50 protein-coding genes and 1 pseudogene (1 of these 51 running past the window's edge) are annotated in these 57671 nt (G+C 61.5%); 22 read left to right on the top strand and 29 right to left on the bottom strand.

The window, feature by feature from the left end:
• The 9 genes and pseudogenes from K6N12_RS25005 to K6N12_RS24965 form a co-directional block, all read left to right on the top strand.
• Positions 1-857: the 3' portion of an ABC transporter permease gene (locus K6N12_RS25005; protein WP_097628898.1), read on the top strand. The gene continues 1375 nt to the left of window position 1, outside the view; 857 of the gene's 2232 nt are visible here — the last part of the coding sequence; the start codon falls outside the window, past its left edge; it ends in the stop codon at positions 855-857.
• Positions 854-1915, top strand: a complete 1062-nt coding sequence (locus K6N12_RS25000; RefSeq protein WP_097628899.1) for an ABC transporter ATP-binding protein — start codon at positions 854-856, stop codon at positions 1913-1915. Before K6N12_RS25005 ends, K6N12_RS25000 begins: the two co-directional genes overlap by 4 nt.
• Positions 1916-1946: 31 nt before the next feature.
• A complete protein-coding gene (locus K6N12_RS24995; protein WP_097628943.1) occupies positions 1947-2768 on the top strand; it encodes an inositol monophosphatase family protein in 822 nt (273 codons plus the stop codon).
• 130 nt (positions 2769-2898) lie between these two features.
• Positions 2899-3432 (top strand): annotated as a pseudogene (locus K6N12_RS24990) (NUDIX hydrolase).
• A 56-nt stretch (positions 3433-3488) separates the two neighbouring features.
• Entirely contained in the window at positions 3489-3995 is a 507-nt protein-coding gene (locus tag K6N12_RS24985; RefSeq protein ID WP_097628900.1) for a winged helix-turn-helix transcriptional regulator, read from the top strand.
• A gap of 13 nt (positions 3996-4008) precedes the next feature.
• Positions 4009-5274 carry a beta-ketoacyl-ACP synthase II gene (gene fabF / locus K6N12_RS24980; RefSeq protein ID WP_097628901.1) on the top strand — a complete coding sequence of 422 codons (1266 nt, stop codon included), beginning with the start codon at positions 4009-4011 and terminating at the stop codon, positions 5272-5274.
• A gap of 80 nt (positions 5275-5354) precedes the next feature.
• A complete protein-coding gene (locus K6N12_RS24975) occupies positions 5355-5783 on the top strand; it encodes a DUF4864 domain-containing protein (protein ID WP_097628902.1) in 429 nt (142 codons plus the stop codon).
• Positions 5784-5868: 85 nt separating this feature from the next.
• The gene (locus K6N12_RS24970) at positions 5869-6252 is read left to right on the top strand and encodes a hypothetical protein (protein ID WP_097628903.1); all 384 of its coding nucleotides are present in this window, start codon (positions 5869-5871) and stop codon (positions 6250-6252) included.
• A gap of 224 nt (positions 6253-6476) precedes the next feature.
• A complete protein-coding gene (locus K6N12_RS24965; protein ID WP_097628904.1) occupies positions 6477-7559 on the top strand; it encodes an acyltransferase family protein in 1083 nt (360 codons plus the stop codon).
• Positions 7560-7561: 2 nt separating this feature from the next.
• Here K6N12_RS24965 and tgt read toward each other — a convergent pair whose 3' ends face one another.
• From tgt to coaD, 5 genes are all read right to left on the bottom strand, one after another.
• Complete coding sequence (tgt, locus tag K6N12_RS24960; protein ID WP_097628905.1) at positions 7562-8692, bottom strand: tRNA guanosine(34) transglycosylase Tgt; 1131 nt, start codon at positions 8690-8692, stop codon at positions 7562-7564.
• Complete coding sequence (gene queA / locus K6N12_RS24955) at positions 8689-9774, bottom strand: tRNA preQ1(34) S-adenosylmethionine ribosyltransferase-isomerase QueA (RefSeq protein WP_097628906.1); 1086 nt, start codon at positions 9772-9774, stop codon at positions 8689-8691. The genes tgt and queA overlap by 4 nt, the downstream gene beginning before the upstream one ends.
• A gap of 76 nt (positions 9775-9850) precedes the next feature.
• On the bottom strand, positions 9851-10360 hold the full coding sequence (locus K6N12_RS24950) for a peptidylprolyl isomerase (RefSeq protein ID WP_003573154.1): 510 nt from the start codon (positions 10358-10360) through the stop codon (positions 9851-9853).
• Between the two features lie 28 nt (positions 10361-10388).
• The gene (locus K6N12_RS24945; protein WP_097628907.1) at positions 10389-10961 is read right to left on the bottom strand and encodes a peptidylprolyl isomerase; all 573 of its coding nucleotides are present in this window, start codon (positions 10959-10961) and stop codon (positions 10389-10391) included.
• 58 nt (positions 10962-11019) lie between these two features.
• Entirely contained in the window at positions 11020-11514 is a 495-nt protein-coding gene (gene coaD, locus K6N12_RS24940; protein ID WP_097628908.1) for a pantetheine-phosphate adenylyltransferase, read from the bottom strand.
• A gap of 90 nt (positions 11515-11604) precedes the next feature.
• Here coaD and K6N12_RS24935 point away from each other — a divergent pair, with 90 nt between their 5' ends.
• Both K6N12_RS24935 and K6N12_RS24930 read left to right on the top strand, forming a co-directional pair.
• The gene (locus K6N12_RS24935; RefSeq protein ID WP_097628909.1) at positions 11605-11883 is read left to right on the top strand and encodes a hypothetical protein; all 279 of its coding nucleotides are present in this window, start codon (positions 11605-11607) and stop codon (positions 11881-11883) included.
• A 142-nt stretch (positions 11884-12025) separates the two neighbouring features.
• The gene (locus tag K6N12_RS24930; protein ID WP_003539654.1) at positions 12026-12181 is read left to right on the top strand and encodes a hypothetical protein; all 156 of its coding nucleotides are present in this window, start codon (positions 12026-12028) and stop codon (positions 12179-12181) included.
• 335 nt (positions 12182-12516) lie between these two features.
• Here the strand turns inward: K6N12_RS24930 and gyrA are convergent, their stop codons facing one another.
• Positions 12517-15339 carry a DNA gyrase subunit A gene (gyrA, locus tag K6N12_RS24925; protein ID WP_097628910.1) on the bottom strand — a complete coding sequence of 941 codons (2823 nt, stop codon included), beginning with the start codon at positions 15337-15339 and terminating at the stop codon, positions 12517-12519.
• Between the two features lie 249 nt (positions 15340-15588).
• Here gyrA and K6N12_RS24920 point away from each other — a divergent pair, with 249 nt between their 5' ends.
• Positions 15589-16236, top strand: a complete 648-nt coding sequence (locus tag K6N12_RS24920) for a MarC family protein (protein ID WP_097628911.1) — start codon at positions 15589-15591, stop codon at positions 16234-16236.
• An 84-nt stretch (positions 16237-16320) separates the two neighbouring features.
• On the opposite strand, the gene K6N12_RS24915 is transcribed toward K6N12_RS24920, so the two are convergent.
• Positions 16321-16827: a single-stranded DNA-binding protein gene (locus K6N12_RS24915; RefSeq protein ID WP_003586486.1), complete on the bottom strand. Its 507-nt coding sequence runs from the start codon at positions 16825-16827 to the stop codon at positions 16321-16323.
• 283 nt (positions 16828-17110) lie between these two features.
• Between K6N12_RS24915 and uvrA the strand changes: the two genes are divergently transcribed.
• The 3 genes from uvrA to K6N12_RS24900 are packed head-to-tail and all read left to right on the top strand — an operon-like array spanning position 17111 to position 21321.
• Positions 17111-20032, top strand: coding sequence for an excinuclease ABC subunit UvrA (gene uvrA, locus K6N12_RS24910; protein WP_097628912.1), 2922 nt, complete (start codon positions 17111-17113; stop codon positions 20030-20032).
• Positions 20029-20490: a GNAT family N-acetyltransferase gene (locus tag K6N12_RS24905; RefSeq protein WP_097628913.1), complete on the top strand. Its 462-nt coding sequence runs from the start codon at positions 20029-20031 to the stop codon at positions 20488-20490. Before uvrA ends, K6N12_RS24905 begins: the two co-directional genes overlap by 4 nt.
• A 24-nt stretch (positions 20491-20514) precedes the next feature.
• Positions 20515-21321: a DUF72 domain-containing protein gene (locus tag K6N12_RS24900; RefSeq protein WP_097628914.1), complete on the top strand. Its 807-nt coding sequence runs from the start codon at positions 20515-20517 to the stop codon at positions 21319-21321.
• A 38-nt stretch (positions 21322-21359) separates the two neighbouring features.
• On the opposite strand, the gene K6N12_RS24895 is transcribed toward K6N12_RS24900, so the two are convergent.
• On the bottom strand, positions 21360-22832 hold the full coding sequence (locus K6N12_RS24895; protein ID WP_222148988.1) for an NAD(P)H-hydrate dehydratase: 1473 nt from the start codon (positions 22830-22832) through the stop codon (positions 21360-21362).
• A 343-nt stretch (positions 22833-23175) separates the two neighbouring features.
• Here K6N12_RS24895 and K6N12_RS24890 point away from each other — a divergent pair, with 343 nt between their 5' ends.
• From K6N12_RS24890 to hspQ, 3 genes are all read left to right on the top strand, one after another.
• Positions 23176-23514 (top strand): P-II family nitrogen regulator, encoded by a 339-nt coding sequence (locus K6N12_RS24890; protein WP_003539626.1) that lies wholly within the window; start codon positions 23176-23178, stop codon positions 23512-23514.
• A 79-nt stretch (positions 23515-23593) separates the two neighbouring features.
• A complete protein-coding gene (gene glnA / locus K6N12_RS24885; RefSeq protein WP_003559365.1) occupies positions 23594-25003 on the top strand; it encodes a type I glutamate--ammonia ligase in 1410 nt (469 codons plus the stop codon).
• 158 nt (positions 25004-25161) lie between these two features.
• Positions 25162-25491 (top strand): heat shock protein HspQ, encoded by a 330-nt coding sequence (hspQ, locus tag K6N12_RS24880; protein WP_003539613.1) that lies wholly within the window; start codon positions 25162-25164, stop codon positions 25489-25491.
• A gap of 114 nt (positions 25492-25605) precedes the next feature.
• On the opposite strand, the gene K6N12_RS24875 is transcribed toward hspQ, so the two are convergent.
• Complete coding sequence (locus tag K6N12_RS24875) at positions 25606-26271, bottom strand: invasion associated locus B family protein (RefSeq protein WP_097628916.1); 666 nt, start codon at positions 26269-26271, stop codon at positions 25606-25608.
• A 283-nt stretch (positions 26272-26554) separates the two neighbouring features.
• Here K6N12_RS24875 and K6N12_RS24870 point away from each other — a divergent pair, with 283 nt between their 5' ends.
• Positions 26555-28357, top strand: a complete 1803-nt coding sequence (locus tag K6N12_RS24870) for an extracellular solute-binding protein (RefSeq protein WP_097628944.1) — start codon at positions 26555-26557, stop codon at positions 28355-28357.
• 64 nt (positions 28358-28421) lie between these two features.
• Positions 28422-29093, top strand: coding sequence for a DsbA family oxidoreductase (locus tag K6N12_RS24865; RefSeq protein ID WP_097628917.1), 672 nt, complete (start codon positions 28422-28424; stop codon positions 29091-29093).
• A 29-nt stretch (positions 29094-29122) separates the two neighbouring features.
• Here the strand turns inward: K6N12_RS24865 and K6N12_RS24860 are convergent, their stop codons facing one another.
• From K6N12_RS24860 to K6N12_RS24850, 3 genes are read right to left on the bottom strand one after another with little or no spacing between them, the layout of a single operon-like run.
• On the bottom strand, positions 29123-29590 hold the full coding sequence (locus tag K6N12_RS24860; protein ID WP_097628918.1) for an OsmC family protein: 468 nt from the start codon (positions 29588-29590) through the stop codon (positions 29123-29125).
• 16 nt (positions 29591-29606) lie between these two features.
• Positions 29607-33110, bottom strand: a complete 3504-nt coding sequence (mfd, locus tag K6N12_RS24855; protein WP_097628919.1) for a transcription-repair coupling factor — start codon at positions 33108-33110, stop codon at positions 29607-29609.
• Positions 33107-33412, bottom strand: coding sequence for an FAD assembly factor SdhE (locus tag K6N12_RS24850; protein WP_049735505.1), 306 nt, complete (start codon positions 33410-33412; stop codon positions 33107-33109). The genes mfd and K6N12_RS24850 overlap by 4 nt, the downstream gene beginning before the upstream one ends.
• 92 nt (positions 33413-33504) lie before the next feature.
• On the opposite strand from K6N12_RS24850, the gene recG reads away from it, so the two are divergent.
• Positions 33505-35610, top strand: a complete 2106-nt coding sequence (gene recG, locus K6N12_RS24845) for an ATP-dependent DNA helicase RecG (protein ID WP_097628921.1) — start codon at positions 33505-33507, stop codon at positions 35608-35610.
• Between the two features lie 80 nt (positions 35611-35690).
• Here the strand turns inward: recG and K6N12_RS24840 are convergent, their stop codons facing one another.
• The 14 genes from K6N12_RS24840 to pcsA form a co-directional block, all read right to left on the bottom strand.
• Complete coding sequence (locus K6N12_RS24840; protein WP_097628922.1) at positions 35691-36398, bottom strand: DUF502 domain-containing protein; 708 nt, start codon at positions 36396-36398, stop codon at positions 35691-35693.
• A gap of 134 nt (positions 36399-36532) precedes the next feature.
• Positions 36533-38359, bottom strand: coding sequence for a glutamine--fructose-6-phosphate transaminase (isomerizing) (gene glmS / locus K6N12_RS24835; RefSeq protein WP_097628923.1), 1827 nt, complete (start codon positions 38357-38359; stop codon positions 36533-36535).
• Between the two features lie 110 nt (positions 38360-38469).
• Entirely contained in the window at positions 38470-39831 is a 1362-nt protein-coding gene (glmU, locus tag K6N12_RS24830; RefSeq protein WP_131710890.1) for a bifunctional UDP-N-acetylglucosamine diphosphorylase/glucosamine-1-phosphate N-acetyltransferase GlmU, read from the bottom strand.
• 165 nt (positions 39832-39996) lie between these two features.
• Entirely contained in the window at positions 39997-40782 is a 786-nt protein-coding gene (locus K6N12_RS24825) for a FadR/GntR family transcriptional regulator (RefSeq protein ID WP_097628925.1), read from the bottom strand.
• A 15-nt stretch (positions 40783-40797) separates the two neighbouring features.
• Positions 40798-41766 (bottom strand): galactofuranose ABC transporter, permease protein YjfF, encoded by a 969-nt coding sequence (gene yjfF / locus K6N12_RS24820; RefSeq protein WP_097628926.1) that lies wholly within the window; start codon positions 41764-41766, stop codon positions 40798-40800.
• Complete coding sequence (locus K6N12_RS24815) at positions 41763-42776, bottom strand: ABC transporter permease (protein ID WP_097628927.1); 1014 nt, start codon at positions 42774-42776, stop codon at positions 41763-41765. The genes yjfF and K6N12_RS24815 overlap by 4 nt, the downstream gene beginning before the upstream one ends.
• Positions 42773-44296, bottom strand: coding sequence for a galactofuranose ABC transporter, ATP-binding protein YtfR (gene ytfR / locus K6N12_RS24810; protein WP_097628928.1), 1524 nt, complete (start codon positions 44294-44296; stop codon positions 42773-42775). The genes K6N12_RS24815 and ytfR overlap by 4 nt, the downstream gene beginning before the upstream one ends.
• 186 nt (positions 44297-44482) lie before the next feature.
• The gene (gene ytfQ / locus K6N12_RS24805; RefSeq protein ID WP_097628929.1) at positions 44483-45445 is read right to left on the bottom strand and encodes a galactofuranose ABC transporter, galactofuranose-binding protein YtfQ; all 963 of its coding nucleotides are present in this window, start codon (positions 45443-45445) and stop codon (positions 44483-44485) included.
• Positions 45446-45587: 142 nt separating this feature from the next.
• Entirely contained in the window at positions 45588-46664 is a 1077-nt protein-coding gene (locus K6N12_RS24800; protein ID WP_097628930.1) for a BMP family ABC transporter substrate-binding protein, read from the bottom strand.
• Positions 46665-46717: 53 nt separating this feature from the next.
• Complete coding sequence (locus K6N12_RS24795; RefSeq protein ID WP_097628931.1) at positions 46718-47638, bottom strand: ABC transporter permease; 921 nt, start codon at positions 47636-47638, stop codon at positions 46718-46720.
• Positions 47635-48717, bottom strand: a complete 1083-nt coding sequence (locus K6N12_RS24790) for an ABC transporter permease (protein WP_097628932.1) — start codon at positions 48715-48717, stop codon at positions 47635-47637. The genes K6N12_RS24795 and K6N12_RS24790 overlap by 4 nt, the downstream gene beginning before the upstream one ends.
• 11 nt (positions 48718-48728) lie before the next feature.
• The gene (locus K6N12_RS24785) at positions 48729-50297 is read right to left on the bottom strand and encodes an ABC transporter ATP-binding protein (protein WP_097628933.1); all 1569 of its coding nucleotides are present in this window, start codon (positions 50295-50297) and stop codon (positions 48729-48731) included.
• 39 nt (positions 50298-50336) lie between these two features.
• Positions 50337-51317 (bottom strand): quinone oxidoreductase family protein, encoded by a 981-nt coding sequence (locus K6N12_RS24780; RefSeq protein WP_097628934.1) that lies wholly within the window; start codon positions 51315-51317, stop codon positions 50337-50339.
• A gap of 10 nt (positions 51318-51327) precedes the next feature.
• Positions 51328-52056 carry a phosphatidylcholine synthase gene (gene pcsA / locus K6N12_RS24775; protein WP_097628935.1) on the bottom strand — a complete coding sequence of 243 codons (729 nt, stop codon included), beginning with the start codon at positions 52054-52056 and terminating at the stop codon, positions 51328-51330.
• A gap of 346 nt (positions 52057-52402) precedes the next feature.
• Between pcsA and K6N12_RS24770 the strand changes: the two genes are divergently transcribed.
• The gene (locus K6N12_RS24770) at positions 52403-53215 is read left to right on the top strand and encodes a ferredoxin--NADP reductase (protein WP_097628936.1); all 813 of its coding nucleotides are present in this window, start codon (positions 52403-52405) and stop codon (positions 53213-53215) included.
• A 50-nt stretch (positions 53216-53265) separates the two neighbouring features.
• Here K6N12_RS24770 and K6N12_RS24765 read toward each other — a convergent pair whose 3' ends face one another.
• From K6N12_RS24765 to K6N12_RS24755, 3 genes are all read right to left on the bottom strand, one after another.
• Positions 53266-53880: a GntR family transcriptional regulator gene (locus tag K6N12_RS24765; RefSeq protein ID WP_097628937.1), complete on the bottom strand. Its 615-nt coding sequence runs from the start codon at positions 53878-53880 to the stop codon at positions 53266-53268.
• Between the two features lie 192 nt (positions 53881-54072).
• The gene (locus K6N12_RS24760) at positions 54073-54372 is read right to left on the bottom strand and encodes a VOC family protein (protein ID WP_239620312.1); all 300 of its coding nucleotides are present in this window, start codon (positions 54370-54372) and stop codon (positions 54073-54075) included.
• An 81-nt stretch (positions 54373-54453) separates the two neighbouring features.
• Positions 54454-57671 (bottom strand): calcium-binding protein (locus tag K6N12_RS24755; RefSeq protein ID WP_222148987.1); only part of this gene is annotated, 3218 nt, incomplete at its 5' end.

Genomic DNA, 57671 nt, shown 5'->3' with positions numbered 1-57671 from the left:
CCGTGCATGCGGTGGTCGTTCCGTGGATGATTTTCACCGTCATCGTTTATGGAATGATCCTGATCGGCGGCTTCGTGAAAACCTGGGGCCTCGACAACTCGCTGACGCTCGACCATTACGCTCGCGCCTTCTCGATCGGTTTCGACAATGGCGCAATCGCGTGGACCGGCGTGGCGTGGAACTCCTTCTGGACTACGATGGAAATCGCGCTCGTCTCCGCGCCCCTGACCGCTGCGGTGGGCCTGCTCACGGCTTATATCATCGTACGGCAGAAATTCGTTGGGCGGAACGTCTTCGAATTCGCGCTGATGATGAGCTTCGCCATCCCCGGAACGGTTATCGGCGTCAGCTACATCATGGCTTTCAACCTGCCTCCGATCGAGATGACCGGCTCGGCGCTGATCCTCATCCTCTGCTTCGTCTTCCGCAATATGCCGGTCGGCGTACGCGGCGGGATCGCGGCGATGAGCCAGCTCGACAAGAGCCTGGACGAGGCTTCGCTGACTTTGCGTGCGGACAGTTTCCGCACGATCCGCAAGGTGATCCTGCCGCTGCTGCGGCCAGCCATCACCGCTGCCCTGGTCTACTCTTTCGTTCGCGCCATAACCTCGATCAGCGCCGTCATCTTCCTCGTCAGCGCGGAATACAACATGGCCACGTCCTATATCGTCGGCCTCGTCGAGAATGGCGAGTACGGCGTGGCGATCGCCTATTCATCCATGCTGATCGTGGTGATGAGCATTGTCATCGCCGGCTTCCAGTTCGTCGTCGGCGAGCGCCGCCTACGCCGCGAAAATCGCGTCACCGGCACCAGCTCAGCTCCCTCTGTTCCTCTCGGTCAGGAGAAACCCGCATGATCACCGTCAAACCCGGTTCCGTCACCTTCCAGAATGTCCGCAAGTCTTTCGGTGCATTCACGGCCATTCCGGACCTTTCCCTCTCCATCGAGCCGGGCACACTGGTGACCTTGCTCGGCCCATCCGGCTGCGGCAAGACCACCACGCTGCGCATGCTGGCCGGGCTCGAGCATCCGACATCCGGGCGTATTCTGATCGGCGGCGCTGACGTTACCATGCTGCCCGCCAATGAGCGCGATGTCTCGATGGTGTTTCAGTCCTATGCCCTGTTTCCGCATATGACTTCGCTCGATAATGTCGCTTACGGTCTGCAGTCGTCGGGCCTCGGCAAGAAGGAAGCGCGGGAAAAGGCGGAGGAAGGATTAAAGCTCGTCGGCCTCGCGGGCATGGGCCATCGCCTGCCGGCCGAGCTTTCCGGGGGCCAGCAGCAACGCGTCGCAGTTGCCCGCGCGCTCGTGCTCGAGCCGCAGGTGCTGCTGCTCGACGAACCGCTCTCCAACCTCGATGCACGCCTGCGCCGCCGGGTGCGCACGGAAATCCGCGAACTGCAGCAACGGCTCGGCTTCACCGCCGTTTATGTCACCCATGACCAGGATGAGGCTCTGGCGGTGTCTGACCGCATCATCGTCATGAAGGATGGTGAGATTGCCCAGTCCGGGACGCCGCGTGAGCTCTATGAAGCGCCGGCATCGTCCTTCATCGCCGATTTCATGGGCGAGGCCAATGTCATTCCCTGCGAGGTGATCGGCCTCGAAGGGACGGAGGCGCTTATCCGCGTTGCCGGCGTGGATTATCGTTTGCCAAGCCGCAGCGCAAAGCTCGGCATGGCAAAACTCGCCGTCAGGCCCGGATCGATCACCATAGCGGCAGCCGGCCACGAGGGTCTGGCGGGACGCGTGCTCCATAGTGCCTATCTTGGCGGACATGTCGAATATGAGATCGAAACCGATGTAGGAACGCTTTTCATCATCGACCATGCCGTTGAAAGAAACCTGTCGCCTGCGAGCAATGTCACACTCGGGTTCGAGAACCGCGGCATTGCGCTGATCAATGCCTGAAATTTTTGAAATGCGAATAAAGGATAGCAACATGACGATGCATGATACCGACCTGGAACGGCGCTTCGCCCTGGCCAAATCCCTTGCTGAGGAGGCTGGCGCTTTGGCGCTCGATTATTTCAACAAGCGCGAGACTCTTGTGATCGAGACAAAGCGCGATCTTCAGGATGTCGTGTCGATCGCGGATCGCAACGTCGAGACCTTTCTCCTCGAGCGGGTTGCAACAGCAATTCCCGAGGACGGTTTCCTCGGCGAGGAGTTTGGCCATCAAGCGGGACGTTCCGGCTATACCTGGGTTGTCGATCCGATCGACGGCACGGCGCCCTTCGTCAATGGCATGCCCACCTGGTGCGTTTCGGTCGCTGTCCTCTACCAAGGCGTCCCGGTCGTCGGCGTGATCCAAGCGCCTTGCGCGAACGAGCTTTATGCCGCAGCCCTTGGCCTTGGCGCGAGCTTGAATGGCGAGACGCTTTTGCTCGATTCCTCCCGCACGATACAGAACGCCATGACGGGCATTGGCTGCAATACGCACGTCGCTCCGGAGGTTGTCGGCTCCATCATAACGGCGTTGCTCGCGAGCGGCGGCACGTTTATTCGGAACGGCTCCGGAGCGCTGATGCTTGCCTATGTGGCTGCAGGGCGTCTCGTCGGCTATTATGAACCTCACATGCGGGCTTGGGACTGCATGGCGGGTTATTGCCTTGTGAAAGAAGCCGGCGGCCGGTACCTGCCCTTCCCGACCGAGGGCGAAGATTTGTTCAAGGGGCATCCCGTCCTGGCCAGCAATGTTTCCGCATATCCGGAATTGTTGGCGATTCACAATCTGCGCGACGGTAATAGAACCGCACTATAGAGCAGGCTGCGTGGCGGCGAGCGCACGGCTGACAACGGCGGATGGTTGCGCCTACAACTGATTATCATAATCTGCCATGAACACGCTCAGGCGGGTGAAGAATCAGCAAATTCAACAATCCCCAATTGCCATGAAGACTCCGAAAAAACGCAGCAAGCCTCGACCAGACAAGTCTCAGCCATTGCTGCGGCAGCTCGCCGCCGTTCCTGCCAAGCTGTTTTCGGGGGCATTCCGCCAACAATACGGCGCGATTTGCTTCCGCTACGCCAATGACTGAGCGGGAATCGAAATCCTCGTGATTACATCGCGCGAGAGCGCGCGCTGGGTCATTCCGAAAGGGTGGCCAATGAAAGGGAAGAAGCCGTTTGAAGCGGCAGCGATCGAAGCCTGGGAGGAAGCAGGCGTGCGCGGGACGGTGAGGAAGAAACCGGTCGGCCGCTACACCTATCTAAAGGACCTCGACGATGGCGACGTAGCTCCCTGCATCGTCGATTTGTTTCAGGTTGAAGTCGTCGAGATCAGCAACGACTTCAAGGAGCAAGGCCAGCGTATTTTGGAATGGGTCAGCCCCGATGAAGCGGCACGACGCGTTCGCGAGATCGAACTCAAGTCGCTGCTCGTCGAATTTGAAGTTCGCCCGCGCAGGAAGCGCGATCCTCGCTGACAGCTGTCTCCATTAGTTACTTGCATGATGATAGTCACTGCTATAGTGACATCCCTATGCAACGGACGAGCTTCAGCCAATTCAAATGCCCGGCAGCGCGCGCGCTCGACAGCGTCGGCGACTGGTGGAGCATCCTCATCGTCCGCGACGCATTTCAGGGGCTGTCGCGCTTCGACGATTTCCAGAAGAGCCTCGGAGTGGCGCCGAACATCCTGACGCGGCGGTTGAAACACCTGACGGATCAGGGGCTTTTCGAACGGCGGCTTTATCATCAGCGCCCTGCCCGCTACGAATATCGGCTGACGGACAAGGGCCGCGATTTCTTTCCGGTGCTGATGACGCTGTTTTCCTGGGGAAGCCGGCACATGCCGCAGAAAGATCTCGCCTTTCTGCTCGGCGACGCCGCTTCGGGCCGAGAGCGCCAAACGGTACTGGTCGACGCACGGACCGGCGAAGAAGTGACACCCGAAAACACCAGCCTGCTTCCAGGCCCCGCAGCCGATGACGAGATGCGTGCGCGGATCGCCCGCATGCGCGCCTGGTATCTCGGCATCGACGCATAGAGAGGAAAATATCATGGACCGCATTGTTGTCACCGGCATGGGACTTGTCTCGCCGCTCGGCACAGGCGTCGAGCTCGCCTGGAGGCGCCTTCTTGACGGCAGGTCGGGGCTGAGGCTGCTTTCGGACGATATCGTCGGCGAGCTGCCGGCCAAGGTCGGCGGCATCGTTCCTGATACCACAGAGGATGCGGAGGCCGGTTTCTATCCCGACCGTTACATCACGCCCAAGGACCAAAAGAAGATGGACCGCTTCATCCAGTTCGCCATGGCGGCGACGGAGGAGGCGGTGAAGCAGGCCGGTTGGATGCCAACCGACGAAGGCGCGCGCGAACGCACGGCAACGATCATCGCCTCGGGCGTCGGCGGCTTTCCTGCCATCGCCGAGGCAGTCCGGATCGGTGAGGCGCGCGGCGTCCGGCGGCTGTCGCCCTTCACCGTGCCCTCCTTCCTCGTCAACCTCGCCGCCGGCCAGGTCAGCATCCGCTACGGCTTCAAGGGCCCGCTCGGCGCGCCGGTAACGGCGTGTGCGGCCAGCGTCCAGGCGATCGGCGATGCGGCGCGGCTGATCCGTTCCGGCGAAGCGGATGTGGCGATCTGCGGCGGCGCCGAGGCCTGCATCGACAAGGTGAGCCTTGGCGGTTTTGCCGCGGCGCGTGCCCTTTCCACCGGCTTCAACCAAACGCCGGAGCTGGCGTCGCGGCCCTTCGACACGGCGCGCGACGGCTTCGTCATGGGCGAAGGCGCCGGCATCCTGGTGATCGAAACGCTGAAGCATGCACTTGCTCGCGGCGCGACGCCGCTTGCCGAACTCGTCGGCTACGGCACGGCAGCGGACGCCTACCACATGACCTCAGGTCCCGAAGACGGCGACGGCGCGCGCCGGGCGATCGAGGCAGCGCTCCGGCAGGCGAAGATCCCGGCGTCCGAGGTCAAGCATCTGAACGCGCATGCGACCTCGACACCGGTCGGCGACAAAGGCGAGATCGCGGCGATCGCCACAGTCTTCGGCCGCGATGGCGGCATTGCCGTCAGCGCGACGAAATCAGCGACCGGCCATCTGCTGGGTGCTGCCGGCGGGCTGGAGGCGATTTTCACCATCCTGGCGCTACGCGATCAGATCGCGCCGCCGACCCGCAACCTGGATCACGCCGATGCCGTCGCCGATGGGATCGATATCGTCGGCAAGATGGCGCGGCCGCTGACGATGGACTACGCCATCACCAACGGTTTCGGCTTCGGCGGCGTCAATGCCAGCGCCCTCTTCCGCCGCTGGTCGTAAAGTCCGCTTTTCTTAAGTAAAAAATCGCCTACACTTCTGCTCTTTCGGGGATCATTCTCCGATAGAGCGGGAGATTCCCCATGCGCGCCTTCTTCGCAGTTGTCATTCTGTGTGCCGCGTCCCTCTTCTCCACAGTCTCGACTCGCGCCGAAGACCCCATCGACACGACGCGGACGATGATCGAAGAACAGATCAAAGCCTTCCTCAAGGACGATGCCGAGACCGCCTATTCCTTCGCCGCTCCCGGCATCAGGGCGATGTATCCCGACAAGAACCTGTTCTTCGCCATGGTGAAGAAGAGCTACGAGCCGGTCTATCATCCCGGCAACTACGCCTTCGGCCGCAGCCGCTCGATCGACAACGGCGCGCTGATCTATCACGAGGTGCTGATCTCCGGCCGCGACGGCAAGGATTGGACGGCGATCTACCAGATCACCCGCCAGCCGGACGGCAGCTACCGGATCAACGGCGTGCAGATCATGCCGGATGCCGACAGCAAGGGCATCTAGCGATTGAGTATTTTTCATATTAAAGTTGTGTTCCGCATCCCCAGCACGTAGAGAACTTATGGTTTTCTGTCAGGGGTGAAGCTCAATGCCTATTTCCTTCACGCGGTCGCTTGAAACGGTCATCATCGGCCTTTCCACCGTGCCATGTGTGGCGCATGCGGAATCCTTTTCAAGGCTTGCACAGCAGAGTTATCCCGTCGGAAAACTGACCAAAGGAAAGGCCGGCGGCTACGGCTGGGTCGTATCGAACGGCAGCAAGCAGTTCTTCTGCCGGCTGGATGCCAGCCTGGCTTATGTGAGCAAGAAGGAGATGGTGAGCATCCTTTCAAGCGGACGGCTGGTCAAGCTGGACCGCGCCGCGTTTGAGGCCTCGATCGGTGGCCCCGATCCGTCCATACCGCAATGGAGCGATCTTCAGACCGGCCGCGTCAAACCGGCCGATGTCGGAAGTTGCACTCCCACCCGCTGACCGAGGGCACCATAAGGTGGAGACGATGCGGCCTTCAGCGATCGCTTTGCGGACCCTGCTTCAGTTCCGGATGAGCGGCGTGCCGATGATACCGGATGCCAACAGCAACGGCATTTGACGCGCTGGCATTGGTTGGATGAAACACTATTCAGCACTTGTATTCGTTACGCTAACTATTTTGAAATCGTGCTGGAGTAAAAAACCATCAGCGGGGGATTGGCAGGTTGAATACCGGCAAGCGATTTTTCACAGGTCTTGAAGCCTTGCGGGGAATCGCGGCCATCATGGTCATGTTTTTGCATACCGGCGGCACGCTTGGTCCGATACCCGTGAATATCAGCTACCTTGCCGTTGATCTCTTCTTTCTTTTGAGCGGCGTCGTTCTTGCAAATTCATACGAACGGCAACTGGCAACGAGACAGATTTCGCCCGGCGGATTTCTGCTGCAGCGTATCATTCGGCTTTATCCTGTCTATCTGCTGTCGCTTCCTGTCGGCCTCGTCAGCTATGCCGTTCAATTCGGCTTGGATTACCTCACCCTGGCCGGCCTTCTGCTGCGGGCGATTCTATTCATTCCAAACGCAGGCACGGGCGGCGCCTTTCCGTTAAACGGGCCGAGTTGGTCGCTCTTCTTCGAACTCTGGGCTGGAGTGCTGTTCTCCATTCTTCTGGTGCGACTTTCGTCCAGAATCTTGCTCGCCATCGCCCTCGGGACAGCGGGTATCACCTTGTACGGAGCCCTTGGAGGCAATTTCGACATTGGCCATCAGGCGGGCTACTTCGGATTTGGCTTCTCGAGAATTTTGTTCTCGTTCTCGCTCGGGATCTGCCTTTACAGGTTGTACGAGGTTCGGCTGCCGAATGCATTCAATAGAGGCAACACCATCGGCATTTTCCTCTGTGGTTGCCTGATTGTGATCGCGAATATACCCGCGAGCACATTCTACGGTTTTCCCTATTTTGATCTTTTCATGTGCTTGGTGATTTTCCCAGCCATTGTCTGGATCGCAATGCGCACGAGGCAGACCGGCCTTGTCGAGCTGGTATTCCGCTGGCTGGGGATAGTTTCCTATCCGATTTATATCCTACATGCGCCTATCTTCGAGTTACTGCATTTACTGCGGCAAAGAGGCTTTGCCCTCCCAGCCTCCCCGGCGGCCGGTATGGTCGTCGTGATAGCGATTTTCATTGTGGCCAGCGTCGTCGCCATTCGCTTCGACGAGCCGGTGCGCAAAAAGCTCGGAATGATGGTTGCACCAAGTCCGGTGTCCAAGGTTACCTCGGAAAGCCAGGCGGGGGTGACGTAGCCTTACACCGGTTCGAGGTCGCCTCTCGCCCATTCCTCCATCGTCTCCGCCATGAAATCGGCGAAGCGGCCTTCGGCGATTGCCTTGCGGATGCCCTGCATCAGTTCCTGGTAGTAGGCCAGATTGTGCCAGGAGAGCAGCATGCCGCCGAGTGCTTCGTTGGAGCGGACGAGATGGTGCAGATAGGCGCGTGAATAGTCGCGCGAGGCCGGGCAGTTCGACTGATCGTCGAGCGGGCGCATGTCCTCGGCATGGCGGGCATTGCGGATATTGACCTTGCCGCGGCGGGTAAAGGCCAGGCCGTGGCGGCCGGAGCGGGTCGGCATGACGCAGTCGAACATGTCGATGCCGCGGGCGACCGATTTCAGCATATCGTCAGGCGTGCCGACGCCCATGAGGTAGCGCGGCTTTTCCAGCGGCAGCACCGGCAGCGTCGTTTCCAGCATCTGCAGCATGACGTCCTGCGGTTCGCCGACAGCAAGGCCGCCGATCGCATAACCCTTGAGGTCGAGCTGACTCAGCGCCTCGGCCGAGCGGATACGCAGCGCCGGGATGTCGCCGCCCTGGACGATGCCGAACATCGCTTTTCCAGGCTGCTCGCCGAAAGCGACCCGGCAGCGCTCGGCCCAGCGCAGCGACATTTCCATGGCGCGCTCGATCTCCTTCGGCTCGGCCGGCAGCGCCACGCATTCGTCGAGCTGCATCTGGATATCGGAGCCGAGCAGCCCCTGGATCTCGATGGAGCGCTCCGGCGACATATGGTGCAGACTGCCGTCGACATGCGACTTGAAGGTGACGCCCTGCTCGTCGAGCTTGCGCAGGCCGGAGAGCGACATGACCTGAAAACCGCCGGAATCCGTCAGGATCGGGTGTTCCCAGCGGATCAGCTTGTGCAGGCCGCCGAGGCGGGCGACGCGCTCGGCACTGGGGCGCAGCATCAGATGATAGGTATTGCCGAGGATGATGTCGGCGCCGGTCTCGCGCACCTGGTCGAGATACATCGCCTTGACGGTGCCGACGGTGCCCACCGGCATGAAGGCCGGCGTGCGGATGGTGCCGCGCGGCATGGAAATTTCGCCGAGGCGCGCGCCGGCATCAGTCTTCTTCAACGTAAATTGGAAGTTTTCTGTCATTTGTCTTTCCGGAAAAGAAGGCTCGCGTCTCCGTAGGAGTAGAAGCGGTAGCCTGTCGAAATGGCGTGTTCATAGGCCGCATGCATGGTTTCGAAGCCTGAAAAGGCCGAGACCAGCATGAACAGTGTCGAGCGCGGCAGGTGGAAATTGGTCATCAGCATGTCCACAGCCTTGAAGCGATAGCCGGGCGTGATAAAGATGCCGGTGGCGCCGCTCCAGCCGCGGATCTCGCCGCTTTCTTCCGCAGCACTTTCGATCAGCCGCAGCGAGGTCGTGCCGACGCAGACGATGCGCCCGCCCCTTGCCTTGACGGCGTTCAGTTGCGCGGCAGTCTCAGGGCTGACAGTGCCGCTTTCAAGGTGCATCTTGTGATCGACGGTGTCGTCAGCCTTCACGGGCAGGAAGGTGCCGGCGCCGACATGCAGCGTGACGAAATGGCGTTCGATGCCGGCTCTGTCGAGCGCTTCGAACAGCGCAGGCGTGAAATGCAGGCCGGCGGTGGGGGCAGCGACGGCGCCCTCCTCGCGGGCGTAGATCGTCTGGTAGTCAGCGCGGTCCCGCTCGTCATCGGGGCGCTTGGCGGCGATATAGGGCGGTAGCGGAATATGGCCGACGGCGGCGATTGCCTCGTCGAGCGCCGGGCCTGCGAGATCGAAGGCGAGCGTCACTTCGCCGGCCTCGCCCTTTTCCTCGACGGTGGCATCGAGCGCGCCAAGAAAGCAGCTTTCGCCGCTATGACCGAAGGCGATGCGGTCGCCCTCCTTGATGCGCTTGCCGGGTTTTGCAAAGGCCTTCCAGCGGCTGGGGCCGATGCGCATATGCAGCGTTGCCGACACCTGCTGGCCGCCCGCACCCTCGCGATGGCGGATGCCTTCCAGCTGGGCGGGAATGACCTTGGTGTCATTGAAGACCAGCGCATCGCCCGGCCGCAGAAAGGACGGCAGATCGCCGACCCGATGATCGGAGAGCACGGTTTCAGCATGGGGGTTGACGACGAGCAGACGGGCGCTGTCGCGGGGCTCGGCGGGCCGCAACGCGATGCGTTCATCCGGCAGATCGAAATCGAAAAGGTCTACGCGCATAACGGCACTTTCAGACAAAGCGAAACCCGCCCCCACGCGGTTAACGCGCAAGAGCGGGTTTCAGCAGAAATCACAATCAGACGTCGGCGGCAACCCGCATCGACACGATCGAGTCCGGATCGGAAACCGGCTCGCCGCGCTTGATCTTGTCGACGTTGTCCATGCCTTCGATGACCTGGCCCCAGACGGAATACTGCTTGTTCAGCCAGGGCGCGTCGGTGAAGCAGATGAAGAACTGCGAATTGGCGGAGTTCGGGTTCTGCGAACGGGCCATCGAGCAGGTGCCGCGCGTATGGGTGGTCGCGGAGAATTCAGCCTTCAGATCCGGCTTGGAGGAGCCGCCCATGCCGGCGCGGCCGGGATTGAAGGTTTCCGAGCCCTTCTTGCCGAATTCGACATCGCCCGTCTGCGCCATGAAATCCTGGATGACGCGGTGGAAAACGACGCCGTCATAGGCCTTTTCGCGGGCGAGTTCCTTGATGCGGGCGACATGCTCCGGGGCGACCTGCGGCAGAAGCTGAATGACAACCTTGCCCTTGGTGGTTTCCAGAATGATGGTGTTTTCGGGATCCTTGATCTCGGCCATTGCCTTCTCCTCTTGTTTCTCTCGTAACTTACTTCTTGCCCAGGGCGACCTTGATCATCCGGTCGGGACTTTTGACTTCGCCGTTCTGGCCTTCGCCGCGCTTGATCTTGTCGACATTTTCCATGCCGGACACGACCTTGCCGACAACGGTGTACTGGCCGTTGAGGAAGGAGCCGTCGGCGAACATGATGAAGAACTGCGAATTGGCGGAATTCGGATCCTGCGAGCGGGCCATGCCGACCGTGCCGCGCACGAACGGGGTCTTGGAGAACTCGGCCGGAATATCCGGCATGTCGGAGGAGCCGGTGCCGGCGAGACTCGCATCGAAACCCTTTTCCATATTGCCGTATTTGACGTCGCCGGTTTGGGCCATGAAGCCGTCGATGACGCGGTGGAAGGCGACGTTGTCGTATTCACCCTTCTTGGCCAGCGCCTCGATCTGGGCGACATGCTTCGGCGCTACCTCAGGCATCAGCTGGATGACGACGGGGCCGTTCTTCAACTGGATGGTGAGATAATGATCGGCCGACTGGGCGAAGGCGTCCCCCGCGAAGGAGGCGAGATACAACACGCCGGCAAATGCGAGATAAAAGAGTTTCATATGGGCTCCGTTGCGGCGGGTTTCGCCTGGTCTTTGCGCTTGCCAGACTTCGTATTTATCAGTCTGGGCGCTTGGATGAGAGGGCTTGCAAGACGGCGGCCGGCACGAAGGCGCTGACATCGCCGCCCATGGCGGCGATCTGGCGGACCAATGTGGCCGTAATGGGCCGCGAGGCCGTTCCCGCCGGCAAAAAGATGGTCTGGATATCGGGCGCCATCGTCCTGTTCATGCCGGCCATCTGCATTTCGTAATCAAGATCGGTGCCGTCGCGGAGACCGCGGATCAAAAGCGTGGCGCCATGGGCGCGGGCGGCGTCGACGACCAGATTGTCGAAAGCGACGACGTCGATGTCGCCGGTCTTGCCGGGCAGCGCTTCCGCCAGCGAAAGGCGGATCAGCTCGGCTCTCTCTTCGAAGGAAAAGAGCGGCGCTTTGCCGGGGTGGATACCGATCGCGACGATCACCTTTTCGGCGACGTTCAGTGCCTGGACCAGAACATCCACATGCCCATTGGTGATCGGGTCGAAAGACCCGGGATAAAAAGCTGTCGTCATCTGGCCCGACCGTTGGTTTGACGCCTTTTGTCACGGATGCCGGCTTGCCGCAAGTGATTTGGCCAATCATCCCGGACGGTTGAACGGTGGATGAACGGCCCGTTCAAGGCGGTTTCAGACAGGATCTGCTTAACTCAGATCATCAACGCAGCCGATGCCATTCCGGCGTCCGGCGCCTCCCGAAAGACCAATTCCATGCTGATCGTGCTCGTTGCACTTGCCGTCGTTTCCTCGCTTGCCGCCGAGATAGCCTATGGCTATTTCGCCGATCGCTACGAAGTGAGCTGGGTGCGGCCGGAGCTTGCCGAGCATGCCGCGATCGTGCGGGCCCAGGGCCGGCTGCGCGCAAAAAACGACGTTCGAATCTGAACGCCAGATGAACGAGACATTCAAGGAGGCTTCAGATCGGCATTGGTAAACACCCCGTCAACATCCGGCGGAACCATTTTAAAACGGATGCGTTCATTCAACCGATACATAGATGCGATTATCGCGGCAGGAAGGACTAAAGATGCCCGGCAAGATTACGATGATTAACGTGCTCTGGATGGTAATGGTCACGGGCATGCTGACCGCAACTGTCGCTCTCTATGATCAGAAGGTTGATACGTCCAAGGTTTATGGTCCCTATGCTTCGGCCCGGACGGCCGTACTGGGCCAGTACTGAGGGGCGAGAACGCAACTCCCCAGGAAAGGAATGCCTATGTTCACGATCTTGACAGTGCTCACCGCCCTTATCAGCGTCATGTTCATAGTGTCTGTAGCCTCGACAATATCTGCGCTTCGGCGCGAAGGTGAAGAGGTAAAGGCGCTGAACGAAAAACATAGCGCATTCTGACATTCCTCTTATCCCAACTCCTTCCCCACCTTGAGCGGCACCCCTTCCGCTGCCAAGGCCATTCAAAGCCGGATGCACCCAGCGTCCGGCTTTTTCTTTGGGCCGGTAAGGACGAGCGCGGGTTAAAAAGAAAAGGGCGGCCCGAAGCCGCCCTTTTTACTTGATCATTCCTCAGCCGGCCCGGCCGGGTCACCATCGGCAGCCGGCGCCTCGCCGGCAGCCGCTTCCTCGGTGGTGGCGGCGCCTTCGGCGACCTCGACAGCCTCCTCCGTCTCATCCTCCTCCGGCTCGCTGATGCGTTCGACAGAGACGACCTTCTCGTCCTTGGCCGTCGAGAAGATGGTGACGCCCTTGGTGGCACGGCTTGCGATGCGGATGCCGCCGACCGGCACGCGGATCAGCTGGCCGCCATCGGAAACCAGCATGATCTGGTCGCCATCATCGACGGGGAAGGCCGCGACCAGTTCACCGATCTCGCCTGTCTTCGACGTGTCGGTGGCGCGGATGCCCTTGCCGCCGCGGCCGGAGATGCGGAAATCGTAGGACGACGAACGCTTGCCGAAGCCCTTTTCGGAGACGGTGAGCACGAATTGCTCGAGCTGCTTCAGCTCCTCATAACGCTCGTCGGAGAGCTGTCCCTCTTCGGTGACTTCCTCGCCGACCAGCGCGATCTCCTCGGCCTCACCTGTCGTCAGGCGGCGGTCGTTGGCGGCGCGCTTCAGATAGGCGGCGCGCTCCCACGGCTCGGCGTTGACATGGCGGACGATGGTCATCGAGATGATGCGGTCGCCGCCGGCAAGGCTGATGCCGCGCACGCCGATCGAATTGCGGCCGGCAAAGACGCGGACGTCGTCGACCGAGAAGCGGATGCACTGGCCGAGCGCCGTCGTCAGCAGCACGTCGTCATTTTCCGTGCAGGTCTCGACGGAGAGGATTTCGTCGCCCTCCTCCTCGAGCTTCATGGCGATCTTGCCGTTGCGGTTGACCTGGACGAAGTCCGACAGCTTGTTACGGCGAACCGTACCGCGCGTCGTCGAGAACATGACGTCGAGATTGTCCCAGCTCTCCTCGTCCTCGGGCAAGGGTAGAATGGTGGTGATGCGCTCGCCGGGGGCGAGCGGCAGCATGTTGATCAGTGCCTTGCCGCGCGAGGTCGGCGTGCCGATCGGCAGGCGCCAGACCTTTTCCTTGTAGACGATGCCGCGCGAGGAGAAGAACAGGACCGGAGTGTGGGTGTTGACCACGAATAGCCGGCTAACGAAATCCTCGTCGCGAGTGGTCATACCGGAGCGGCCCTTGCCGCCGCGGCGCTGGGCGCGATAGGTGGTCAGCGGCACGCGCTTGATATAGCCGAGATGCGAGACGGTGACGACCATGTCCTCGCGGGCAATCAGATCCTCGTCGTCCATTTCGAGGCCGCCATCGACGATCTCGGTGCGGCGCGGCGTGCCGAATTCGTCACGCACGGCAGTGAGCTCATCCTTGACGATGCTCTGGATGCGGACGCGCGAGGAGAGAATATCGAGGTAATCCTTGATTTCCTCGCCGATCTTGTTGAGTTCGTCGCCGATTTCGTCGCGGCCAAGGGCCGTCAGACGGGCAAGGCGCAGTTCGAGAATGGCGCGGGCCTGCTCTTCGGACAGGTTGTAGGTCAGGTCCTCGTTGATGCGATGGCGCGGATCGTCGATCAGACGGATCAGGCTTTCGACATCTTCGGCCGGCCAACGGCGGGTCATCAGTTCTTCGCGGGCCGACTGCGGATCGGGCGCCTGACGGATGACGCGGATGACTTCATCGATATTGGCGACGGCAATGGCGAGACCGACCAACACATGGGCGCGATCTCGCGCCTTGCGCAGCAGAAATTTCGTTCTCCGGCTAACGACTTCCTCGCGGAAGGAGACGAAGGCGCGCAGCATGTCGAGCAGGGTCAGCTGCTCAGGCTTGCCGCCGTTCAGCGCCACCATGTTGCAGCCGAAGGACGTCTGCAGCGGCGTATAGCGATAAAGCTGGTTGAGGATGACCTCGGCATTGGCGTCGCGCTTCAATTCGACGACGACGCGATACCCCTGACGGTCGGATTCGTCGCGCAGGTCGGAGATGCCTTCGATGCGCTTGTCGCGCACCAGCTCGGCCATCTTCTCGATCATCGTCGCCTTGTTCACCTGGTAAGGGATCTCGGTGATGATGATCTGCTCGCGGTCGCCGCGCATCGGCTCGATGGCCGCGACACCACGCATGATGACCGAACCGCGGCCGGTCTCATAGGCCGAGCGAATGCCGGCACGGCCGAGGATCTTCGCACCCGTCGGGAAGTCGGGGCCGGGAAGGATCTGCATCAGGTCCGGCAGTTCGATAGCCGGATCGTTGATCAGCGCGATACAGCCGTCGATGACTTCCGACAGGTTATGCGGCGGAATATTGGTCGCCATGCCGACGGCGATGCCGCCGGCGCCGTTGACGAGCAGGTTCGGGAACTTGGCGGGCACCACGACCGGCTCGGAAAGCGTGCCGTCGTAGTTGTCGCGGAAATCGACGGTTTCCTTGTCGAGATCGTCGAGCAGCGAATGGGCTGCCTTTTCGAGGCGGCATTCGGTGTAACGTTCAGCCGCCGGCGGATCACCGTCGACCGAGCCGAAATTGCCCTGGCCATCGATCAGCGGCAGACGCAGCGACCAGGGCTGGGCCATGCGGGCCAGCGCATCGTAGATCGCCGAATTGCCATGCGGATGGTATTTACCCATCACGTCACCGGTGACGCGGGCGCATTTGACGTATTTCTTGTTCCAGTCGATGCCGAGCTCAGACATGCCGTAAAGGATGCGCCGGTGCACGGGCTTCAGTCCGTCGCGCACGTCGGGCAGCGCGCGGCTGACGATGACGCTCATGGCGTAATCGAGATACGACCGCTGCATTTCCTCCATGATGGAGATGGGCTCGATGCCTGGCGGGAGCTTCCCGCCGCCGGGGGGTGTTTGCTCAGTCAAAACAGATCACGATCTCTTCTAGAATCACTTGAAGATTTATAGCGGAAAGCCTGTTCCCGCGCCAATTTCACGGGGCGTTTTGAACAGGCTTTTGCGGCTTAAAGAGGGTAAAACATGCAAGTAGCGCGGCCGCACCGGACAAATCCGCCGCGGGCCGCCGCGGGATATTTGCCAAATCGGAATCGCCGCTTCACAATCACAAAAACCACGCATAAAAACCATGCGGCTATATGGGGTTTTCGAGGGACGATGGCAAGCGCCGACCAATTGATCAACGCCTTCACGACGCTCATCGTCACCATCGATCCGCCGGGGCTCGCACCGATCTTCCTGGGGCTGACGACCGGCATGAGCCGCGCCCAGCGCACGCAGGTGGCGCTGCGCGGCTCGACCATCGCCTTCATCATCCTTGCCGTCTTCGCGCTGTTCGGCGCGAGCGTGCTCGGCGTGCTCGGGATCTCGATCGGCGCCTTCCGCATCGCCGGCGGGCTGCTGCTCTTCTGGATCGCCTTCGAGATGGTGTTCGAGCGGCGGCAGGAGCGCAAGGAGAAGGCCACCGAAGCTGCCGTCACCAAGGATCATATCGAAAATATCGCCGTTTTTCCCCTCGCCTTGCCGCTGATCGCCGGCCCGGGCGCGATCTCGGCGACGATCCTGCTTGCCGGCACGCTGCCGACCTCCGTCGAAAAAGCCCAGTTCATCGCCGTCATCGCCGCCAATCTGCTGCTGACCTTCCTCATGCTGCTGATTGCCGAAAGGCTCGACCGCTTCCTCGGCGTCACCGGCCGGGCGATCCTGACGCGGCTCCTCGGCGTCATCCTCGCCGCCCTAGCGGTGCAATTCGTCGTCGACGGCGCAAAGGCGGCGCTCAATCTGATCAGCGCGACACCGCACTGAACGGTGCAAACCAAAGAAAAAAAGCATGACGCCATCAAAGGCATCATTCTCTCGGATAGTCTACAGAGCCGGGAAAGCGGTTGATCAGAACGGGATGTCGTCGTCGAGATCGCGCGAGAAATTACCGCCGCCACCGCCGCGGCTCGGCGATGAAGAGGGAGCCGGGGCGCCGTAGTCATCGCCATAATCATTGTTGCTGCTGCCTCGGCCGCCGCCGGAGCTTGCACCGCCGCCTTCGCCGCGGCCGTCGAGCATGGTCAGGGTCGAACCGAAGCCCTGCAGCACCACTTCCGTCGAGTAGCGGTCCTGGCCCTGCTGGTCCTGCCATTTGCGGGTCTGCAGCTGGCCTTCGATATAGAGCTTGGCGCCCTTCTTCACATATTGCTCGACGACCTTGCAAAGGCCTTCGTTGAAGACGACGACCGTGTGCCATTCGGTCTTCTCACGGCGCTCGCCGGAATTGCGGTCACGCCAGGTCTCCGAGGTCGCGATACGGAGATTGGCGATCGGCCGGCCATCCTGCGTGCGGCGGATTTCGGGGTCCGCACCGACGTTTCCAATCAGAATTACCTTGTTTACGCTACCAGCCATGCTTCTCACCCTGCCTGCCGCCCTGCCCGGCGGCGTTTCAATCGATCGGCGCACCTTAAACCATCACGGACCGCCGATGCGCATGGGCGGCATTTAATCCACATGTTTATCCATCAGAACGCCGCATGCATCCATCAGGAATTTTGTTCTTTATTTGTTCTAGTTTATCCTTATGATCGTGTCAACAGAATCGAAAACCTTCGGTGTTGCGGACATTCAGCCTCGACTCGCCGGTCGGCATCACTAAATAAGGGCTGTTATCCCAAAGGACCAAGCTGAGACGATGAGCGAACTGAAGACGATCTCCATCCGCGGCGCGCGCGAGCACAATCTCAAGGGCATCGATCTCGATCTGCCGCGCAACAAGCTGATCGTCATGACCGGGCTTTCGGGCTCCGGCAAGTCCTCACTTGCCTTCGACACGATCTATGCCGAGGGCCAGCGCCGTTATGTCGAGAGCCTGTCGGCCTATGCCCGGCAGTTCCTCGAAATGATGCAGAAGCCCGACGTCGACCAGATCGACGGGCTGTCGCCGGCGATCTCGATCGAGCAGAAGACCACCTCGCGCAACCCGCGCTCGACGGTCGGCACCGTCACCGAGATTTACGACTATATGCGCCTTCTCTTTGCCCGCGTCGGCGTTCCCTATTCGCCGGCGACCGGCCTGCCGATCGAGAGCCAGACCGTCAGCCAGATGGTCGACCGCATCCTCGATTTCGGTGAGGGCACCCGTCTTTATATTCTTGCGCCGCTCGTGCGCGGGCGCAAGGGCGAATACAAGAAGGAACTGGCGGAGCTGATGAAGAAGGGCTTCCAGCGCGTCAAGGTCGACGGGCAGTTCTACGAGATCGCTGAGGCGCCGGTACTCGACAAGAAATATAAGCACGACATCGACGTGGTGGTCGACCGTATCGTCGTGCGTTCGGATGTCTCCGCCCGCCTGGCCGACAGCCTGGAGACCTGCCTGAAGCTCGCTGACGGGCTGGCAGTTGCCGAATTTGCCGACAAGCCGCTGCCGCCGGAAGAGACCTCGGCCGGCGGCTCGGCCAACAAGTCGCTGAACGAGACGCATGAGCGCGTGCTGTTTTCGGAGAAATTTGCCTGCCCGGTTTCCGGCTTCACCATTCCCGAGATCGAGCCCAGGCTGTTCTCGTTCAACAATCCCTTCGGCGCCTGCCCGACCTGCGACGGCCTCGGCGCCCAGCAGAAGATCGATCCGGATCTGATCGTGCCCGAGCCCGAACGGACGCTGCGTGACGGCGCGATCGCCCCTTGGGCCAAGTCGACCTCACCCTATTACAACCAGACGCTGGAGGCGCTCGGCAAACATTACGGCTTCAAGCTCGGCACCCGCTGGAACGATCTTTCCGACGAGGCCAAAGACGTCATTCTCAACGGCACTGAGGACAAGATCGAATTCCATTATGCCGATGGCGCCCGCTCCTATACGACGCAGAAGAATTTCGAGGGCATCATCACCAATCTCGAGCGCCGCTGGAAGGAGACCGATTCCGCCTGGGCGCGCGAAGACATCGAGCGCTTCATGTCGGCGGCCCCCTGCCCGTCCTGCAACGGCTTCCGCCTGAAGCCAGAGGCCCTGGCGGTGAAGATCGACACGCTGCATATCGGCGAAGTGACCGGTATGTCGATCCGCGTCGCCCGCGACTGGTTCGAGACACTGCCGGCAAGCTTCAACGCCAAGCAGAACGAAATCGCCGTGCGCATCCTCAAGGAAATCCGCGACCGGCTGCGCTTCCTCAACGATGTCGGCCTGGAATATCTGAGCCTGTCGCGCAATTCCGGCACGCTGTCGGGCGGCGAAAGCCAGCGTATCCGGTTGGCCTCGCAGATCGGCTCGGGGCTGACGGGTGTCCTCTACGTGCTCGACGAGCCGTCGATCGGCCTGCATCAGCGCGACAATGCCCGGCTGCTCGACACGCTGAAGCACCTGCGCGACATCGGCAACACCGTCATCGTCGTCGAACATGACGAGGACGCGATCATGACGGCCGACGACGTCGTCGATATCGGCCCGGCCGCCGGCATTCACGGCGGCCAGGTCATCGCCCACGGCACGCCGCAGGACATCATGGACAATCCGAAGTCGCTGACCGGCAAATATCTGTCCGGCGAACTCGGCGTTCCCGTACCCCACGAGCGCCGCAAGCAGAAAAAGGGCCGCGAGATCAAGGTAGTCGGGGCGCGCGGCAACAATCTGAAGAACGTCACGGCGGCAATCCCGCTCGGGGTGTTCACGGCAGTGACCGGGGTTTCCGGCGGCGGCAAATCCACCTTCCTGATCGAGACGCTCTATAAATCGGCAGCACGCCGCGTCATGGGCGCACGCGAAAACCCCGCCGACCACGACCGCATCGACGGCTTCGAGCATATCGACAAGGTGATCGATATCGATCAGTCGCCGATCGGCCGCACGCCGCGCTCGAACCCGGCGACCTATACCGGCGCCTTCACGCCGATCCGCGACTGGTTCGCCGGCCTGCCGGAAGCAAAAGCACGCGGCTACCAGCCGGGCCGCTTCTCCTTCAACGTCAAGGGCGGACGCTGCGAGGCCTGCCAGGGCGACGGCGTCATCAAGATCGAAATGCACTTCCTGCCCGATGTCTACGTCACCTGCGACGTCTGCCACGGAAAACGATACAATCGCGAGACGCTCGACGTCACTTTCAAGCAGAAGTCGATCGCCGACGTGCTCGACATGACGGTAGAGGAAGGCGTCGATTTCTTCGCGGCGGTGCCGGCAGTGCGCGACAAGCTGCAGGCGCTGAAGGATGTCGGTCTCGGTTACATCAAGGTCGGCCAGCAGGCGAACACGCTTTCCGGCGGCGAGGCGCAACGCGTCAAGCTCGCTAAGGAATTGTCGAAGCGCTCGACGGGACGCACGCTCTACATTCTAGACGAACCGACGACCGGCCTGCATTTCCACGACGTCGCCAAGCTGCTCGAAATGCTGCACGAACTGGTCAACCAGGGCAATTCTGTTGTGGTAATCGAGCACAATCTCGAGGTGATCAAGACGGCCGACTGGGTGCTCGATTTCGGCCCCGAGGGCGGCGATGGCGGCGGCGAGATCGTGGCTTTCGGCACGCCCGAGGCGATCGTCAAGGAAAAGCGCTCCTACACCGGGCAGTTCCTCAAGGAATTGCTGGAACGGCGGCCGGCGAAGAAGGCGGTTGCGGCGGAATGACGATGAGGCCGGCGTCGCCCGATGATCTGGAAAGGGTCGCGACGCTGACGGCAGCCGCCTATCGGCCGTATACCGAGCTCTTCGGCGCTCCGCCGATCCCGGTGACGGAAGACTATACGCCGCGAATCGAACGCGGCGAGGTCTGGCTGCGCGAGGTCGGCGGCGAAACGGCCGGCCTGGTGGTCGTCAAGCGGCATTCGGATCACCTCTTGCTGTTCAGCATCGCGGTGTCACCGGCCTTTCAAGGTGGCGGGCATGGGTTGGCGATGCTCCATTGGCTAGAAGCCAAAGCGCGCGAATGGGCGCAGCCGCAGATCCGGCTTTATACGAATGCGCTCATGGAGCGGAATATCGCGCTTTATAGCGCCTTCGGGTTTCAGGAAACTGGTCGCCGGCCGAACCCTTCTCGGCCAGGATGGACCCTCGTTGACATGGCGAAACAGATCAACGCAGCCTGAGCGGCTGCGAATGGGGAGGACGACATGACGAAATCCGGCACTATCCGCACCGGCATCGGCGGCTGGACCTTCGAGCCCTGGCGCGGGCATTTCTTTCCCGATGACCTGAAACAGAAGGACGAGTTGAACTATGCCAGCCGCCAGCTGAATGTCATCGAGGTCAACGGCACCTATTACAGCACCCAGAAGCCGGCGGTCTTTGCCAAATGGGCAGCCGACGTGCCCGACGGTTTCATCTTTTCACTCAAGGCGACCCGGTTCGTCACCAATCGGCGAGTGCTGGCCGAAGCCGGTGAATCGATGGAACGCTTTCTGTCATCCGGAATCAGCGAGCTTGGCGATCATCTCGGACCGCTGCTCTGGCAGTTCGCGCCGACGAAGAAATTCGATCCGGACGATTTCGAGGCCTTCCTGAAGCTGCTGCCGGAAAAGCAGGATGGGCTGGCGCTTCGCCACGTGGTCGAGGTACGCCATGATTCCTTCAAGGTGCCGGAGTTCGTGGCGCTGCTTGCCAAATACGGCGTGGCGCCTGTCTGCGCCGAACATTTCGAATATCCGATGATCGCCGACGTCACGGCCGATTTCGTCTATGCCAGGCTGCAGAAAGGATCGGACGATATTGCAACCTGCTACCCCGACAAGGACCTGAAGGCCTGGGCGGACCGGCTCGAGACCTGGGCCGAAGGCAAGGTTCCTGACGATCTGCCGCTGATCGACGGGGATCGCAAGGTCAAGGCCGAGCCGCGCGACGTTTTCGCCTTCATGATCCATGAGGGCAAGGTCAATGCGCCGCATGGGGCGATGGCCCTGCAGAAACTGCTGGCGAAGTAAGCCAGCCCGGAGCTCGGAGTGGCTATGCGCCGACCGGGCTAAAGTGGCAAGACGTGAGCCGCGAGGTCTTCCGCCGTCAGCCCCTTGCCGGCACGGTGGGCGGCCTCTCCATGCAGCCAGACGCCGGCGGCCGCGGCCTCGAAGACTGGCAGGCCCTGGGCGAGCAATCCGCCGATGATGCCGGCGAGCACGTCGCCGGAGCCGGCGGTGGCAAGCCAGGCAGGTGCATTGGTATTGATCAGCGCGCGGCCGTCCGGCGCGGCGATGACGGTATCGGCGCCTTTATAGACGATCGCGGCGTTGGCGCGGCGGGCTGCGGCTAAGGCCTTGTCCACCTTCCCCAGCGCATCGTCGCCGCCGATATCGGGAAAGAGCCGCGAAAATTCGCCCTCATGCGGCGTCAGCACCAGGCGCGGCTCACCGCCGAAAAGTTCGAAAAGCTGTTGCGGATCGTCCTTGAACGAGGAGATGCCGTCGGCATCGAGCACCAGCCGGCGTTCGGCGAGCGCCGAGACGAAAGCGCGCGCCCTGGCGCCGATGCCGAAACCAGGGCCGAGAACGAAGGTCTGCAGCCGCTTGTCGGTGAGCCAGTCTTCGAGATCGGCCGCATCGTCGATCGCATGCAGCATGACGGCGGTGAGATGCGCAGCATTGGCGGCTATCGCCGCATGAGGGGCCGCGATCGTCACCAGGCCGGCCCCCGCCTTCAGGCCCGAGATCGCCGACATGCGCGCGGCGCCCGTCTTATCGGCCTCGCCTGAGAAGACGACCAGATGGCCGCGCTTGTATTTGTGGGTTTCCAGCTGCTCGGTGGGCAGCACACCCTTCCAGGCATCCGGCCTGTTCTCGGCGATGACGCCGCTCGCCTCGGCCCTAATGATGCGGGCGGGAATGCCGATATCGAAGACCTCCAACTCACCGCACAGCTCCCTGCCCGGCATCAGCAGATGGCCGGGTTTGCGGGTCATGAAGGTGATGGTGTTGCTGGCCCGGAAGGCGGCTCCCAGCACCCGGCCGGTACGGCCGTCCAGGCCGGAGGGCAGGTCGATGGCAAGCACGGGGAGACCGGCCTCGGCAATCCGCTCGATCACAGTGCGGGCATCGGCCGGCACCTCTCGGCTAAGCCCCGCACCGAACAGGCCGTCTATAACGACGTCGCCGCTTTTGGGACTATAGAGGTGGAGCGGTTCTCCCCGCAACGCGCATCCGGCTTTCGCGCGGGCCGCATCGCCCTTCAGCCTGGAGGGATCACCAAGATGGAAGAGCGCCATTGGAGCCCCGCCCTCCTGCAGATGTCGTGCGGCGACATAGGCGTCGCCACCATTGTTGCCCGGCCCGCAGAGCACGACGAAGCGCAAGGCTCCGGGATGAAGGCGCAGGGCTGCAGCCGCAACCGCCGCACCTGCCCTTTCCATCAGGCCAAAAGAATCGATACCGGCTGCGGCTGCAGCGGTGTCGACGGCGGCCATCTCGGCAGGAGTGAGAAGAAGGTCGGACAGTTGGTGGCTCATCGGCCTATTCAATCGAAAAACGCCTAAAAAACAACCGCCTGAAATGATAAAGAAAGGAACCAATTTTGTGCATTTGCCTATCTTTTCATCTTGCACGGACGCACTTGCAGGACTCCTTAAACATGAGTTTTTTCGGATTTTCGATATGATTTTGATCGAAGGGTGGAGTTTCGCGACTGTTTTGTCACCAAATCGACATCAGACTCTCGGCAAATGCGGCGGTTTCGGCAAAATCCGTGGATTTTTTTAACAAGACGGATTTCAAACTGGCACGATATCTGCATCATATCCGGCGAGCGGGAAAATTCCTGCCATAACGGGAGAAGCGGAGAGACATTTTCTCATGAAAAAGATCGAAGCGATCATTAAGCCTTTCAAGCTGGACGAAGTGAAGGAAGCTCTTCAGGAAGTCGGCCTGCAAGGTATCACGGTCACGGAAGCCAAGGGCTTCGGCCGTCAGAAGGGTCACACGGAACTTTACCGCGGAGCAGAATACGTCGTCGATTTCCTGCCGAAGGTGAAAGTCGAAGTGGTGCTGGCCGATGAGAACGCGGAAGCCGTCATCGACGCGATCCGCAAGGCGGCGCAGACAGGCCGCATCGGCGACGGAAAAATCTTCGTCTCCAACGTCGAAGAGGTTATCCGTATCCGCACCGGCGAGACCGGCATCGACGCCATCTGACCCACTTTGCCAAGCGCGCAAAGTTCGATACGGTCAGCGCAGCCATGTATTGTCATCGTAAATCGGAGGAAGGTATTTAATGGCGACCGCAAGCGAAATTCTGAAGCAGATCAAGGAGAACGACGTAAAGTTCGTCGATCTGCGCTTCACCGACCCGAAGGGCAAGCTGCAGCATGTGACGATGGACGTTGTCTGCGTCGACGAGGACATGTTCGCTGACGGCGTGATGTTCGACGGCTCCTCGATCGGCGGCTGGAAGGCCATCAACGAGTCTGACATGGTGCTGATGCCCGATACCGAGACGGTGCATATGGACCCGTTCTTCGCTCAGTCGACCATGGTCATCGTCTGCGATATTCTCGATCCGGTATCCGGCGAAGCTTATAACCGCGATCCGCGCGGCACCGCCAAGAAGGCCGAAGCCTATCTCAAGGCATCGGGCATCGGCGATACGATCTTCGTCGGCCCGGAGGCCGAATTCTTCGTCTTCGACGACGTCAAATATAAGGCCGATCCTTACAATACCGGCTTCAAGCTCGATTCGACCGAACTTCCGTCGAATGACGACACCGATTACGAAACCGGCAACCTCGGCCATCGCCCGCGCGTCAAGGGCGGCTATTTCCCGGTTCCGCCTGTTGACAGCGCCCAGGACATGCGTTCGGAAATGCTGACCGTTCTATCCGAAATGGGCGTCGTCGTCGAAAAGCATCACCATGAAGTCGCCGCCGCCCAGCACGAACTCGGTATCAAGTTCGACACGCTGGTGCGCAACGCCGACAAGATGCAGATCTACAAATACGTCGTGCACCAGGTGGCCAATGCCTATGGTAAGACGGCGACCTTCATGCCGAAGCCGATCTTCGGCGACAACGGCTCGGGCATGCACGTGCACCAGTCGATCTGGAAGGGCGGCAAGCCGACCTTTGCCGGCGACGAATATGCCGGTCTTTCCGAGAGCTGCCTCTACTACATCGGCGGCATCATCAAGCATGCCAAGGCGATCAACGCCTTCACCAATCCGTCGACGAACTCCTACAAGCGTCTCGTCCCGGGCTATGAGGCACCGGTTCTGCTTGCCTATTCGGCCCGCAACCGCTCAGCCTCCTGCCGCATTCCGTTCGGCACCAACCCGAAGGCCAAGCGCGTCGAAGTCCGTTTCCCGGATCCGACCGCCAACCCCTATCTCGCCTTCGCCGCCATGCTGATGGCCGGCCTCGACGGCATCAAGAACAAGATCCATCCCGGCAAGGCCATGGACAAGGATCTCTACGACCTGCCGCCGAAGGAATTGAAGAAGATTCCGACCGTCTGCGGCTCGTTGCGTGAAGCCCTCGAAAGTCTCGACAAGGACCGCAAGTTCCTGACGGCCGGCGGCGTGTTCGACGACGACCAGATCGATGCCTTCATCGAACTGAAGATGGCAGAGGTGATGCGTTTCGAAATGACGCCGCATCCTGTCGAATACGACATGTACTATTCGGCCTGATCGGCCTGAACACGGAAAGCCCCGGACTGCCGGGGCTTTCCCCTCCCAGGGTCATGGACGCCAGCTGGAGGATATGACGTTCATGTGACGCGCTTGCGCAAAAATCTTGATTTGCGCGGCACCAATCACCAGATTTGGTGATGAAAGGAAGTCGTACCATGAAAGAAAGAGTAGCAAAGTTCAGTATCGGCGAAGTGGTCCGGCACAAGGTTTTCCCGTTTCGCGGCGTCATCTTCGACGTTGATCCGGAGTTCGCGAATACGGAGGAATGGTGGAATTCCATTCCGGCCGAGGTGCGCCCGAGCAGAGACCAGCCCTTCTATCACCTGCTCGCCGAAAATGACGAAAGCGAATATGTCGCTTATGTCTCCGAGCAGAACCTGATGAACGACGAAAGCGGCACGCCGCTTCGCAACCCACAGATCTACCAGATTTTCGATCAGGCCCCGTCAGGGCAGTTCAAACCCAAGATGAGCTTCGCCCACTAAATCAAAGGCGCCGATCAAACAACAAGGCCTCGCCTCTCCCAGCGAGGCCTTTTCTTTTGACACAAAAAAACCCGGCACGAAGCCGGGTTTCTATTCGATATGGCGGCGGCAGGATTACTGCGCCTTGGCAGCCTTCTGGGCGTCTTCCAGCTTCTTGCGGGCCTCCTCGGCCTTCTTCTGCATGCCTTCCTGCAAGCTGCGCTGGCTTTCAGCGAGCTTCGATTCGGAAACCGGTTCGCCGTCATAAGCGCCGGTGAAGCCTTCGAGCGAAATCTTGATCGGGTTCGGGGCGCGGCGGAAGTTGATTGACGTGAAGATCACGTCGCTGCCCTTCTTGAGGCTGGCGATCATCGCGTCGGTCAGCGGAATTTCAGCCGTGCACTTATCCGGGAGGCAGACGGCGTAGTCGAGCTTCTGGCCCTTGCCGCCGTCGATCTGCATGATGATGCCCGGGGGGATCAGGCGTGCCGTGGGAACAGACACCTGCAGGAGCTTACGGTTGATCTTGCCGGAGACCGAGATCAGGCCAACGGCCGTGACAAGCTGGCCGCCATTGGCGAGAATCAAGTTCTGGACAACACAGATGTCGTTGTCTTCCTGCTTGCTGCAGGTCTTGTACCAGCCGAGCTTGGGCGCGCCGGCGGCCTGCGCCTGGCCCTCGGCCGGAGCCTGTGCCGCAGCATCCTGTGCGAAGGAGGAGATCGGAGCCGAAGCGGCGCCGAACATCACTGCCAGAACGGACAGCGCTGCCCGCATTTTCTTTTCAGACTTGAACATCATAACGAATTCCGTCTCCTGATATCCGTTCGAGACAGCGACTTGCCGCCCCAACCTCGGGTCGTTCGGCACCCACCTCTTAAAAAAATAAGGCAAATGCATGACCCCGAAACTTCGGGTTCACCTGTTACATCGCAGCGTTCAAGATATCCAGCTTTTCTTTGGCCATTTGAGGAGCATTTCGTCGCGATGCCAAAGAAATCGCCGCTTCGTGTTGGAATCGCTCGACCCCATGATAATCTCCGCGGTGAATCATGCCCGTTTTCGTGGCCGCAAGGATTGCCGAATGCTCCGGATCGTCGTCCCCTTCGTCCTCTCGCTGCTGTGCGGCGCTGTTGCCGCCGAGCCGCTGCATGGCATCGCGATGCATGGCGAACCGGCCTTGCCGGCTGATTACAAACACTTCCCTTACGTCAATCCCGACGTGAAGAAGGGCGGCAAGATCACCTATGGCGTCGTCGGCACGTTCGACAGCCTTAACCCGTTCATCCTGAAAAGCATGCGCACGACGGCGCGTGGCATGTGGGATCCGGAATATGGCAATCTCGTCTACGAATCGCTGATGCAGCGCTCCAGGGACGAGCCTTTCACGCTCTACGGCCTGCTGGCCGAGACTGTGGAATGGGACGAGGACAGGAGTTTCATCCAGTTCAACCTCAATCCGAAGGCGAAATGGGCCGATGGCCAGCCGGTGACGCCTGAGGACGTGATGTTCACCTTTGAACTGATGCGCGACAAGGGCCGCGTGCCCTTCGCCAACCGCCTCAACGTCGTCGCCAAGATGGAAAAGGTCGGCGAAAACAGCGTGCGATTCACCTTCAATGACAAGGCCGACCGCGAGACGCCACTGATTTTCGGTCTTTTCCCGGTGCTGCCGAAACATGCGATCGATCCGGAAACCTTCGACCGTTCGTCGCTGACACCGCCGGTGGGCTCCGGTCCCTACAAGGTGAAGACGGTCAAACCAGGTGAGAGCATCACCTATGAGCGCGACCCGAATTACTGGGGCAAGGACATTCCCTCCAAGGTCGGCACCGACAATTACGATCAGATCACCGTCCAGTATTTCCTGCAGGACACGACGCTGTTCGAGGCCTTCAAGAAGGGCGATGTCGACGTCTATCCCGACGGCAATCCCGGCCATTGGGCCAACGCCTATAATTTCCCCGCGGTCACTTCTGGCGCCGTCGTCAAGGACGTATTCACGCCGAAACTTCCGAGCGGCATGCTCGGCTTCGTGTTCAACACGCGCCGGCAGATATTTGCCGATCCCAAGGTGCGCGAGGGCCTGTCGCTGGTGTTCGATTTCGAATGGGCAAACAAGAATCTTTATTCCGGCGCCTATAAACGCACGCAGAGTTTCTGGCAGAATTCCGAGCTTTCGAGTTTCGGCGTTTCCGCCAATGCGGCCGAGCTCGCGCTGCTCGGACCGATCAAGGACAAAATCGCACCCGCGATTCTCGATGGCACCTACAAGCTGCCGGTCACCGACGGTTCCGGCCGCGACCGCGATGTGCTGAAGCAAGCCGTCGGGTTGTTGAAACAGGGCGGTTATACGATCCAGGGCGGCAAAATGCTGGATGCCTCCGGCCGCCAGCTCGCCTTCGAGATCATGACGCAGAATGCCGATCAGGAGAAACTCGCCATCGCCTATCAGCGTTCGCTGCAGACAATCGGCATCGCCGCTTCGATCCGCACCGTCGACGATTCGCAGTATCAGAGCCGAACGAACAGTTTCGACTACGATATGATCATGAAGTCCTACACCTCGTCGCTGTCGCCCGGAAACGAACAGCTCGGCCGCTGGTCTTCGGCTGCGCGCACGCGCGAGGGTACGGACAGCTTTGCCGGCGCCAATGATCCCGACATCGACACGCTGATCGACCACCTGCTCAGGGCGCGCTCGGCTGAGGATTTCACCGCGGCGGTGCGCTCCTACGATCGGCTGCTACTTTCCGGCCACTACGTGCTGCCGCTCTACCATATCGACCAGCAATGGGTGGCCCATAGCAAGCGCATCGGCCGTCCCGACAGCGTGCCGCTCAATGGCTATCAGCTGCCTGTATGGTGGGATACAAGCGCGCAGTAGATGCAGCCGAACCACCCGGCCTTTATGTCTCCCTTCGGAGACGCACAAAATAAGGAAAATCATCATGGAGCGTATCACCATCGACGTCGTCTCGGATGTCGTCTGCCCCTGGTGCTATCTCGGCAAGGCGCGGCTGGAACTCGCCATCGCCGAGGTGCAGGACGAAATCGGCGTCGACATCAACTGGCGGCCGTATCGGCTCAATCCCGACTATCCCAAAGAGGGCGTCGACCAAAAGAAGGCGCTGGCTGAGAAGCTTGGCGGCGAGGAGCGCGTGGCGCAGGCACACAAGATGCTGACCGATTTGGGCCGCGAGGTCGGAATCGCCTTCGATTTCGAGGCGATCAATATCGGCCCGAACACGCTCGATGCGCATCGGCTGATCCACTGGGCGATGATCGAAGGACGCGAGAAGCAGGACAAGGTGGTTGACGCCCTGTTCAAGGCGAATTTCGAGGATGGCCGCAATGTCGGCGACCACGCGGTGCTGCTCGACATCGCGGAAAAGGCCGGCCTCGACCGCTCGGTCATCGCCTCGCTGCTTGCCTCCGATGCCGATCGCGATTTGATCGTCGCCGAGATCAAGGCGGCGCAGGAGATGGGCGTCAACGGCGTGCCGTTCTTCATCTTCGACCAGCAATATGCCGTCAGCGGCGCGCAGACACCCGATGTGCTGGCGAATGCGCTGCGCGATATCGCCAAGGCAAAGGCCGAGGCGCGATCGGGACTCAACTGACCGGCGGCATGGCCTGAAATGGTCCCGCTTTACCCCAGAACCGGAACGCAACGCACCTCAGTCGTCACCGAATTGGCGATGAAACATTCATCGTGGGCGTGATGGTGCAGGTTTTCGAGTTCGCTTAACGAGGGCTGTCTCTCGCCGCTGAAGACGACATGCGGCTTCAACGTCACCACGGTCATGGCAAGGCGGCCTTCGCCATTCTTTTCCATGACGCCCTCGGCGGCGTCGGTGTAGCTGTCGACGCAGAAGCGCCGTTTTGCGGCGATCGACAGGAACCAGAGCATGTGGCAGCTGGAGAGCGAGGCGACGAACGCCTCCTCCGGATCGACGGCGTCCTCGGCCGAATAAGGCAGCGGAACGACGTGGGCCGACGAGGATGCACGCAGCTCAATGCCGCCGTCGAAGGTCCAGCGATGGGCACGGCTGTAGCGATTGTCGGTGAAGGTCTCGCCGTTGCGCTGCCAGGCGATCGTCGCGCCGTATGTCGCCATCTCAGTCTCCCTTTGTTTATTTCGCCATCTCGGCCAGCTGCGTCATGATAACAGCAGCGCCCTGCAAGCGCTTTTCCGGGGTCGGCAGGTCGCGAGTCAGGAACAGGCTGTGGTCGGGGCGGATCTTCGCCATGGCGCCCTGCTTGCCGATATAGCCGACAAGGTTGGCCGGGTTGGGGAATTCCTTGTTGCGGAACTGCACGACGACGCCCTTCGGGCCGGCATCGAGCTTTTCGACATTGGCGGTGCGGCAGAGGGACTTGATGTAAACGATCTTCAGGAGATGCTGGACCTCGATCGGCATCGGGCCGAAACGGTCGATCATCTCGGCGCCGAAGCCGTCGATTTCCTTGAGTTCGGTGATTTCGCCGAGGCGGCGGTAAAGCGCCATGCGCAGATGCAGGTCGGGGACGTAGCCCTCAGGGATCATCACGGTCGTGCCGACGGAGATTTGCGGCGACCAGCCGGTGTCGTGGATCTCGTCGACACCCTTGACCTCGGCGACCGCCTCTTCCAGCATCTGCTGGTAGAGTTCGAAGCCGACCTCCTTGATGTGGCCGGACTGCTCCTCGCCGAGCAGGTTGCCGGCGCCGCGGATATCGAGATCGTGGCTGGCGAGCTGGAAACCAGCACCGAGTGTATCCAACGACTGCAGCACTTTCAGCCGCCGGTCTGCCGTCGCCGTCAGCACCTTATTCACAGGCAGGGTAAAGAGCGCGAAAGCGCGCACCTTCGAGCGGCCGACGCGGCCGCGCAGCTGATAGAGCTGGGCAAGACCGAACATATCGGCACGGTGGACGATCAGCGTGTTGGCTGTCGGCACGTCGAGGCCGGATTCGACGATGGTTGTGGACAACAGCACGTCGTAGCGGCCTTCATAGAAGGCGTTCATGATGTCTTCGAGTTCGCCGGCCGGCATTTGGCCGTGGGCGACGGCGACCTTCAGCTCCGGCACGTCGGACTGCAGGAAGGCATGCACATCGGCGAGATCGGCCAGCCGCGGGCAGACATAGAAGCTCTGGCCGCCGCGATAGTGCTCGCGCATCAGCGTCTCGCGGATGACCAGGCTGTCGAAGGGCGAGATGAAGGTGCGCACCGCCATGCGGTCGACCGGCGGTGTGGTGATCAGCGACAATTCGCGCACCCCGGTCATGGCCAGCTGCAGTGTGCGCGGGATCGGCGTCGCCGACAGTGTCAGCACATGCACGTCGCTCTTCAGCTCCTTCAGCCGCTCCTTGTGCTTGACGCCGAAATGCTGCTCCTCATCGATGACGAGCAGGCCGAGATTGGCGAATTTGATGCCGGCGCCGAGCAGCGCATGCGTGCCGACGACGATATCGGTCTTGCCTTCGGCGACTTCCTTCTTGGTCAGCGCCAGCTCCTTGGCACCAACCAGGCGTGAGGCCTGCTGGATGCGCACCGGCAGGCCGCGGAACCGCTCGGAAAAGGTCTTGAAATGCTGGCGGGAGAGTAGTGTCGTCGGCACGACGATGGCAACCTGGACGCCGTTCATCGCGGCGACGAAGGCGGCGCGCAACGCCACTTCCGTCTTGCCGAAGCCGACGTCGCCGCAGACGAGACGGTCCATCGGCCGGCCGGCGCCGAGATCGGAGCGGACGGCGTCGATGGCGTTGTCCTGGTCCTCGGTCTCATCATAGGGGAAGCGGGCGGCAAATTCGTCGTAGAGGCCGTCCGGCGTCGTCAGAACAGGCGCGTGGCGCGTCAGCCGCTCGGCGGCGATGCGGATCAGCGCATCGGCCATGTCGAGCAGGCGCTTCTTCAGCTTGGCCTTGCGCATCTGCCAGGCGCCGCCGCCGAGCTTGTCGAGCTGCGCCTCGGTACCCTCGCCACCGTATCGCGAGAGAAGATCGATGTTTTCGACCGGCAGGAAGAGTTTCGCCTCGTCGGCATATTGCAGTTCGAGGCAGGCATGCAGCGCGCCCGCGGCCTCGATGGTCTTCAGCCCGATGAAGCGGCCGATACCGTGTTCGGCGTGGACGACGATCGAGCCCTCGTCGAGGCCGGCAACCTCGGCGATGAAATCGGCGGCGCGCTTGCGGCGCTTGGAGCGCCGCACCATGCGGTCGCCGAGAATATCCTGCTCGCCGATGACGACGAGATCGCCCGCCTCGAATCCGGATTCGAGATTGAGCACCGCGGCGGCCGCCTCGCCTTTCGCCAGCGAACCGAGATCCTTCAGCGCCTCGATCGGCTTGACCTTTTCCAGGCCGTGTTCGTTCAGCACCTGCAGCAGGCGCTCCAGCGAGCCTTCAGTCCAGGCGGTGACCAGCACCTTCGCGCCGGCAGCGCGGCGGTCGGCAATATGTTTGACGACGACGTCGAAAATGTTGATGCGCTCGGCATCGCCGCCGCCTTCGGCATTCGAGCGAGCCCAGCGCTGGCCTTGGCGGGCCTCGATATTGACGACGCGGCGCGCCTCGCCTTCGATTTCGTTGAAGGGGCTGATGCGGATCGCGCCGAGCGCGTCGAGGGTTTTGGCGAAAAGCTTGCTGTCGAGATAAAGCTGGCCCGGCGTCACCGGCTTGTACGGCGTGCCCTGCGCCATCTGGCCCTTGGCCGGCTGAGCGGAATTCAGCCGGGCGTCGTAATAATCGAAAACCAGCTTGGAGCGCTCCTCGGCTGCCTCACGCACCGTGTTGTCAGTGACGACACGGAAGCCGCTGAGATAATCGAAGACGGTATCGAGCTTCTCGTAGAAGAGCGGCAGCCAGTGCTCCATGCCCGGATAACGGCGGCCTTCGGAGACGGCGAGATAGAGCGCGTCGTCTCGCGTCGTCGCGCCGAAAGCCGAGAGATAATTCTTGCGAAAGCGGCTGATCGTATCCGGCGTCAGCGTCACCTCGCTCATCGGATTGAGATCGAGGGAGCGCACCTGGCCGGTCGTGCGCTGGCTGGCCGGATCGAAGCTGCGGATCGATTCCAGCGTATCGCCGAAGAAATCGAGGCGGACCGGTTCTTCAGAACCCGGCACGAAGACGTCGAGAATGCCGCCGCGCACGGCATATTCGCCGACCTCGCGAACGGTTGCGACGCGGTCGAAGCCGTTGCGCTCCAGGCGCCCGGCAAGATCGTCCATGCGCAACTGATTGCCGGGACGGGCCGAAAAGCTCAGACTTTCGATCACATCCTGGGGCGCCACCTTCTGCAGCATGGCATTGGCGGTGACGAGCACGATCGCCGCATGCGGCTTCTTCCGATGGGCGATGAGGCCACCGAGTGCGGCAAGCCGGCGGGCCGAGGTATCGGCGCTCGGCGAAACGCGGTCATAGGGCAGACAGTCCCAAGCCGGCAGGGTGAGAACCGGAATATCGGGGGCGACGAAGCCCAGCATCTGCTCGAGATCGGCCATGCGGTGGCCGTCTGATATGACATAGGCAACCGGCTCTCCCGCCCGGGCGAGTTCGGCCAGCAGCAGCGGTTCGAGGCCGACAGGCACATTGCCGATCGTCAGCGGCTCGGCAATGGCCGCAAGCTTCTTGGCATCAAAACCAGGGATCATTCCGGCGTCCTGAGGGGCTTGTCGAAATCGGGCGTATAGGCGGCAAGGCGGGCAAAGATCGGTGTCTGGAAACGCTCGGGAACAGGCCATGTTCCCATGATCCAGCGGACTAGGTCATTGTCTTCCTCAGCCATGATCGTCTCGAACTCGTCGAGCTCGGCTTCCGAAAGCGTCGCGATCTCGGCTTCGGCGAACTGGCCGAAGACCAGATCCATCTCGCGGATGCCGCGATGCCAGCAGCGGAAAAGGATCCGGCGGCGGCGCGGGTCGAGACCGGCACTCGTGAGCGTGACACCTGTCATGGCATTACCTTCCTGTTGATGCGCCTCTATAGACCCTGGAAAGCGGCTTGTCAGCCTTGCCAAGGCCGCATTGTTCATCGCATTTTGGCCGCATGCGCCCCGCCATTCTCGATCCTTTGTTTTCTCCCATTTCGGGCCTTCCTGGCGTCGGCCCGAAGATCGCCGAGCTGCTGATCAAGCTGCTCGGGCGCGAGACGGCGGAGGATTGTCGGGTCATCGACCTCCTCTTCCATGCGCCCTTTTCGCTGATCGACCGGCGCAATCAGCCGGGGATCGCCCGCGCGCCGCAGGGCGCGATCGTCACGATCACCGCCCGCGTCGATCGCCACCAGGTGCCGCAGCGTGGCAAGAGCAATGTGCCCTACCGGGTCTTTCTGCATGACGAGACCGGCGAATTGACGCTGGTCTTCTTCCGCGGCCAGGCAGCCTGGCTGGAAAAACAGCTGCCTGTCGATGCCGAGGTGACGGTCAGCGGCAAGGTCGACTGGTTCAACGGCCGCGCCTCGATGGTGCATCCGGACTACATCGTCAGGGCTGACGAGGCGGAGAACCTGCCGCTGGTCGAGCCGATCTATCCGCTCACGGCAGGGCTCTCGCCGAAGACATTGCGCAAGATCATCGATGCCGCCCTGCCGCGTTTTCCCGAGCTGCCGGAATGGATCGACCCGGCGCTGGCGCAGAAGCAAGGCCTGCCGTCGATCCGCGACAGTTTCCACATGCTGCACGAGCCGCGCGACCCCGCCGATATCGATCCGCAGGCCCCCGCACGACGGCGGCTTGCTTATGACGAGTTTCTCGCCGGCCAGCTATCGCTGAGCCTGGTGCGCCAGAGGCTGCGCAAGGTGGCGGGCCAGCCGGTGCAGGCGACGGGCAAAGTCAGCGCCAAGATCCTGAAGTCCCTGCCCTTCTCGCTCACATCTAGCCAGAACGTGGCGATCGCCGAGGTTTTGAAGGACATGGCAGGCGCCGAGCGCATGCTGCGGCTGCTGCAAGGTGATGTCGGTTCCGGCAAGACGCTGGTGGCGCTGATGGCGATGGCGGCGGTGATCGAAAGCGGCGGCCAGGCCGTGCTGATGGCGCCGACCGAAATTCTGGCGCGGCAGCACCACGCGACGATCTCGAAATTCGCTGCCTCCGCCGGCCTCGGCATCGAGGTCCTGACCGGCCGCACCAAGGGGCGCGAACGGGAGGAGATCCTCGAACGCATTGCCTCGGGCGCCGCACAGATCGTCATCGGCACGCATGCGCTGTTCCAGGACAGCGTCGCTTACGCCAAGCTGATGCTGGCCGTCGTCGACGAGCAGCACCGTTTCGGCGTGCATCAGCGCTTGAGATTGACTGCCAAGGGCATCTCGCCGCACATGCTGGTGATGACGGCGACACCGATCCCGCGTACGCTGGTGCTTGCCGCTTTCGGTGACATGGACGTCTCCAAGCTCACTGAGAAGCCGGCCGGCCGCAAGCCGATCCAGACGATCACCGTGCCGATGGAAAGGACAGGCGAAATCGTCGGGCGGCTGCAGGGTGCCCTTGCCGAGGGCAAGAAAGCCTACTGGATCTGCCCGCTGGTCGAGGAATCCGAGCAGCTCGACCTGATGTCGGCCGAGGAGCGGCATGCAACACTTGTTGCCACGCTCGGCCCCGATATCGGCCTCATCCATGGCCGGATGAGCGGGCCGGAAAAAGATGCGGCGATGATGGCGTTCAAGAACGGCGAGACCCGGCTTCTGGTCGCCACCACCGTCGTCGAGGTCGGCGTCGACGTGCCGGATGCGACGATCATGGTGATCGAACATGCCGAGCGCTTCGGCCTGGCGCAATTGCACCAGTTGCGCGGCCGCGTGGGGCGCGGCGACGAGGCTTCGACCTGCATCCTGCTCTACAAGGGCCCGCTCGGCGAAACCGGCCACGCCAGGCTTTCGATCATGCGCGAGACCGAAGACGGTTTTCGCATCGCCGAGGAAGACTTGAAATTGCGCGGTGAAGGCGAGCTGCTCGGCACGCGCCAGTCCGGCACGCCGGGCTTTCGCATCGCCAGCCTCGAGGCGCATGCCGACCTCCTGGAAATCGCCCGCAAGGATGCCGCCTATCTGATCGAGCGCGATCCGGAGCTCACCGGCGACAGAGGAACGGCGATCCGCACCCTGCTCTATCTCTTCCGTCGCGACGAGGCGATCCGGTTCTTGAGAGCTGGATAAAGCGCGCCGCGGCGCACTTTAATCTTCCTTCCATGCATGTCGTTATCCCAAAACCGCCAAACACTTTTGGGCGACATGCATCAATCCGCCTTGGAAACCGCTACGGGCTTCGGCCGCGGCAGATGCTTCTGCTTCGGTTCGGAAGGCTTGTGCTCGGGGGCGACGAGTCCGCCCGAGATCAGGAACTTGGCGGCGTCTTCCGGGCTCATGTCGAGAAGGACGATCTTTTCGCGGGGCACGAAGACCAGGAAACCCGCCGTCGGCACCGGCGTCGGCGGCAGGAAGACGGCGACCATATCCTGACCCATGTCGTTGAACTTCGACGCGATCTCGCCCTTGGCGTCGGTGGCGATGAAGACCAGCGCCCAGAGGCCGGGACTGGGATATTCGATGAGGCCGACCTTCTTGAAGGAGTTCGCCTGTTCCTTCAGCACGGTTTCGAAAATCTGCTTCACGCTTCTGTAGACGGTGCGCACCAGCGGCATGCGCTGAACGACCGATTCGCCGAAACGAACGATGCTCTGTCCGATGAGGTTCTTGCCGAGGAAGCCGACAACGGTGATCAGCACGACGGCGGTCAGCAGGCCGAATCCGGGAATGGCGAAATTGAGGTAGCTTTCCGGATTCCAGCGCGCCGGAATATAGGGCCTGACCCAGCTATCCGACCAGTGGATGAAGGTCCAGGTCAGCCAGATGGTAATCGCGATCGGCGCGCAGATAATCAGGCCTGCAAGAAAATTATTCCTCAGCCGGGTCGCGACCGGCATTCTGGGGGTGTTGTCGGTCATCTCGCCTGATGAACTCCATCTCGGTCCTGGACAGGCCGGAACGCCGGCCCTTCCCCCTTGTCCGCCTGGTAAAACTGCCAGAATTCGGGGCGTCGCACAATATGTTTCGGCGCGAAGATCAGGTCGTTGCGGGCTTATTCCACGGTCACGGATTTCGCCAGATTGCGCGGCTGATCGACATCCGTGCCCATGAAGACGGCGGTGTGATAGGCGAGCAGCTGGATCGGCAGCGAGAAGATCATCGGTGCGATGATTTCGTCGACCACAGGCAGGGTGATCGTCGCCATGGTCGGCAGTTTCGAGGCGCTCGCACCGGCCTCGTCGGTTATGAAGATGATGCGGCCGCCGCGGGCTGCGACCTCCTGCATGTTCGAGACGGTCTTTTCGAAGAAACGGTCGAAGGGGGCAATGACGATGACAGGCATGTTCTCGTCGATCAGCGCGATCGGCCCGTGCTTCAATTCGCCGGCGGCATAGCCTTCGGCGTGAATATAGGAGATTTCCTTGAGCTTCAGCGCGCCTTCCATGGCGAGCGGGAAGCTGGTGCCGCGGCCGAGATAAAGCACGTCCTTGCATTTCGACAGCTCGCGCGACAGGCTTTCCATCTGCGGCTGGATGAGGTTCAGCACTCGGCTCATGATGCGCGGCATTTCGGCGAGATGGCGCACCAGCGCCCTCTCCTCCTCGGCGCTCACCGTGCCGCGGGCCTTGCCGGCGCCGATCGCCAGCGATGCCAGCACGGCCAGCTGGCAGGTGAAGGCCTTGGTCGAGGCGACGCCGATTTCAGGTCCGGCCATGATCGGGAAAACGGCGTCGGATTCGCGAGCGATCGTCGATTCGCGGACATTGACGACGGCGCCGATCTTCAGGCCGTTGTCCCGGCAATAGCGCAGCGATGCCAGCGTATCGGCGGTCTCGCCGGACTGGGAGATGAAGAGCGCTGCCTGCGAGGGCGACAGCGGCATTTCGCGATAGCGGAATTCGGAGGCGACGTCGATCTCGACAGGCAGGCGGGCATAACGCTCGAACCAGTATTTGCCGACGAGACCGGCGAGATAGGCAGTGCCGCAGGCCGAGATCGCCAAGCCGGTCGCCGCCTTGAAATCGATCGCAGCGGCATTGGCGCCGATCGTGTTCTCGGCGAAATCGACGTAATGGCTGAGCGCATGGGAGATCACCTCCGGTTGCTCGTAGATTTCCTTTTCCATGAAATGGCGGTGGTTGCCCTTGTCGACGACATAGGCGGTCGCCTGCGAGATCTGGCGAGAGCGCTTGACCGGCTTTCCGGCGAAGTCGATAACGGCGACGCTGTCGCGTGTGATGACGGCGCAGTCGCCGTCGACCAAATAGGTGATCTCGTTGGTAAAGGGCGAGAGCGCAATCGCATCCGAACCGAGGAACATCTCGCCGCGGCCATAACCGACGGCAAGCGGCGGGCCGGAACGGGCGGCCATGATCGTACCAGGATCGGCCTTGAGCATGACGGCGAGAGCATAGGCGCCGGTCAGCCGGTTCAGCATCTGCAGCATGGCGGCGCGCGGCTCCAGGCCCTCGCGCAGGTATTTCGCCATCAGCTGGGCGACGACCTCGGTGTCGGTCTGCGTTTCGAAGACCGCGCCTTCGGCGGTCAGTTCGTCGCGCAGTTCGGAGAAATTCTCGATGATGCCGTTATGGACAACGGCGACACCTTCGACAAAATGCGGATGGGCATTGGTTTCATTGGGAACGCCGTGCGTCGCCCACCGCGTGTGGGCAATGCCGACCAGGCCTGGCAGCGGTTCGGCGTCGAGGCGCTTTTCCAGATTGAACAGCTTGCCCTCGGCGCGGCGGCGATCCATCACCCCCTCATGGATGGTGGCGACACCGGCGGAATCATAACCGCGATATTCGAGACGCTTCAGCGCATCGACCAGTCGCCCGGCAACAGGCTGAGTTCCGACGATCCCCACAATTCCGCACATGCAATATCCCCACAAGGCTCCGACAATCGAGGCCAGTCCTAACGATTCCCGCTTAGTTATCAATCACCTCGGCGGTCACTTTCAATTTCCGCCGGTTACGCAAAGCGGCTTCAGGCCTTAGCCTTCTTCGCGGCCTTGATGGCGAGCGCGCGCTCGCGCAGCAGTGTGGCCCGACCGGGCTTGATCTCCTGCCGGGCACGGCCGAGCGCCAGCGCATCGGCCGGGACGTCGGCGGTGATGACGCTGCCGGAGGCGATATAGGCGCCGTCGCCGATCGTCACCGGGGCGACCAGCGAGGAGTTGGAACCAATGAAGGCGTTTTCACCGATCACCGTCTCGGCCTTGTTGACGCCGTCATAATTGCAGGTGATCGTACCGGCGCCGATATTGCTGCCGGCGCCGATAACGGCGTCGCCGATATAGGTAAGATGGTTGACCTTGGCGCCGTCGCCGATCCGGCCGTTCTTGACCTCACAGAAATTGCCGACCTTCGAACCATTGGCGAGATCGGCACCTGGCCGCAACCGCGCGAAGGGGCCGACGGTCGCGCCTTGGCTGACATGGGCGCCTTCTATATGCGAGAAGGCATGGATGACGGCGCCGCCGTCGATCACAGCGCCGGGGCCGAAGACCACGTTCGGCTCGATCAGCGCGTCCTGGCCGATGACGGTGTCGTAGGACAGAAAGACCGTTTCCGGCGCAATCATGGTGACGCCTGACAGCATCATGTCGTGGCGGCGGCGCTCCTGCCAGAACCGCTCGATGACGGCAAGCTCAGCCCGGGTGTTGCAGCCGGTCATCTCGATCTCAGGGGCGTCGACGGCGGTGACGCGGCCGCCGAGCGAACGGGCGATTTCGACGAGATCGGTCAGATAGAATTCACCCTTGGCATTGGCATTGCCGATGCGCGAGAGCAGATCGAGCGCCTTGCGGCCGTTGATCGCCATCAGCCCGCTGTTGCACCACGTCACCGTGCGCTCAGCATCGGTCGCGTCCTTTTCCTCGCGGATGGCGATGAGTTCGCCGTCCTTGACGAGCAGGCGGCCGTAGCCTGTGGGGCGATCGGTGTGGAATCCGATGACGACGATATCGCTGCCTTCGGCAAGGCCCTGGCGGGCGGCCTTCAACGGCCCGTCGGTCTGCAGCGGCACGTCGCCATAGGTGACGAGAATATCGTCATAGCCCTTGGCGATCGATTCGCGCGCCGCCAGCACCGCATGGCCGGTGCCGAGGCGCTCCTTCTGCAGGCAGGATTCAATTCCGACGCCGCCAATGTGTGCTGCCTTTGCCACTTCCTCGGCATCGCGGCCGACGACGAGTGCAGCGGAGGAAATGCCGGCGGAGGCGACCGCCTCGACCACATGGGCGATCATCGGCCGTCCGGCGACCGGATGCAGCACCTTCGATTTCGAGGATTTCATCCGCGTGCTGTCACCGGCGGCAAGGATGACGGCAAGACAAGTACGTTCCATGATCTGCTCCGCGAATCCGCGCCATGAGGCGGCTTTGTTGCCTCATACTGCATAATTCCTGAAATCGGAATCGATTTTCGGGAAGTGCGCTTTGTGGATCGAAAGTCTTGCGGCGTGCTTTGCGCCCCGAAAAAGACGCGGGGCGCGCGGAACAGAGCAGAGCCTCTACAGGTGTGAGATATCGGCTGAAATCGGCACGATGACTGTCTCCGAACCGCGGGCGGCGAACGCCTCGTGCACATGATGGCGGCCGTCCAGGATGACGAGTTCCATGGCGCGGCGCGCAGCAAGGCTGTCGCCGGAAACGATCGCGTCAACGATACGCATATGGGTGTCGGCGATATTGGCGAAGCCGTTTTCGGATGGCGGCGTGCTCATGCGGAACATGCCGACGAGGGCCGCTTCGATGAGGCTGCCCAAGGTGCGCATGAAGGGATTGTGCGAGGCCTCGGCGAGCGCCAGGTGAAAGTTAAGGTCGGCGAGCGCGAGGCTGTCGGCGGTATGGCCGCTCGCCGCCATCTCGAGCGCCAGCGCGCGCAGCGTCTCGATATCCTCGGCATTCGCCCGTTCGGCAACGAGACCGGCGGCGAAGGGTTCGATGGCGAGACGAATATCGTAGAGCTGCAGCAGAAACTCTTCCGTCACGCCGTTATCGAAGTGCCAGGCGATGATCTCGCTGTCGAACATGTTCCAGAAGTTCTTTTCGGTCACACGCGTGCCGACCCGCGCCTTGGCGACGACCATGCCCTTGGCGGCAAGCGTCTTCATCGTCTCGCGCAAGACGGTACGGGACACCTTGAAGCGCTGCGCCAGCTCGGTGTCGCCAGGCAGGATGGTGCCGACGGGATAGGTGCCGGCGACGATTTCCTTGCCGAGTTCGTCGACCACCTGTGCGTGGCTCGTCCGGGTTCTGCGCCCCGTCTTACGGGTCTCGTCCAATTTGTTGCGCAAGCGATCCCTCTCCCCTCAGGCGTACCTCTTGTTCAGACTGGAAACGAACAGGATGGCTTTCTGCATCAGGATGAATGCAAACAGCAAAAGGCCAATCAGAATCTTGGTCCACCAGCTCGACAGAGTGCCGTCGAAGGTGATGTAGGTCTGAATGAGCCCCTGGATCAGGATACCGATGAAGGTTCCCGCCACGAATCCCGCTCCTCCGGTCAGCAGCGTCCCCCCAATGACGACCGCCGCGATGGCATCGAGTTCGACACCGACTGCTGCAAGAGAATATCCGGCAGAGGTGTACAGCGAAAAAACGATCCCGGAAAGGCCTGCTAGAAAGCCCGACAGCGCATAAATCTGGATTGTCGTGCGTCCCACAGGCACGCCCATCAACCGGGCCGTCTGCGGGCCGCCGCCGAGCGCATAGACATTGGTGCCGAAGCGGGTGCGCTGGGCGATGAAAATGCCGACGGCAAAGACCAGAAGCATGATGGCGCCGATCAGCGTCAGCCGGCCGCCGCCGGGCAGGCGCCAATAGAGGCTCGTCAGCGTCGAATAATATTCGTGGTCGATCGGGATGCTGTCGATCGAGAGCACGAAGGCCATGCCGCGCGCCAGGAACATGCCGGCGAGCGTGACGATGAAGGCCGGCATTTCGAGATAGTGGATGATTGCGCCCATGACCGCGCCAAAGGCGGTGGTGATGACCAGCACCAGCGCGAAGGCCAGCAGCGGATGGATCGAGGTCTTCTGCAGGATCACCGCGAGGAAGACGCCGGTGAAGGCGATGATCGATCCGATCGACAGATCGATGCCGCCGGAGATGATGACGAAGGTCATGCCGACGGCGGCGATGCCGAGGAAGGCGTTGTCGGTCAGAAGATTGCCGATGACGCGGGTCGACAGCATGTTCGGATATTGCAGCGTGCAACCGGCATAAGCGAGCACGAAGATGACGATGGTCGCCAGCAGCGGCAGGTATTTGGAGTTCATTTCGACTGCTCCCTTCCGCCCTGCCGGCGGCTGGCGAAGATGGCGAGCGACTGCACCGCCGGCGACTGGATGACGAGGATGACGATAATGATGACGGCCTTGATGATCAGGTTGAATTCGGGCGGGAAGCCGGAGGACAGGATGCCGGTATTCACCGCCTGGATGATCATCGCGCCGATCAGCGATCCGAGGATGCTGAAGCGCCCGCCGAGCAGCGAATTGCCACCGACGACGACGGCGAGGATGGCGTCGAGTTCCAGCCAGAGGCCGGCATTGTTGGCATCGGCCCCCTTGATGTCGGCGGCGACGATGATGCCGGCGATCGAGGCGCAGAGACCGCTCAGCATGTAGACGGCCATCAGCAGGACCGGCGTCTGGATGCCGGAGAGCGTGCTGGCGCGGCGATTGATGCCGACGGCCTCGATCAGCATGCCGAGCGCCGTGCGGCGGACGAGCAGGATGACGAGCAAAGCGACGAGCAGCCAGATGACCACAGGCATCGGCAGGAGCGCCAAGGAACCGCTACCGAAGAAGGTCAGCCCGTCATCGTTGAAGGTGAGGATCGCGCCTTCGGTGATGAGCTGGGCGATGCCGCGGCCGGCGACCATCAGCACCAGCGTAGCGATGATCGGCTGGATATTGAGGACCGCCACCAGGAAACCATTCCAGACGCCGCAGGCAATGCCGATCGCCAGCGTCAGGACAATGGTGTAGGCCACTGAATTTCCGGTGACAATTGACGAGGCGGCGACGGCGCCGCAGATGGCGATGACGGCGCCGACGGACAGGTCAATGCCCTTGGTGGCAATGACCAGCGTCATGCCGATCGCCAGCAACGCCACCGGCGCGCCGCGATTGAGCACATCGATCAGGCTGCCGTAAAGCCGGTCGTTCTGAACAACCACATTAAAAAACTGCGGCGACGTGATGAAATTCAACAAAAGAATGACAACGAGCGCGATCAATTGCGGCGCCAGGCGATAAGCCAGCGCCTTCAGCGAGGACCTCATGCATCCTCCTTCTTATGTTCGGCGGCGGCAATGGCTTCGACAATGCCCGCCGCGGTGATACGTTCGCCGGTGAGTTCGGCGATATGCTGCCTGTCGCGAAGGACAATGACACGTGAACTATAGGCGACAAGCTCTTCAAGTTCCGAGGAAATCACGATCAGCGACATGCCTTCGGCGCAGAGTTGCTCAATGAGCTTGATGATCTCGGCATGGGCGCCGACATCGATGCCGCGGGTCGGCTCGTCGAGGATCAGAAACTCCGGATTGGTCGCCAGCCAGCGGGCCAGGATCGCCTTCTGCTGATTGCCGCCGGAGAGGAGCCGGATCGGCTTTTCGCGATCGGTGGTGCGGATATCAAGCGCCTTGATGTAGCGGTCGGCAAGCGCATTCTGCTCGGCGCGCGACAGCGGCCGGGTCCAGCCGCGGCGCGCCTGCAGCGCCAAGGCAATGTTCTCCCGGATCGACAGGTCGCCGATGATGCCATCGGTCTTGCGGTCCTCGGGGCAGAAGCCGAAACCTTTTTCGATGGCCGATCGCGGGCTGGAAAGCGTCACCGGCTGCCCGTCGATCGTGGCGCTGCCGCTGTCGGCATGCTCGATGCCGAAGAGAAGCTCGGCGGTTTCCGTGCGGCCGGAGCCGAGCAGACCGGCAACACCGACCACCTCGCCGGCGCGCACATCAAGATCGAAGGGCTTGACCTTGCCGCGTTTGCCGTAGCCGGCAAAACGATAGCGGACCTCGCCGGCCGCAAGGCTGTGCTCCCGTACCGTCTCCTCGACATGCGCCAATTCACGGCCGAGCATCATGGCGATCAGGCCCTGGCGCGGCAGATCGGCGACGTCGCGGGTGCCGACGAGCTTGCCGTTGCGCAGCACGGTGATCCGGTCGCTGATCGCATAGACCTGTTCGAGAAAATGGGTGATGAAGACGATGCCCAGACCGCGCTTCTTCAGGTCCTCGATGATGCGAAAGAGCAGCGCCACTTCCTGGTTGTCGAGGCTGGCGGTGGGCTCATCCAGGATCAGCACCTTGCCGGAAAGATCAACGGCGCGGGCGATGGCGACCACCTGCTGGACGGCGACGGAGAAGCGGCCAAGCTCGGCGGTGACGTCGATATCGATGCCGTAGCCGGTGAGCAGATCGCGCGCCTTGCGGTTCATCGCGCGCACGTCGGTCATGCCGAAACGCCTTGGCTGGCGTCCGAGAAAGAGATTTTCGGCGACGCTCAGATTGGCCAGCAGGTTGACCTCCTGGTAAACCGTGCCGATGCCGAGCTTCTGGGCGGCGAGCGTATTAGCCGGATTGATTTCCTGGCCGTCGAGGGTCAGGCTGCCCTCGTCACGATGATAAGCGCCGGTGATGCATTTGATCAGTGTCGATTTGCCGGCACCGTTCTCGCCCAGCAGCGCGTGCACCTCGCCCTTGCGCAGCGTGAAATCGACCTTGTCCAACGCCACTGCGCCGGGAAAGAATTTCGATATTCCGGAAGCCGCGAGAACGTTCTCGAAATCGTGAATCATAAGGGTCTGTTTTCCTGATATTGACGGCAAAAGCCGCGCCGCGGCCGGACATGACGTCCCAAGGCGGCAAGGCAGTTCCGCACCGGTCCATGATGGGCCGGTGCGGTTCTACAGCGCTTGAATGCTGCATCATTCTACCCTCAAATCGATCCCGATTTGAGGATTATGCAGCGGCGTCAAATCAGATCAGTAGCCCTGACCCTTCTTCTCTTCGTAGACCTTCATCGGCTCGTCGGCGGGCGTGTAGAGCTTGGATTCGGTCTGGATCCACTTCGGCGGAGCCTTCTTGTCCTTCAGGTAGGCATCGAGCGCATCGAAGGCCGGACCTGCCATATTAGGCGTCAGCTCGACCGTGGCATTGGACTCGCCTTCGGACATGGCCTTGAAGATATCCGGCACGGCGTCGATCGAGACGACGAGGATATCCTTGCCGGGCTTCAGGCCGGCTTCCTTGATCGCCTGGATGGCGCCGACGGCCATGTCGTCGTTATGGGCGTAGAGAGCGCAGATGTCCTTGCCGCCATTTTCGGCCTTCAGGAAGCTTTCCATGACTTCCTTGCCCTTGGTGCGGGTGAAGTCACCGGTCTGGCTGCGAACGATCTTGAGGTTGTCGTGGCCGGCGAGAGCTTCTTCGAAGCCCTTCTTGCGGGCGATGGCCGGCGACGAACCGGTCGTGCCCTGCAGCTCGACGACGTTGCACTTCTTGTCGCCGACGGTCTTGACCAGGAAGTCACCGGCGACCTTGCCTTCGTGGACCAGGTCCGAAGTGACAGCCGTCAGGTAGAGATCATCAGGAGCCTTGATGGTGCGGTCGAGCAGGATGACCGGAATCTTGGCTTCCTTGGCTTCCTTCAGAACGTCATCCCAGCCGGTTTCGACGACCGGAGCAATGAGAATGGCATCGACGCCCTGAGCAATGAAGGAGCGCAGAGCCTTGATCTGATTTTCCTGCTTCTGCTGTGCATCGGCAAACTTCAGATCGATGCCGCGCTTCTTGGCCTGCTCCTTGGTTACGGTCGTTTCAGCCGCGCGCCAGCCCGATTCCGAGCCGATCTGCGAGAAGCCGACGGTCAATCCGCCGGCCGAAGCCGAACCAAACATGCAGGTAGCAAGAATCGTGGCACTCAAAAGTGCAGTCTTCAATTTCATGATTTCCTCCCAAGCCGCGTCTCGCGGCGCACGGTCAAAAAATCATATAGTATTACTTTTGTAAATCGGAATCTTTGCATGCAGCGCAGCAAAAAAGAGCGCCCACAAGGGGCGCCCTTCGCACGTGCGAATTGAAGACTGCTTATTGCGCCGGTAGCTTGTCGTCGACGCCTTCGACATAGAAATTCATGCCGAGCAGCGTGCCGTCATCGGCCTTCTCGCCGGCCTTCAGCCAGGGCGTGCCGTCCTGCTTGTTGATCGGGCCGGTGAAGGGATGCAGCTCACCCGACTTGATCTTGGCTTCGGTTTCCTCGGCCATCTTCTTCACATCGTCAGGCATGTTGGTATAGGGCGCCATCTTCAGGATTCCGTCCTTCAGGCCGTCCCAGCTCTGCTCGGACTTCCAGGTGCCGTCCAGAAGCGCGTGGACGCGCTTGGAGTAGTAGGTGCCCCAGGTATCGACGATCGCCGTCAGCTGCGCCTTGGGGCCTGCCGCGATCATGTCGGATGCCTGACCGAAGGCGTGGATGCCGCGTTCTTCGGCAACCTGCATCGGCGCGGTCGTATCCGTGTGCTGGGTCAGCACGTCGACGCCCTGGTCGACCATCGCCTTGGCGGCATCGGCTTCCTTGCCGGGGTCGAACCAGGTGTTGACCCAGATGACCTTCAGCTTGAAGCTCGGATCGACCGACTTGGCGCCCTGCTCGAAGGAGTTGATGCCCATCACCACTTCCGGAATCGGGAAGGAGGCGATGTAGGCGGCGGCGTGATTCTTCGAGGTCTTAGCGGCGATCTGGCCGAGGATATAGCGGCCTTCATAGAAGCGCGAATTGTAGGTGGCGAGATTGGGGCCGGATTTGTACCCGGTGCCGTGCTCGAACTTGACGTCGGGGAACTTGGCGGCAACCTTGACCGTCGCATCCATGAAGCCGAAGGACGTCGTGAAGATCAGCTTGCAGCCGGAACGGGCAAGACGCTCGATGGCGCGCTCGGCATCCGGGCCTTCCGGCACGTTTTCGAGGTAAGGCGTGTCGATCTTGTCGCCGAATTCGGCCTGGACCTGCTGGCGGCCGAGATCATGCGCCTGCGAATAACCGCCATCGGTGTGCGAACCGACATAGACGAAGCAGACCTTCGTCTTATCAGCAGCCTGAGCGGCCGACGAGATGCCGATCACGGCGGCAGCCGAGGCGGCGAGTGCGAATGCGTATTTCTTCATGGTAACCCCTGTTGGTTTGAAGTTATTTGCGGAAACCCGTCTTTGTCTTTGCCTTATCGCTCCGGCACGAAGGCTTTTCCGAGCGAGGCGGGCGTATTGATCAACGTCGTGCGCCGATTATGAGAAATGATGATGAGAACCACAATAGTCGCGGCATAGGGCAGCATCGAGAGGAACTGTGAGGGAATGCCGAGACCGAAGGCCTGCGCGTGCAGTTGCAGGATGGTGACCGCGCCGAAGAGATAACCGCCGGCAAAGACCCGCCACGGCCGCCAGGAGGCAAAGACCACCAGCGCCAGCGTGATCCAGCCGCGTCCGGCCGACATGTTCTCCGCCCATTGCGGGGTATAGACGAGCGACAGCTGGGCGCCGGCAAGACCGGCGCAGGCGCCGCCGAACATCACCGCCAGATAGCGCGTGCGGATAACCTGAATGCCGAGCGCATGGGCCGAAGCGTGACTGTCGCCGATCGCCCTCAGCTTCAGCCCGGCCCGGCTGCGGAACAGGAACCAGCTGACGCCGACCACAAGCGCAATCGACAGGTAGAAGATCAGATCTTGCCGGAAGAGAACATGGCCGATGACCGGGATGCCGGAGAGGAGCGGAATAACGATCTCACCCAGACGAATGCCGGGCATGCTGACATAGGCTTCGCCGAGCATGCCCGACACGCCGAGGCCGAGAAGGGTAAGCGCCAGACCCGTTGCCACCTGGTTTGCCACCAGCGTCAGCGTCAGGAAAGCGAAGAGAAGCGAGAAAAGCGCGCCTGCGGCAATGCCGCAGACCATGCCGACATAGGGCGAGCCCGACATTTGCGCTCCGGCAAATGCGGCGACCGCGCCCATGATCATCATGCCTTCGACGCCGAGATTGAGCACGCCGGAGCGCTCGGTGACGAGTTCGCCCAGCGCTGCGATGACGAGCGGCGTCGAGGCGGTGATGACGGTCAGCAGAATTGCTTCGAAGATGCTCATGCCGCGCCCCTGACCCGCGACCAGACGATGCGGATTTTGTAATAGATCAGCGTATCGCAGGAGAGCACGAAGAAGAGCAGCAGCCCCTGGAAGACGCGGGTGACCTTGTCGGAAACGCCGAGCGACAGCTGTGCGGCCTCGCCGCCGAGATAGGTCAATGCCAGCACCAGGCCCGATGCGATGATGCCGAGCGGATTGAGGCGTCCCAAGAAGGCGACAATAATGGCGGTGAAGCCGTAGCCCGGCGAGATCGCCGGCTGCAGGTGGCCGATCGAGCCGGAGACCTCGGCTATCCCGGCGAGGCCGGCAAGGGCGCCGGAGAAGAGGAAGCTGAACCAGATCATTTTCTTCGACGAGAAACCGGCAAAGCGCCCTGCCCGTTCCGACTGGCCGAGCACGACGATCTCGAAGCCTTTCAGCGTGTAGCGCAGCATGAACCAGACGCCGACGGCCGCAATGAGGGCGAAGATGAAGGCCCAATGGGCCCGGCCCGACTCTTCCCAGATCGCCGGCAGCACCGCCTCAGGCGCGAAATCGCGCGAGACCGGAAAGTTGAAGCCCTTCGGATCGCGCCAGGCGCCACGGATCAGCCAGTCGAGGAAGAGCTGGGCGATATAGACCAGCATCAGCGACGTCAGGATTTCGTTGGTGTTGAAATGCGCCTTCAACAGCGCCGGAATGGCGGCGAAAAGCGCACCGCCGAGCGCTCCCAGGATGAGCATCAGCGGCAGGACAAGCGGCGAGTGCCAGTCGTAGAAGACGATCGGCAGATAGGAGCCGGTGATGGCGCCGATGGTGAACTGGCCTTCGGCGCCGATATTCCAGTTGTTCGAGCGGTAGCAGACCGCCAGGCCGACAGCGATCAGGATCAACGGTGCCGCCTTGATCGCCAGTTCGTGCAGAGACCAGACCTCGAGCAGCGGCTCGACGAAGAAGGCGTCCAGCGCCTCCACAGGGTCCTTGCCGAGCATGGCAAACATGATGGCGCCGAACACCAGTGTCAGCACAAGGGCCAGCAGCGGCGAGACGAAGGTATAGAGCTTCGAGACGTCGGGGCGTTTTTCGAGTTCAATGCGCATGGGCTGCCTCTTCAATGCGCATGCGGCGCCTCTGGGGCACCACCGCTCTGGTGCAGGCCGCCCATCAGCAGTCCGATCTTTTCGCGTGTCAGTTCGCCAGCCGGGAACGGGCTGGAAAGGCGTCCCTCGGAGATGACGGCAATATCGGTCGCCACTTCGAAGATCTCGTCGAGATCCTGGCTGATGACGACGACGGCGGAGCCGGCCTTTGCCAGATCGACCAGAGCCTGGCGGATGCGGCTTGCAGCCCCGGCATCGACACCCCAGGTCGGCTGGTTGACGACGAGCACGGCCGGCTGGCGGTCGAGTTCGCGGCCGACGATGAATTTCTGCAGATTGCCGCCGGAGAGCGAGCCTGCGGCCGGGTCGTCGCCGCTCTTGCGCACATCCATCGCCTCGGAAATCCGCCGTGCGGCAGATTTCACCGCGCCATGGCGGATGATGCCGAGCAGGCCGAGAAAGGCCTTGCGGTCCGACTGGCTGCGGGCGAGCACCAGATTGTCAGACAGTTTCATGGCGGAGACGGCGGCATGGCCGTGCCGCTCCTCCGGCACGAAACCGGCGCCGAGCAGGCGGCGGGCGGTGATGCCCTCCGTGCCCACAGGCTTCTTGCGAATGACGATCGCTTCTGCCGACGCGACCGGATATTCGCCGGAGAGGGCATCGAAAAGCTCGCTCTGGCCGTTGCCGGCGACGCCGGCGATGGCGAGGATTTCGCCAGCGCGCACCGCCATCGAGACGTCGCGCAGCGGCATGGCGAAAGGCGTGCGGGGTGCGACCGAAAGGTTGGCAACGGCAAGCTGCACCTCACCCTTGTCGCTCCGCTCGGGATGGGTGACGCTCGCCACCTCGCTGCCGACCATCATGCGGGCAAGCGAGGCCGGCGTTTCCTGCTTCGGATCGCAGGCGCCGGTGACGCTGCCATGGCGCAGCACCGTGGCGCGATCGCAGATGCGCTGCACCTCTTCCAGGCGGTGGCTGATATAGAGAACCGAGCGGCCCTCGGCGCGCAGCTTGAACAGCGTTTCGAACAGCCGGTCGGCCTCCTGCGGCGTCAGCACCGAGGTCGGCTCGTCGAGAATGATCAGCTTCGGGTTCTGCAGCAGCGCGCGGACGATCTCGATGCGCTGGCGCTCGCCGACGGAGAGATCGGCGACATGGGCATGCGGATCGAGCGGCAGGCCGTAAGCTTGAGACAGCGCCCTCGCCTGCTCGGCGATCTTGCCGATCGGGATGGAGTCGTCGAGCGACAGCGCGATGTTTTCGGCGACGGTCAGCGCCTCGAACAGCGAAAAATGCTGGAAGACCATGCCGATGCCGAGCTTGCGGGCCTCGCCCGGCGAGGCGACCGACACCGGCTTGCCCTGCCAGAGGATATGCCCGTGCGTCGGCTCCAGCACGCCGAACAGCATCTTCACCAGGGTGGATTTGCCTGCGCCATTTTCGCCGAGAAGCGCGTGAATTTCGCCCGGCGCGATATCGAGATCGATTTCATTGCAGGCGGCAAAGCCACCGAAAAACTTCGTCAGCTTCTGGACGGATAACAACGCACCGGGTTCCGGCACATTCAATGGCGACACGTTCCCCTCATTTCTTCTGCCGATCGGTCCGTTCGGATCTCATGGAATCAGCAGCGTCGTTCCTGTTGTTTTTCTTGTTTCCAGATCCGCGTGAGCCTGCCCAACTTCACGCAAGGGATAGGTTTGATTGATATTGATACGCACTTTGTTGCTTTGCACAACATCAAATAGCGCCTTGGCGCTGTCGGTCAGCTCCTGGCGGGCGGCGATGTAGGTGAAGAGCGTCGGCCGCGTCGCAAACAGCGAGCCCTTCTGCGCCAGCATCGCCAGGGTAAAGTTCTCGATCGGCCCGGAGGATTGGCCGAAAGAGGCAAAAAGGCCGCGCGGCTTCAGGCAGTCGAGCGACTGTGGAAAAGTATCGCGGCCGATCGAATCGTAGACGACATCGACGCCCTTGCCCCCGGTGATTTCGCGCACGCGGGCGACGAAGTCTTCGCTCTTGTAGTTGATCACATGGTCGTAGCCATGGGCGAGCGCCAGCTCGATCTTGTCTTCGGAGCCCGCCGTGCCGATGACGGTGGCGCCGAGCGCCTTTGCCCATTGGCCGGCGATTAGGCCGACGCCGCCGGCAGCGGCGTGGAACAGTAGGACCGTCTGCGGGCCGACCTTGAAGGTGCGGTTCAAGAGATATTCGGCGGTCATGCCCTTCAGCATCATCGCCGCTGCCGTTTCGAGTTCTATGCCGTCAGGCACAAGCACCAGATGCCGCGTCTCGATATTGCGTTCGGCGCTATAGGCGCCGTCGGCGCCGGCATAGGCGACGCGGTCGCCGATATTGAAATCGGTAACGCCGGGGCCGACTGCCGTCACCGTGCCGGCGCCCTCCTTGCCGGTGACAAAGGGCAAATGCGGCGCCTTATAGGTGCCGTTGCGGAAATAGACATCGATGAAATTGAGGCCGACCGCCGCCTGGCGGATCTGCACCTCGCCGGCTGCGGGCGGCGGCAGATCGAGCTCGACGTAATCGAAGACCTCCGGCCCGCCCGTTCTCGAAAATGAAATCGCCTGCGTTTTCGTCATCTGGCTTGTCCTAAGCTTTTCGTCCGAGGGCGGGGAAGAATTGCAGCACCGCGCCGATGACGTAAAGATAGACCCCGGTCACGATAAAGAGAATGAGCGCCCATTCGGGCGTGTCGAAATGCATCAGCAGCGAAAAAATCCCCAGCGCCGACCACAGGAAAAAGACGCCGAGGTTGAGCGGGCGCAGCCTTTTGACCCGGACCGGGTGGAGGAAATTGATCGGCAGGAAGGTCAGCACCACCGAGACGATGACAACAGTGAGCGCCGTCGTGGCGCTCGCATCGATGACGAACAGCGTGAAGACGATCATGTTCCAGACGACAGGGAAGCCGGAGAAGAAATACTCGTCCGTCTTCATGCCCATATCGGCATAGTAGATGGCGCTGGAGACGACGATCATGCCGGCGGCGACGAAGGACCAGGGCTCGCCGATCATGCCGCTCTGATAAAGCGCGAAGGCCGGCAGAAGCACATAGGTGACGTAGTCGATGATATTGTCGAGCGTATCGCCCGACCAGTTCGGCAGCACTTCCTTGACGCGCACCTTGCGGGCGATCGGCCCGTCTATGCCGTCAACCAGAAGGGCGAGGCCCAGCCACCAGAACATGTCGATGAAGCGGTGTTCGGCGGCGGCAACGACGCCGAGAAAGGCAAGGAAGGAGCCGGATGCCGTCAGGATATGGACGGAAAAGGCGCGCATCTCCGCATAAGGAACACGCTTGTAGTTGAAAATCTTCATATTCCCCCGACCGCCCTATCGCGCTCGCCCCGGCAAGCATCTTTTTTTCGCCACCATCGCCGAACCCTGTTGCTGAATCGGGTTCGACGCCGTAGGTCTTTGTTGTCGCACCATTTTTGCCGAAAACCGGCATCCGTTTCCGGCGTGCTGCTCTAATATGCATCCTTTGCCGGGCTTCGCCAGCGGGAAATACGACATTCCCCGCCAGCCATTGAATCCTGACGATGACATGCATATTTCCCTTTAGAAGCGTCGCGTGGAATGGAATGCCTTTAATTCCGGCCCGATTTGTAATATCTCGCTCGCATCCGACTGTTCATCCGACGAAACGGGATCCGCTACCGAAATGAACGCGCCTGCAAAGACCGAAGACTTCGCCTTGTCCATCCCCGCCGGCGTCTATGCCGAGACGGTGCTCGATGTCACGCACTATACGGACCGGCTCTTCCGCTTCACGATGACCCGGCCGCAGGGCTTCCGTTTCCGTTCCGGCGAATTCGCGATGATCGGCCTGATGGTCGAGGGCAAACCGGTCTTCCGCGCCTATTCGATCGCCAGCCCCGCCTGGGCCGAAGAGCTTGAATTCTTCTCGATCAAGGTGCCGGATGGCCCGCTGACCTCGCATCTGCAGGCGATCAAGCCGGGCGATCAGGTGCTGATGCGCAAGAAGCCGACCGGCACGCTGGTGCTCGATGCGCTGACACCAGGCCGTCGTCTCTACATGTTCTCGACGGGAACGGGCGTTGCGCCTTTCGCCAGCCTGATCCGCGATCCCGAGACCTATGAGAAGTTCGAGGAAGTCATCCTCACCCATACCACCCGCGATGTCGCCGAGCTGCAATACGGCTTCGACCTCGTCAACGAGATCCAGAATGACGAGCTGCTGAAGGAAGTGGTCGGCGACAAGCTGCGCCATTATGCGACCGTCACGCGCGAGGATTTCGAATATCGCGGCCGCATCACCGACCTGATCTCGTCGGGCAAGCTGTTTACCGATCTCGGCGTACCGCCGCTCGACCCGGCGATCGACCGCGGCATGATCTGCGGCTCCTCGGCCATGCTGAAGGACACCAAGGAACTGCTCGAAAAGGCCGGCCTCAACGAAGGCGCCAACAGCAAGCCCGCCGAATTCGTCATCGAGCGCGCTTTCGTCGGCTGAGGTTTTTCCGACAATCAGACCTGACAACGGCTCCGGAAACGGGGCCGTTTTTATGTCTGGGCGAGATAGTCGATCAGCATCGCCATCGCGGCGCGCGCCGCATCCGGCTTGCCTCGGTGGATGGCCTGGATGACAGCGACATGCAATGCGATGGCGCGATCCATTCGCTCCGGGTTTGCGGTGGAGTACCAGAGGCGACGCGAATGCGTCTGCACCGGGCCGAGCGCCGCGGTGATAAAACCATTCGGGCAGACCTCTTCGAGGATTTCGTCGAAGGTCTTGTCGGCGGCAAAGAAGCCGGCGAGATCGCCCGTGGCGGCGCATTTGTCCATGGCCCGGGCGCAGTCGCCGAGGCGCCCGCGCTGTTCGTCCGTGGCATGCTCGGCAACGAGGCTTGCCGCGATCGGCTCCAGTTCACGGCGCACCTGCATGACATTGCCATGATCCTCCGGCGCGATCTCGGCAATCTGCAGCCCGACGCGCGGCTTTACCAAGATCAGCCCCTGCCAGGCGAGCTTCTGAATGGCCTCCCGCACCGGCGTCCGCCCATGGCCCGCCATATCGATCAGCTGTTTTTCGGTGACGAGCGCCCCGGGCTTCAGCGCCAGTGTGACGATCAGGTGTTCCAGCGCAAGATAGGCAAGATGGCTCTGTGAGGTCTGCATGCTGAAAATCCGCTGCCGATCTGATATATCACCTTGTCGCACGGCGAAAAGCCGAAGACAAGTCGGCATTGAAATATCGGAATAGAGACAAAGAGATAACAGCGGTGTGAATTCGACGAATGCGATTGCTGACCTGGTGGTCTACGCCGCAAAGAACTCCCTTCCCTCGCCCCACCTCCGTTATGCTCGGCCTTAAGCCGAGCATCCACACCACATCCACCAGCGGTAATGGCATGGATCCTCGGCCCAAAGCCGAGGAGGACAGAGAGCGGGGTTGGCGTCCACGTCGAATACAAGCTTGACGATGGATTGGCCGCCCCGCTGCCCTTTGGCGGCCTGATGAAGCATTATATTGGCGCCGCCGTCCTGAGCGACGAGTTCAACGATGCGATCGCCGGGCAAGCTGGTCGCCTTAAATCCGAAGTGCTTCTCATAAAACCGCGCCGTTTCCTCGACGTTCCCGGCGTAGATCACCAGCCTGTTGAGCGGCATGACGGCGCCTCATGTCTCCTCAAGTTTACTTTGAGTGCAACGCAACCGCTGTTCCTGCGGCTGCGTTGCCTCAGGCCAAACTTAGCTGAACAGAGTTCCCGAAACCTGCGTGCCATCCGCAAGGTAGAAGAACTCGATGCTGTTTGCTCCGGCGTACCAGTCTTGCAGTATCACCGTGGCGTTTTCATAGCCTGTGCCGGGCGTCGCGTCGGCATGAGATTGAAGAACGAGATCATCCCCCACTCTCAGGTTATCCAAATCCGCCAAGGATAGAACCCTGTCCAGATACACCGCGTCACTTCCTTCGACACCAGTGTCCTTGATCGTCGCAGCAAGAGCCATGTTCACATGGTAGCTGTCGCCGTCGTTGCCACCATCTGCAAAACCTTGGCCCAATATCAGGTTCAAGGTATCGCTGCCGTCGTCGCCATAGAGGTGGAAATCGCCAGTGCCGCTAAAGAGCGTATCATCGCCGCTGCCCCCATGAAGCTGGTCTGCTCCGCCGCCGCCATTCAGCGTATCATTGCCGGTTCCACCGGTGATGATGTTGTCGCCGGTGTTGCCGGTCAGTGTTGCATTGCCGGTGCCGGTGAAAGTCAGCCGCTCGACGTTGGCATCGTTCGCCATCAAATAGCTTGTCAGTGTGGTGCGGATCTCGTCCGTCCCCTCTCCTGCAGCCTCCGTGATCGTCACACCCTGAGCGTCGATGAGATAGATATCGTCTCCCGCGGCTCCGACGAGGGCGTGTCCCGAAGTGGAAGAGGCCAGGGTGTCGGCGAAGGAGGAGCCAACGACCCGCTCGAAATTGGCCAGAACGTCACCTGACGCGTAGCCACCGCTGACGACCTTGGTTGTCAGGTTGATATCTACCGCATCGCTGGAGAGCGAATAATCGATCGTATCCAGAGTGCCCGCTCCGCCATTCAGATTGTCCGCCGAAGCTGAGCTGAAGAAGGTGTCGTTGAAGTTCGACCCTACGAAAGCTTCAATGCTGTCGAAGCTGTCGCCGGCGGCGTCGCCTGTATGGACCCCGGTCTTCAAATCGAGAGTGATTGCCGCCGCCGCATTGGCATAGCTGGCGGTATCCGCGCCCGCACCGCCGATCAACTGGTCGGCTCCGGCACCTCCGATCAGCGTATCGTTGCCTATTCCACCTGTTATGACGTTGTCGCCGGCATTGCCGGTCAGGGTCGCGTTGCCGGCGCCGGTGAAGGTGAGATGCTCGATATTGGCGTAGGCCGCCATCGAGTAGGAGGTCGCAGTGGTGCGGATCTCGTCGTCGCCTCCGCCTGCCGATTCGGTGATGACGATGTTCTGGGAGCTGACAACATAGGTATCGTTGCCGCCGCCGCCCTGCAGCGTCTGGGTGGTCGTGGCGGTCGAGCCGAGCGTGTCTGCGAAGGCCGAACCGATGACCTGCTCGATGCTGACGAGCCTGTTGCCCTCCGCGTCGCCGCCCGATGCGATGGCCGTCACTCCGCTAGCCCCAAGGATCACGCTGACCGCTGCAGCCGAAGAGGAATAGCTGACGGTGTCGGTGCCGACACCGCCGTTGAAGGTGACGGCTGTGCCGTTGCCAACGAAGGTGTCCTTGGAGGAAGAGCCGACGAACGTCTCAATGCTGCTGAAGGTGTCTCCGGCGGCGTCGCCAATGTGGACGCCAGTCTTCAGATTGATAGTGATTGCGGCCGCCGCATTGGCATAGCTGGCGGTATCCGTGCCCGCACCGCCGATCAGTTGATCGGCTCCGGCGCCGCCATTCAGCGTATCATTGCCGGTTCCACCGGTTATGACGTTATTGCCGCTATTACCGGTCAGGGTCGCGTTGCCGGTGCCGGTAAAGGTCAGCCGCTCGACATTGGCGAAAGCCGCCATCGAATAGGTTGCCAGCGTAGTGCGGATCTCGTCCGTACCCTCTCCAGCAGCCTCCGTAATCGTCACGCCTTGGTTGCCGACGAGATAGATATCATCTCCGGTTCCTCCGACGAGGCTGTGTCCTGATGTCGACGAGCCCAGGGTGTCGGCGAAGGAAGAGCCAATGACCCGCTCGAAATTGGCGAGAACGTCCCCCGCCGCATCGCCACCGCTAACGATGTTGGTCGTCAGATCGACGTTTACCGCAGCACTGGAGAGCGAATAGTCAATCGTATCAGTGCCTGCTGCGCCATTCAGATTATCTGCCGAAGCTGAGCTGAAGAAGGTGTCGTCGAAGCTCGAGCCCTCGAATGCTTCGATGCCGGTGAAGGTGTCGCCGGCGGCGTCGCCGGTGTGGACCCCGGTCTTCAGATTAAGCGTGATCGCAGCCGCCGCATTGGCATAGCTGGCGGTATCCGTCCCTGTGCCGCCGATCAGCTGGTCGGCGCCCCCGCTGCCGATCAGGGTATCGTTCCCGCCGGCGCCGTCCAGGATATCATTGGCCGCGCCTCCGATGAGGATGTCATCGCCGGCGCCGCCGGTCAGGTTCACTGCCCCGGTGCCGGTGAAGGTCACCCGCTCGACATTGGTGTAGTTCGCCATTGAAAAGGTTGTCAGCGTGGTACGGATCTCGTCCGTACCTTCGCCAGCGGCCTCGACGATGGTGACGCCCTGGTTGTCGACGAGATAGATATCGTCTCCCGCTCCGCCGACGAGGGTGTGTCCAGACGTGGAAGAGCCCAAGGTGTCGGCGAAGGACGATCCTACGACTCGCTCGATGTTGACGAGGCTGTTGCCTTCAGCGTCGCCGCCCGTTGCAACCGTCGTCACCCCGGCGGCCCCAAGGGTTACGTTGACGGCCGCAGCCGAGGTGGAATAATCGACGATGTCGGTGCCGGCGCCGCCGTTGAAGGTGATGGTAGTGCCGTTGCCGACGAAAGTGTCGTTGGCGGACGAGCCGCTGAGCATCTCGATGCCGCTGAAGGTGTCGCCGGCCGCATCGCCTGTATGGACGCCGGTCTTCAGATTAAGGGTGACCTGGCCGGTATAGGCTGCTGTATCGTTGCCCGTGCCGCCATCCAATTGATCTGCCCCCGCGCCGCCGGTGAGGCTGTCGTTGCCGTCGCCGCCCTGGAGCACATCATTACCTGCGCCGCCGATGAGGATGTCGGTGCCGGCGCCGCCGAACAGCTGGTCATTGCCGGCGCCGCCGTCCAGGGTATCGTTGGCGATCCCGCCGGTGATGATGTTGTCCAACGCATTGCCCGTGCCGACGAAGTTGACACTGCCGGTGAAGGTCAGCCGCTCGACATTGGCGTAGCCCGCGATGCTCAACGTCCCCTGCGCCGTCTGCACCGTGTCGTCGCCCTCGCCCGCCGCTTCGA

It is taken from the genome of Rhizobium redzepovicii, from assembly GCF_019793435.1.
GTDB classification, from domain to species: domain Bacteria; phylum Pseudomonadota; class Alphaproteobacteria; order Rhizobiales; family Rhizobiaceae; genus Rhizobium; species Rhizobium redzepovicii.
The sequence above is the reverse complement of the archived record's forward strand: the minus strand, read 5'-3'. Positions and strand labels throughout refer to the sequence as shown.

Excerpts from the sequence above, each read along its gene's own strand:
- K6N12_RS24950 (WP_003573154.1), bottom strand. The coding sequence starts at position 10,360 with ATGGCCGAGATCAAGGATCCCGAAAACACCATCATTCTGGAAACCACC.
- K6N12_RS24970 (WP_097628903.1), top strand. The coding sequence starts at position 5,869 with ATGCCTATTTCCTTCACGCGGTCGCTTGAAACGGTCATCATCGGCCTT.
- fabF (WP_097628901.1), top strand. The coding sequence starts at position 4,009 with ATGGACCGCATTGTTGTCACCGGCATGGGACTTGTCTCGCCGCTCGGC.
- K6N12_RS24765 (WP_097628937.1), bottom strand. The coding sequence starts at position 53,880 with ATGCAGACCTCACAGAGCCATCTTGCCTATCTTGCGCTGGAACACCTG.
- K6N12_RS24985 (WP_097628900.1), top strand. The coding sequence starts at position 3,489 with ATGCAACGGACGAGCTTCAGCCAATTCAAATGCCCGGCAGCGCGCGCG.
- K6N12_RS24995 (WP_097628943.1), top strand. The coding sequence starts at position 1,947 with ATGACGATGCATGATACCGACCTGGAACGGCGCTTCGCCCTGGCCAAA.
- glnA (WP_003559365.1), top strand. The coding sequence starts at position 23,594 with ATGGCGACCGCAAGCGAAATTCTGAAGCAGATCAAGGAGAACGACGTA.
- K6N12_RS24975 (WP_097628902.1), top strand. The coding sequence starts at position 5,355 with ATGCGCGCCTTCTTCGCAGTTGTCATTCTGTGTGCCGCGTCCCTCTTC.
- ytfR (WP_097628928.1), bottom strand. The coding sequence starts at position 44,296 with ATGATTCACGATTTCGAGAACGTTCTCGCGGCTTCCGGAATATCGAAA.
- glmU (WP_131710890.1), bottom strand. The coding sequence starts at position 39,831 with ATGGAACGTACTTGTCTTGCCGTCATCCTTGCCGCCGGTGACAGCACG.
- K6N12_RS24790 (WP_097628932.1), bottom strand. The coding sequence starts at position 48,717 with ATGCGCATTGAACTCGAAAAACGCCCCGACGTCTCGAAGCTCTATACC.
- K6N12_RS24875 (WP_097628916.1), bottom strand. The coding sequence starts at position 26,271 with ATGATGTTCAAGTCTGAAAAGAAAATGCGGGCAGCGCTGTCCGTTCTG.
- K6N12_RS24890 (WP_003539626.1), top strand. The coding sequence starts at position 23,176 with ATGAAAAAGATCGAAGCGATCATTAAGCCTTTCAAGCTGGACGAAGTG.
- K6N12_RS24935 (WP_097628909.1), top strand. The coding sequence starts at position 11,605 with ATGAACGGCCCGTTCAAGGCGGTTTCAGACAGGATCTGCTTAACTCAG.
- K6N12_RS24770 (WP_097628936.1), top strand. The coding sequence starts at position 52,403 with ATGAACGCGCCTGCAAAGACCGAAGACTTCGCCTTGTCCATCCCCGCC.
- K6N12_RS24895 (WP_222148988.1), bottom strand. The coding sequence starts at position 22,832 with ATGAGCCACCAACTGTCCGACCTTCTTCTCACTCCTGCCGAGATGGCC.
- queA (WP_097628906.1), bottom strand. The coding sequence starts at position 9,774 with ATGCGCGTAGACCTTTTCGATTTCGATCTGCCGGATGAACGCATCGCG.
- recG (WP_097628921.1), top strand. The coding sequence starts at position 33,505 with ATGCGCCCCGCCATTCTCGATCCTTTGTTTTCTCCCATTTCGGGCCTT.
- yjfF (WP_097628926.1), bottom strand. The coding sequence starts at position 41,766 with ATGAACTCCAAATACCTGCCGCTGCTGGCGACCATCGTCATCTTCGTG.
- K6N12_RS24905 (WP_097628913.1), top strand. The coding sequence starts at position 20,029 with ATGACGATGAGGCCGGCGTCGCCCGATGATCTGGAAAGGGTCGCGACG.
- K6N12_RS24945 (WP_097628907.1), bottom strand. The coding sequence starts at position 10,961 with ATGAAACTCTTTTATCTCGCATTTGCCGGCGTGTTGTATCTCGCCTCC.
- K6N12_RS24930 (WP_003539654.1), top strand. The coding sequence starts at position 12,026 with ATGCCCGGCAAGATTACGATGATTAACGTGCTCTGGATGGTAATGGTC.
- K6N12_RS24920 (WP_097628911.1), top strand. The coding sequence starts at position 15,589 with ATGGCAAGCGCCGACCAATTGATCAACGCCTTCACGACGCTCATCGTC.
- tgt (WP_097628905.1), bottom strand. The coding sequence starts at position 8,692 with ATGACAGAAAACTTCCAATTTACGTTGAAGAAGACTGATGCCGGCGCG.
- K6N12_RS24800 (WP_097628930.1), bottom strand. The coding sequence starts at position 46,664 with ATGAAGAAATACGCATTCGCACTCGCCGCCTCGGCTGCCGCCGTGATC.
- K6N12_RS24840 (WP_097628922.1), bottom strand. The coding sequence starts at position 36,398 with ATGACCGACAACACCCCCAGAATGCCGGTCGCGACCCGGCTGAGGAAT.
- K6N12_RS25000 (WP_097628899.1), top strand. The coding sequence starts at position 854 with ATGATCACCGTCAAACCCGGTTCCGTCACCTTCCAGAATGTCCGCAAG.
- coaD (WP_097628908.1), bottom strand. The coding sequence starts at position 11,514 with ATGACGACAGCTTTTTATCCCGGGTCTTTCGACCCGATCACCAATGGG.
- K6N12_RS24795 (WP_097628931.1), bottom strand. The coding sequence starts at position 47,638 with ATGAGCATCTTCGAAGCAATTCTGCTGACCGTCATCACCGCCTCGACG.
- K6N12_RS24865 (WP_097628917.1), top strand. The coding sequence starts at position 28,422 with ATGGAGCGTATCACCATCGACGTCGTCTCGGATGTCGTCTGCCCCTGG.
- K6N12_RS24815 (WP_097628927.1), bottom strand. The coding sequence starts at position 42,776 with ATGAGGTCCTCGCTGAAGGCGCTGGCTTATCGCCTGGCGCCGCAATTG.
- hspQ (WP_003539613.1), top strand. The coding sequence starts at position 25,162 with ATGAAAGAAAGAGTAGCAAAGTTCAGTATCGGCGAAGTGGTCCGGCAC.
- K6N12_RS24900 (WP_097628914.1), top strand. The coding sequence starts at position 20,515 with ATGACGAAATCCGGCACTATCCGCACCGGCATCGGCGGCTGGACCTTC.
- K6N12_RS24915 (WP_003586486.1), bottom strand. The coding sequence starts at position 16,827 with ATGGCTGGTAGCGTAAACAAGGTAATTCTGATTGGAAACGTCGGTGCG.
- K6N12_RS24760 (WP_239620312.1), bottom strand. The coding sequence starts at position 54,372 with ATGCCGCTCAACAGGCTGGTGATCTACGCCGGGAACGTCGAGGAAACG.
- K6N12_RS24860 (WP_097628918.1), bottom strand. The coding sequence starts at position 29,590 with ATGGCGACATACGGCGCGACGATCGCCTGGCAGCGCAACGGCGAGACC.
- ytfQ (WP_097628929.1), bottom strand. The coding sequence starts at position 45,445 with ATGAAATTGAAGACTGCACTTTTGAGTGCCACGATTCTTGCTACCTGC.
- mfd (WP_097628919.1), bottom strand. The coding sequence starts at position 33,110 with ATGATCCCTGGTTTTGATGCCAAGAAGCTTGCGGCCATTGCCGAGCCG.
- K6N12_RS24850 (WP_049735505.1), bottom strand. The coding sequence starts at position 33,412 with ATGACAGGTGTCACGCTCACGAGTGCCGGTCTCGACCCGCGCCGCCGC.
- glmS (WP_097628923.1), bottom strand. The coding sequence starts at position 38,359 with ATGTGCGGAATTGTGGGGATCGTCGGAACTCAGCCTGTTGCCGGGCGA.
- K6N12_RS24870 (WP_097628944.1), top strand. The coding sequence starts at position 26,555 with ATGCTCCGGATCGTCGTCCCCTTCGTCCTCTCGCTGCTGTGCGGCGCT.
- pcsA (WP_097628935.1), bottom strand. The coding sequence starts at position 52,056 with ATGAAGATTTTCAACTACAAGCGTGTTCCTTATGCGGAGATGCGCGCC.
- K6N12_RS24780 (WP_097628934.1), bottom strand. The coding sequence starts at position 51,317 with ATGACGAAAACGCAGGCGATTTCATTTTCGAGAACGGGCGGGCCGGAG.
- uvrA (WP_097628912.1), top strand. The coding sequence starts at position 17,111 with ATGAGCGAACTGAAGACGATCTCCATCCGCGGCGCGCGCGAGCACAAT.